This window comes from Bradyrhizobium sp. cir1 (genome assembly GCF_014198245.1).
Lineage (GTDB): Bacteria > Pseudomonadota > Alphaproteobacteria > Rhizobiales > Xanthobacteraceae > Bradyrhizobium.
Genome location: NZ_JACIHE010000042.1, coordinates 1 through 43,329, shown reverse-complemented (window position 1 = coordinate 43,329; position 43,329 = coordinate 1). Strand labels below are relative to the sequence as shown.

General features: G+C 64.9%; 39 protein-coding genes. 28 read left to right on the top strand and 11 right to left on the bottom strand.

The window, feature by feature from the left end:
• The first annotated feature begins 199 nt into the window (after positions 1-199).
• The 3 genes from GGD63_RS38425 (at position 200) to hemC (ending at position 3,533) form a co-directional block, all read left to right on the top strand.
• The gene (locus tag GGD63_RS38425) at positions 200-790 is read left to right on the top strand and encodes a TetR/AcrR family transcriptional regulator (protein WP_183250333.1); all 591 of its coding nucleotides are present in this window, start codon (positions 200-202) and stop codon (positions 788-790) included.
• A 53-nt stretch (positions 791-843) separates the two neighbouring features.
• Positions 844-2,469 (top strand): GMC family oxidoreductase, encoded by a 1,626-nt coding sequence (locus tag GGD63_RS38420; RefSeq protein WP_183250331.1) that lies wholly within the window; start codon positions 844-846, stop codon positions 2,467-2,469.
• Between the two features lie 83 nt (positions 2,470-2,552).
• Positions 2,553-3,533, top strand: a complete 981-nt coding sequence (gene hemC, locus GGD63_RS38415) for a hydroxymethylbilane synthase (protein ID WP_183250329.1) — start codon at positions 2,553-2,555, stop codon at positions 3,531-3,533.
• Between the two features lie 97 nt (positions 3,534-3,630).
• Here the strand turns inward: hemC and GGD63_RS38410 are convergent, their stop codons facing one another.
• Together GGD63_RS38410 and GGD63_RS38405 are read right to left on the bottom strand one after the other, a co-directional pair.
• Positions 3,631-4,785 (bottom strand): alpha-hydroxy acid oxidase, encoded by a 1,155-nt coding sequence (locus GGD63_RS38410; RefSeq protein ID WP_183250327.1) that lies wholly within the window; start codon positions 4,783-4,785, stop codon positions 3,631-3,633.
• A gap of 15 nt (positions 4,786-4,800) precedes the next feature.
• Entirely contained in the window at positions 4,801-6,447 is a 1,647-nt protein-coding gene (locus GGD63_RS38405; RefSeq protein ID WP_183250325.1) for an L-lactate permease, read from the bottom strand.
• Positions 6,448-6,670: 223 nt separating this feature from the next.
• Here GGD63_RS38405 and GGD63_RS38400 point away from each other — a divergent pair, with 223 nt between their 5' ends.
• Positions 6,671-7,432: an FCD domain-containing protein gene (locus GGD63_RS38400; protein ID WP_246785817.1), complete on the top strand. Its 762-nt coding sequence runs from the start codon at positions 6,671-6,673 to the stop codon at positions 7,430-7,432.
• 210 nt (positions 7,433-7,642) lie between these two features.
• On the opposite strand, the gene hemE is transcribed toward GGD63_RS38400, so the two are convergent.
• On the bottom strand, positions 7,643-8,677 hold the full coding sequence (gene hemE, locus GGD63_RS38395; protein ID WP_183250323.1) for a uroporphyrinogen decarboxylase: 1,035 nt from the start codon (positions 8,675-8,677) through the stop codon (positions 7,643-7,645).
• A gap of 106 nt (positions 8,678-8,783) precedes the next feature.
• On the opposite strand from hemE, the gene GGD63_RS38390 reads away from it, so the two are divergent.
• Together GGD63_RS38390 and GGD63_RS38385 are read left to right on the top strand one after the other, a co-directional pair.
• Positions 8,784-8,999: a hypothetical protein gene (locus GGD63_RS38390; RefSeq protein ID WP_183250322.1), complete on the top strand. Its 216-nt coding sequence runs from the start codon at positions 8,784-8,786 to the stop codon at positions 8,997-8,999.
• A 174-nt stretch (positions 9,000-9,173) separates the two neighbouring features.
• Positions 9,174-11,078 (top strand): diguanylate cyclase, encoded by a 1,905-nt coding sequence (locus tag GGD63_RS38385; protein ID WP_183250319.1) that lies wholly within the window; start codon positions 9,174-9,176, stop codon positions 11,076-11,078.
• A 24-nt stretch (positions 11,079-11,102) separates the two neighbouring features.
• Here the strand turns inward: GGD63_RS38385 and GGD63_RS38380 are convergent, their stop codons facing one another.
• Together GGD63_RS38380 and GGD63_RS38375 are read right to left on the bottom strand one after the other, a co-directional pair.
• Positions 11,103-11,321 carry a SlyX family protein gene (locus GGD63_RS38380; RefSeq protein ID WP_183250317.1) on the bottom strand — a complete coding sequence of 73 codons (219 nt, stop codon included), beginning with the start codon at positions 11,319-11,321 and terminating at the stop codon, positions 11,103-11,105.
• A complete protein-coding gene (locus tag GGD63_RS38375; RefSeq protein ID WP_183250336.1) occupies positions 11,318-12,064 on the bottom strand; it encodes a rhodanese-related sulfurtransferase in 747 nt (248 codons plus the stop codon). Before GGD63_RS38375 ends, GGD63_RS38380 begins: the two co-directional genes overlap by 4 nt.
• 234 nt (positions 12,065-12,298) lie before the next feature.
• Here GGD63_RS38375 and ggt point away from each other — a divergent pair, with 234 nt between their 5' ends.
• The 8 genes from ggt (at position 12,299) to GGD63_RS38335 (ending at position 20,396) form a co-directional block, all read left to right on the top strand.
• Complete coding sequence (ggt, locus tag GGD63_RS38370; RefSeq protein ID WP_183250315.1) at positions 12,299-13,885, top strand: gamma-glutamyltransferase; 1,587 nt, start codon at positions 12,299-12,301, stop codon at positions 13,883-13,885.
• A gap of 220 nt (positions 13,886-14,105) precedes the next feature.
• On the top strand, positions 14,106-14,669 hold the full coding sequence (locus GGD63_RS38365) for a (2Fe-2S)-binding protein (RefSeq protein WP_409334115.1): 564 nt from the start codon (positions 14,106-14,108) through the stop codon (positions 14,667-14,669).
• Positions 14,670-14,673: 4 nt separating this feature from the next.
• Entirely contained in the window at positions 14,674-15,690 is a 1,017-nt protein-coding gene (locus GGD63_RS38360) for a xanthine dehydrogenase family protein subunit M (protein ID WP_183250311.1), read from the top strand.
• 2 nt (positions 15,691-15,692) lie between these two features.
• Positions 15,693-17,984: a xanthine dehydrogenase family protein molybdopterin-binding subunit gene (locus GGD63_RS38355; protein WP_183250310.1), complete on the top strand. Its 2,292-nt coding sequence runs from the start codon at positions 15,693-15,695 to the stop codon at positions 17,982-17,984.
• 61 nt (positions 17,985-18,045) lie between these two features.
• Positions 18,046-18,510, top strand: coding sequence for an FKBP-type peptidyl-prolyl cis-trans isomerase (locus tag GGD63_RS38350; RefSeq protein ID WP_183250309.1), 465 nt, complete (start codon positions 18,046-18,048; stop codon positions 18,508-18,510).
• 282 nt (positions 18,511-18,792) lie between these two features.
• Positions 18,793-19,311 (top strand): cupin domain-containing protein, encoded by a 519-nt coding sequence (locus GGD63_RS38345; protein ID WP_183250307.1) that lies wholly within the window; start codon positions 18,793-18,795, stop codon positions 19,309-19,311.
• A 132-nt stretch (positions 19,312-19,443) separates the two neighbouring features.
• Positions 19,444-19,872, top strand: a complete 429-nt coding sequence (locus GGD63_RS38340) for a VOC family protein (protein WP_183250305.1) — start codon at positions 19,444-19,446, stop codon at positions 19,870-19,872.
• Between the two features lie 35 nt (positions 19,873-19,907).
• Positions 19,908-20,396 carry a VOC family protein gene (locus GGD63_RS38335; RefSeq protein WP_183250303.1) on the top strand — a complete coding sequence of 163 codons (489 nt, stop codon included), beginning with the start codon at positions 19,908-19,910 and terminating at the stop codon, positions 20,394-20,396.
• A 129-nt stretch (positions 20,397-20,525) separates the two neighbouring features.
• On the opposite strand, the gene GGD63_RS38330 is transcribed toward GGD63_RS38335, so the two are convergent.
• Entirely contained in the window at positions 20,526-21,659 is a 1,134-nt protein-coding gene (locus GGD63_RS38330) for a hypothetical protein (protein WP_183250301.1), read from the bottom strand.
• A gap of 2 nt (positions 21,660-21,661) precedes the next feature.
• A complete protein-coding gene (locus GGD63_RS38325; protein ID WP_183250299.1) occupies positions 21,662-22,363 on the bottom strand; it encodes a FecR domain-containing protein in 702 nt (233 codons plus the stop codon).
• Between the two features lie 200 nt (positions 22,364-22,563).
• Here GGD63_RS38325 and GGD63_RS38320 point away from each other — a divergent pair, with 200 nt between their 5' ends.
• Positions 22,564-23,844 carry a phospholipid carrier-dependent glycosyltransferase gene (locus tag GGD63_RS38320; RefSeq protein ID WP_183250297.1) on the top strand — a complete coding sequence of 427 codons (1,281 nt, stop codon included), beginning with the start codon at positions 22,564-22,566 and terminating at the stop codon, positions 23,842-23,844.
• A 58-nt stretch (positions 23,845-23,902) separates the two neighbouring features.
• On the opposite strand, the gene GGD63_RS38315 is transcribed toward GGD63_RS38320, so the two are convergent.
• Positions 23,903-24,544 carry an OmpA family protein gene (locus GGD63_RS38315; protein ID WP_183250295.1) on the bottom strand — a complete coding sequence of 214 codons (642 nt, stop codon included), beginning with the start codon at positions 24,542-24,544 and terminating at the stop codon, positions 23,903-23,905.
• Positions 24,545-25,130: 586 nt separating this feature from the next.
• On the opposite strand from GGD63_RS38315, the gene GGD63_RS38310 reads away from it, so the two are divergent.
• Together GGD63_RS38310 and GGD63_RS38305 are read left to right on the top strand one after the other, a co-directional pair.
• Positions 25,131-25,385 (top strand): hypothetical protein, encoded by a 255-nt coding sequence (locus GGD63_RS38310; RefSeq protein WP_183250293.1) that lies wholly within the window; start codon positions 25,131-25,133, stop codon positions 25,383-25,385.
• A 116-nt stretch (positions 25,386-25,501) separates the two neighbouring features.
• Positions 25,502-26,665, top strand: coding sequence for a winged helix-turn-helix domain-containing protein (locus GGD63_RS38305; protein WP_183250291.1), 1,164 nt, complete (start codon positions 25,502-25,504; stop codon positions 26,663-26,665).
• Between the two features lie 15 nt (positions 26,666-26,680).
• On the opposite strand, the gene GGD63_RS38300 is transcribed toward GGD63_RS38305, so the two are convergent.
• On the bottom strand, positions 26,681-27,817 hold the full coding sequence (locus GGD63_RS38300; protein ID WP_246785816.1) for an NAD(P)-dependent oxidoreductase: 1,137 nt from the start codon (positions 27,815-27,817) through the stop codon (positions 26,681-26,683).
• Here GGD63_RS38300 and GGD63_RS40440 point away from each other — a divergent pair.
• Together GGD63_RS40440 and GGD63_RS38290 are read left to right on the top strand one after the other, a co-directional pair.
• The gene (locus GGD63_RS40440; RefSeq protein WP_312013493.1) at positions 27,807-28,082 is read left to right on the top strand and encodes a LacI family DNA-binding transcriptional regulator; all 276 of its coding nucleotides are present in this window, start codon (positions 27,807-27,809) and stop codon (positions 28,080-28,082) included. The genes GGD63_RS38300 and GGD63_RS40440 overlap by 11 nt on opposite strands.
• A 142-nt stretch (positions 28,083-28,224) precedes the next feature.
• The gene (locus GGD63_RS38290; protein ID WP_183250289.1) at positions 28,225-29,556 is read left to right on the top strand and encodes an MFS transporter; all 1,332 of its coding nucleotides are present in this window, start codon (positions 28,225-28,227) and stop codon (positions 29,554-29,556) included.
• A gap of 45 nt (positions 29,557-29,601) precedes the next feature.
• Here GGD63_RS38290 and GGD63_RS38285 read toward each other — a convergent pair whose 3' ends face one another.
• The gene (locus GGD63_RS38285) at positions 29,602-29,955 is read right to left on the bottom strand and encodes a type II toxin-antitoxin system PemK/MazF family toxin (RefSeq protein WP_183250287.1); all 354 of its coding nucleotides are present in this window, start codon (positions 29,953-29,955) and stop codon (positions 29,602-29,604) included.
• Positions 29,952-30,173, bottom strand: a complete 222-nt coding sequence (locus tag GGD63_RS38280; RefSeq protein ID WP_183250285.1) for an antitoxin MazE family protein — start codon at positions 30,171-30,173, stop codon at positions 29,952-29,954. Before GGD63_RS38280 ends, GGD63_RS38285 begins: the two co-directional genes overlap by 4 nt.
• Before the next feature lie 180 nt (positions 30,174-30,353).
• On the opposite strand from GGD63_RS38280, the gene GGD63_RS38275 reads away from it, so the two are divergent.
• From GGD63_RS38275 to GGD63_RS38235, 9 genes are all read left to right on the top strand, one after another.
• The gene (locus GGD63_RS38275) at positions 30,354-31,460 is read left to right on the top strand and encodes an efflux RND transporter periplasmic adaptor subunit (RefSeq protein ID WP_183250283.1); all 1,107 of its coding nucleotides are present in this window, start codon (positions 30,354-30,356) and stop codon (positions 31,458-31,460) included.
• Positions 31,461-31,743: 283 nt separating this feature from the next.
• Positions 31,744-34,881: an efflux RND transporter permease subunit gene (locus GGD63_RS38270; protein WP_183250281.1), complete on the top strand. Its 3,138-nt coding sequence runs from the start codon at positions 31,744-31,746 to the stop codon at positions 34,879-34,881.
• 34 nt (positions 34,882-34,915) lie between these two features.
• On the top strand, positions 34,916-35,515 hold the full coding sequence (locus GGD63_RS38265) for a TetR/AcrR family transcriptional regulator (protein ID WP_183250279.1): 600 nt from the start codon (positions 34,916-34,918) through the stop codon (positions 35,513-35,515).
• A 180-nt stretch (positions 35,516-35,695) separates the two neighbouring features.
• Positions 35,696-36,319 carry a flavin reductase family protein gene (locus GGD63_RS38260; protein WP_183250277.1) on the top strand — a complete coding sequence of 208 codons (624 nt, stop codon included), beginning with the start codon at positions 35,696-35,698 and terminating at the stop codon, positions 36,317-36,319.
• A gap of 289 nt (positions 36,320-36,608) precedes the next feature.
• Positions 36,609-38,876 (top strand): acyl-CoA dehydrogenase, encoded by a 2,268-nt coding sequence (locus GGD63_RS38255; protein WP_183250275.1) that lies wholly within the window; start codon positions 36,609-36,611, stop codon positions 38,874-38,876.
• Positions 38,876-40,159 carry an acetyl-CoA C-acetyltransferase gene (locus GGD63_RS38250; protein ID WP_183250274.1) on the top strand — a complete coding sequence of 428 codons (1,284 nt, stop codon included), beginning with the start codon at positions 38,876-38,878 and terminating at the stop codon, positions 40,157-40,159. Before GGD63_RS38255 ends, GGD63_RS38250 begins: the two co-directional genes overlap by 1 nt.
• A gap of 2 nt (positions 40,160-40,161) precedes the next feature.
• Complete coding sequence (locus GGD63_RS38245; RefSeq protein WP_183250272.1) at positions 40,162-42,258, top strand: 3-hydroxyacyl-CoA dehydrogenase NAD-binding domain-containing protein; 2,097 nt, start codon at positions 40,162-40,164, stop codon at positions 42,256-42,258.
• Positions 42,259-42,279: 21 nt separating this feature from the next.
• Complete coding sequence (locus tag GGD63_RS38240) at positions 42,280-42,690, top strand: acyl-CoA thioesterase (protein ID WP_183250270.1); 411 nt, start codon at positions 42,280-42,282, stop codon at positions 42,688-42,690.
• A gap of 221 nt (positions 42,691-42,911) precedes the next feature.
• On the top strand, positions 42,912-43,103 hold the full coding sequence (locus GGD63_RS38235; RefSeq protein WP_183250268.1) for a hypothetical protein: 192 nt from the start codon (positions 42,912-42,914) through the stop codon (positions 43,101-43,103).
• The last annotated feature ends 226 nt before the right edge of the window (positions 43,104-43,329 follow it).

The following is a 43,329-nucleotide window of genomic DNA, read 5'->3' as shown; positions in this document are numbered from 1 at the left end:
CTCTCGCCAAGGCATCGGCTGGTCCTCCCAGCCGACAGAGAACTGTCACCCATCCATCCGGTCTACTGTGTTACCTCTCTATCCGGTCTGGACAGGCGAGCCACCCTCTCCCACAAGGGGAGAGGGTGTAGCGTCAGCGCGGCGCACCGCGTTCAACCACTGACTGGCCGCCTGTCACGAATTCGATTAGATGGGATTCATGGCGAAACAGGCGGAGCGGCGGGCGGCGACATCGGAGGCGATCCTGACGGCGGCGCGCCGGCTGTTCGGGACGCAAGGCTTTGCCGCCACCACCATGGACGAGATCGCGGAAGGCGCTTCCGTCGCCAAGGGCGCGGTCTATCATCACTTCAAGACCAAGGAGGCGGTGTTCGAAGCCGTGTTCGACCAGGTCTCGCGCGATCTCGTCGTCGAGATCGACCGCACCGCGCGGGCGGAGAAGGACGTGCTCGCCGCGATGGTCGCCGGCACCCAGCACTATTTCGCCGCGACCGCCAAGGGGCCGACCGGCCAGATTATCCTGCGCGACGGTCCCGCCGTGCTCGGCTGGGAGCGCTGGCGCGAGATCGACGCGCAGCATTTTGGCGGCAAGATGCCGCGTGCGCTGTCCGCAGCGATGGAGGCCGGCCTGATCGCACGGCAGCCGGTCGAGCCCTTGGCGCGGCTGCTGCTCGGCGCGGTGACCGAAGCTGCTGTCGCCTGCGCCGGACGCGCCGATATCGCAAGGGCGGGTGCGGAATATGCCCGTGCGTTCAGGTCGCTGGTCGAGGCGCTGCGCGTCAAGCCATGATCGTGCTAAGCCACGAACGGAAACGTCCTCACCAACAAGAAGAACAGTAGCGCATGAACGCAAATTCCTCTCTCGCACCGTCCGATCCGGAATTCGACTACATCATCGTCGGCGCCGGCTCCGCCGGCTGCGTGCTCGCCAACCGTCTGTCGGCGAACGGCAAGCACAGTGTGCTCCTGCTCGAGGCCGGCCCGAAGGATTCCAACATCTGGATCCATGTCCCGCTCGGCTACGGAAAGCTGTTCAAGGAGAAGACGGTCAACTGGATGTACCAGACCGAGCCTGAGCCCGAGCTGAAGGGCCGTCAGGTATTCCAGCCGCGCGGCAAGACGCTGGGCGGTTCCAGCTCGATCAACGGCCTGCTCTATGTCCGCGGCCAGCACGAGGACTACGACCGCTGGCGCCAGCTCGGCAACACCGGCTGGGGCTATGACGACGTGCTGCCTTACTTCAAGAAGGCCGAGAACCAGTCGCGCGGTGCGGATCAGTATCACGGCACGGGTGGGCCGCTGCCGGTCTCCAACATGATCGTGACCGATCCGCTGTCGAAAGCCTTCATCGACGCCGCGGTCGAGACCGGTCTGCCCTACAATCCCGATTTCAACGGCGCGACGCAGGAAGGCGTCGGCCTGTTCCAGACCACGACGCACAATGGCCGGCGCGCCTCGACATCGGTCGCCTATCTCGGCCCCGCGAAGACGCGCAGCAATCTCAAGATCGAGACTGAGGCGCTCGGCCAGCGCGTGCTGTTCGAGGGCCGCCGCGCCGTCGGCATCGAGTACCGGCAAGGCGCGACCGTGCGTCGCGCGCGGGCGCGAAGGGAGATCGTGCTGTCGAGCGGTGCCTACAACTCGCCGCAGCTGCTCCAGCTCTCCGGCGTCGGCCCCGGCGATCTCCTGCGCAAGTACGGCATCGATGTGCTGCTGGACGCGCCGGGCGTCGGCCACGACCTCCAGGACCACATGCAAGTCCGCATCGTGATGCGCTGCTCGCAGAAAATCACCTTGAACGACACCGTCAACAATCCGCTCCGCCGCACCATGGCCGGCGCGCGCTATGCGCTGTTCCGCAAGGGCTGGCTGACGATTGCGGCCGGCACGGCGGGCGCATTCTTCAAGACCAGTCCGCGGCTTGCCTCGCCCGACATCCAGGTTCACTTCCTGCCGTTCTCGACCGACAAGATGGGCGAGAAGCTGCACGATTTTTCCGGCTTCACCGCCTCGGTCTGCCAGCTCCGTCCCGAGAGCCGCGGCTCCCTGCGCATCAGGAGCGCCGACCCGACCGTGCCGCCGGAGATCCGCATCAACTACATGTCGACCGAGACCGACCGCACCACCAACGTCGAGGGCCTGAAGATCCTGCGCAAGATATTGAACGCGCCGGCGCTGAAGCCGTTCGTGGTCGGCGAGTACGATCCCGGGGCGAAGGTATCCACGGACGCCGAGATGCTGGATTATTGCCGCGAGCGCGGCAGCACCATCTACCATCCGACCTCGACCTGTCGTATGGGCAACGACGCGCTCGCGGTGGTGGACCAGCGATTGAAGGTGAGGGGGCTCGACGGCCTTCGCGTCGTTGACGGCTCGGTCATGCCGGACCTCGTCTCGGGGAACACCAACGCGCCGATCATCATGATCGCCGAAAAGGCCTCGGACATGATATTGGAGGATGCGCGGTAGAGCATGATCCGGAAAAGTGGGAACCGGTTTTCCGATAAGATCATGCTCAAAGATAACAACGCGCCTCTCGAAAGGACTTGGACTTGGCTACGCGATTCAAGATCGGCACCCGCAAGAGCGCGATGGCGCTGGCGCAGACGGAAGAGATTGCCCGCCGCCTGACCGCCGCCGTGCCCGGTCTCGATGTCGAGATCGTCAAGTTCGACACCACGGGCGACCTCGACCAGACCAGCAAGCTCTTGCCGCATGGCGGCAAGGGCGGCGCCTTCGTGGCGCAGATCCGTGCCGCCGTGCTGTCGGGCGAGCTCCAGGCGGCAATGCATTCGCTCAAGGACATGCCGGGCAACGAGGACACGCCGGGCCTCGTGATCGGCGCCACGCTGTCGCGCGATCCGCCCAGTGATGCGCTCGTGCTGCGCGACGGCGTGACCCTGGAGGCGCTGCGCCAGTCGCGCGGCAAGGGTTTCAAGATCGGCACCAACGCGGTGCGCCGAGCCGCCTATGCGCGGCGGTTGTTTCCCGATGTCGAAGTGATCCACTTCCGTGGCGCCGCCGACACCCGCGTGCGCAAGCTCGACAATGGCGAGAAGCAGCGCTTGCCGGATGGCGGCGCCGTGGGCCCGGCGGATGCGCTGATCATGGCGCGCTCCGGCCTCGATCGCGTCGGTCTGGCTGATCGTATCGCCTACGAATTCACGCCGGCGGAGATGCTGCCGGCAGCAGGGCAGGGCATCGTCGCCGTCGAATGCGCCGCGCAGGACTGGCAGACGCGGCAGATACTGTCATCGATCGATGATCCCTCGGCGCACGCCTCGGCCGATGCCGAGCGCGAGGTACTGTGGGTGCTCAACGGTCACTGCAATTCGCCGGTGGCGGGCTTCTCGACCGTCGCCGGCGATCAGATGTCGCTCACCGCATCCGTGCTCGACCTCTCCGGCAACACCATCATCGAAGCCTCGCGCACGGGGCCGGCCAACCGCCCGCGCGAGCTCGGTCGTGCGGTCGGTCTCGATCTGCTGGGCAAGGGTGCGGCGGAGATCATCGAGCGCAGCCGGCCGCGCTAGGCTCGGAGTTGTCAGCCACCGAGACGAACCGTCAGGTCCCGCGCGCGCCGCTCAAATTGATGACCGCCTCCTATTGATGCGCCGTCGCGCCGGCGTTTCACGCCGCCGACTTGAAGCGCAGGTTGGCGCGCGAGAGTTGGCCGAGCGAGGTGCATCCCATCAGCTTCATGTCGCGCTCGAGCTCGGCCCGCAACAGGCCGAGGGCCCGCTCGACACCCGGCTGGCCGGCCGCCGCCAGCGGATAGAGATAGGATCGCCCAAGGCCGACAGCCTTGGCACCGAGCGAGAGCGCCTTCAGGATGTGGCTCCCGCGCTGGATGCCGCCATCCATCATCACGTCGATGCGATCGCCGACGGCGTCGACGATTTCGGCGAGTTGGTCGAAGGCGGAACGAGAACCGTCGAGCTGCCGACCACCATGGTTCGACAGGATGATCCCCGCGCAGCCGATTTCGACCGCGCGGCGCGCATCGGCCGGGGACATGATCCCCTTCAGACAGAACGGCCCGTTCCAGCTTCGCACCATCTCGGCGACATCATCCCAATTCATCGATGGATCCAGCATCTCGGTGAAATAGCGGCCGATCGACACCGCGCCACCGCTCATGTCGACATGCTCCTCCAGTTGCGGCAGCCTGAATCTCTCGTGGGTGACATACTGGATGCCCCATTGCGGCTTGATCACGAACTGGAGCATGCCGGCGAGCGTCAGACGGAAGGGAATGCTGAATCCCGTCCGCAGGTCGCGCTCGCGATTTCCACCGGTGATGCTGTCGACCGTCAGCATCATCACCTCGACGCCAGCGTCCTTGGCGCGCTGCATCATCGCACGGTTGAGGCCGCGATCCCTGTGGAAATAGAACTGATAGATCTGCGGCGTATCATGGGCCTTGCGCAGCTCCTCGAGGCTGACCGTGCCGAGCGAGGAGACGCCGAACATGGTGCCGTAGCGCGCCGCGGCCGCAGCGACGGCGCGCTCGCCCCGATGATGAAACAGGCGCTGCAAGGCAGTCGGCGAGCAATAGAACGGCAGCGCAAGCTTCTGACCCATGACGGTGACCGAGAGGTCGACCTCTTGCACGCCGCGCAGCACATTGGGCACGAGGTCACATCGCTCGAAGCTGGCGGTGTTGCGGCGGTGGGTGACCTCATCGTCCGCCCCACCGTCGATGTAATCGAAGATCGGCCCGGGCAGCCGGCAACGCGCCAGCCGCCGGAAGTCGTGAAAATTGTGACACTGTGACAAGCGCATCTCGCCAGCCTCCGATCAGGGCACGAGCAGCCTGAGCGGCCAGATATAGGCCTGGCCCAGCACCAGGATGCCGACGAGAACGACGAGCGCGAAGCTGTGGAAGAAGACGAAGCGCAGGATCGTGCCCTCGTGGCCGTACCATTTGGTGGCCGTGGAGGCGACGACGATGCTCTGCGCATCGATCATCTTGCCCATGACGCCGCCGGAGCTGTTGGCGGCCGCCATCAGCACCGGGCTGACGCCGATCTGTTCGGCGCTGATGCGCTGGAGTCCCCCGAACAGCACATTCGAGGACGTATCTGACCCTGTCAGCGCGACGCCGAGCCAGCCGATCAGCGCGCCGAAGAACGGATAGAGCGCCCCGGTCTTGGCGAAGGCCAGTCCGAGCGTGGCATCCGTGCCGGAGTAGCGGGTGACGAAACCGAGCGCCAGCATGCAGGCGATGGTCGCGAGCGAATAGCGCGTCAAATAGAGCGTGCGCGCATACATCCGGATCAGACCGAACGGACCGTAGCCGACCAGCAGACCCGAAATGATCGCTGACAGGAGAATGCCGGTGCCGGCCGCCGAGAGCAGATTGAGCACGTAAACCGCGCCTTCTGCGACAGGCTTGGCCACGACCGGCGGCGCCTTCTGCACGAGGTTGTGCAGCCCGAGGACGGGAAACTTTGCGACCCAGATGCCGTCGAGCCAACTCTTCACCTGCGGCGTGCCCCAGGCGAAGACGAAGACCGAGAAGATGAGCCAGGGCGTCCATGCCTTGGCGACAGCCGCCTTCGTGGCCTTGCCGACGGGAGCCTGGTCCGATAGCGGGGCGCCATAGCGCGCCGGCATCTCCTTCATCGCGTGCGCGGGCCGCCAGACGCGCAGGAACAGCGCGAGGCTTGCCATGGAGACCACCGCGGCAATCACGTCGACCAGCCACGGGCCATGGAAGTTCGAGACCAAATATTGCGGAACGGCGAACGAGACACCGGCCACCAGAATCGCTGGCCAGATCTCGAGCATTCGGCGGAAGCCGACGAAGGCCCAGATCAGCCAGAACGGCACGAGCAACGAGAAGAACGGCAGCTGCCGCCCGATCATCCCGCTCAGCTCCTGGAGATCGAGCCCCGTCACCGCGCTGAGCGCGATCACGGGCGTGCCGAGCGCGCCATAGGCGACCGGCGCGGTATTGGCGATCAGCGACAGGCCGGACGCGGCGAGCGGCGAAAAGCCGAGCCCGATCAGCATCGCGGCGGTGACCGCAACCGGCGTGCCGAACCCTGCGGCGCCCTCGAAGAACGCACCCAGCGAAAACGCGATGAAGAGCAGCTGCAGGCGGCGATCGTCACTGATCGAGGAGACCGAGCGTTGCAGCACCGCGAACTCGCCCTTCTCATTCAGAAGCTGATAGAGGAAGATGATGTTGATGATGATCCAGCCGATCGGCAGAAGCCCGAAGCCCGCGCCGTAGATCGCGGCCATTCCGGCCATGCCCGCCGGCATGCCGAACGCGAACACGGCAACGCCGAGGGCGGTCACGAGGCCAATGGCCGCCGCCCAATGCGCCTTGATCTCAAAGATCGCAATCGCGCTCAACAGCACGATGACCGGCAGCGCCGCCGCGACGGTCGAAAGCCATGGATTGTTGAAGGGGTCGTAAGCCTGGGTCCACGCCACGAAAATCTCCTCGCGTTGTCCTCATCCGCCGCCGCGGTGGTCCACGGTCTTGGGCATAAATATTATCCTAGAGGCGGTTTGGTAAAATTGTTTTACCATAGCTGTCAATTGGGAAATATTACTCATCTGATATAGATGGTGGGGAGCATGCTTGACCGAGATCGCGAAAGCCCCATACTCGCAATACGAATCTGCGCGTTCCGCCAAAGGGATAGGTGCCATCTTGAGCAACGTCGTCCGGACCCCGAAAGTCGCGGAAGCGATGGCCGATCACATCGAGAAGCTGATCCTCGAGGGCGTGTTGCGGCCCGGAGAAAAGCTCGCGGCTGAGCGGGATCTCGCCGAGAAGCTGGAAATATCGCGACCCTCACTGCGCGAGGCGCTGCAAATCCTCGAAAAGCGCGGACTGCTCGCCACCACCCGCTCGGGGACGTTCGTCGCCCAGTTCCTGTCGCCGCTGCTGCGGCCGCTGGCTACCCTGTTGCAGGACAAGCCGCGTGTCACGGCCGACTATTTCGAATTTCGCAGGATTCAGGAGGCGCACGCCGCTCGCTTTGCCGCACTGCGTGGCACCGATCTCGACCGCCAGGCGATCCGGGATTGCGCCGATCGGATGCGAAAGGCCCACAAGCTCGAAGATCCGAGCCAGGAGGGTGACGCCGATGTGGACCTTCATCTCCTGATCTACGAGGCGAGCCACAACGTGGTGTTACTCCACGTCATGCGCGCGCTTGCCGACCTTTTGCGCAACAACATTTTCTACAGCCGCGCGCAGCTCTATTTGCGCGAGGGCGTCCGCGACCAGCTGCTGGAGCAACATCTGGCGCTCGCGGACGCGGTGATCGCAGGCAAGACCAAGGAGGCTGAAGCAGCGGCGGCCGAGCACATCCGTTTCACCTTCGAGACGGTCGAAGAGATCAGGCGCGACGATCTCCGGCTCGAAACGTCGCTCAGCCGGGTGAATCGCAGCGATTTCCTCGCCTGACGGGACCACACAGGTCCGTTCCCCTCCCACCAGACTCTGTGCGCAACGGCCGCTCGGGTGATGATGGCATTATGCGCCTGTTTTGCCCGACGTGTCAAAGCTTCTTCGGAAAAGGAGAATGATCGCGCCGTACGAAATTCTTCAATGATTTGTACTGTGCATGGGGTTGTTTTCGCACTTTTGTTTCCGCCCCTTGAGAGGCGGAAAAAATCAGCCCCGCACCCGCTTGATCATCTGCTCGACATGGGCGATCGGCGTCTCCGGCTGGATGCCGTGGCCGAGATTGAAGATCAGCCGCCCGGCAGAGAAATTTGCCAGCACGTTGTCCACCGCGCGGTCGAGCGCGGCGCCGCCGGTGATCAGCACCAGTGGATCGAGATTGCCCTGCACGGCGACTTTGCTTTGCACGCGTTCGCGGATGAAGGCCGGCTCGGCGGTCCAGTCGATGCTGACGGCGTTGACGCCGGTCGCCTCGACATAAGCGGGCAGCAGTGCGCCGGCGCCGCGTGGAAAGCCGATGATCTTCGCATCCGGCACCTTCGCGCGCACGCCCTCCACGATCCGCCGCGTCGGCTCGACCGACCATCGCACGAATTCGGTCGGCGGCAGCACGCCGGCCCAGGTGTCGAATATCTGCAAGGCATCGGCGCCGGCGGCGAGCTGCGCAAGCAGATACTGGATGGAGCTGTCGACCAGCACGTCGATCATTTTCGAGAACGCCTCGGGATGCCGGTAGGCCATCATCCGGGCAGGGGCCTGGTCGGGCGTGCCGTGGCCCGCGACCATGTAGGTCGCCACCGTCCACGGCGCGCCGCAGAAGCCGACCAGCGCGGTCCTGGGATCGAGCGCGCTGCGTACGATCTTCAGGGCGTCGAACACCGGTTGAAGCTTGCCGAGATCGGCGCGCGGCGCCAGCGTCGCGACCTTTGCCGGATCGTCGAGCGGCTCGAGCCGCGGACCTTCACCGACCTCGAAGCGCACCGAGCGGCCGAGCGCATAGGGGATCACGAGAATGTCGGAGAAGATGATCGCCGCGTCGAAACCGAACCTGCGGATCGGCTGCAGCGTCACCTCGGCCGCAAGCTCCGGGTTGAAGCAGAGATCGAGGAAGCCACCCGCCTTGGCGCGCACCTCGCGATATTCCGGCAGGTAGCGGCCGGCCTGTCGCATCATCCACATGGGCGGGATGGTCTGCCGCTGGCCGGAGAGCACATCGATGAAGGGCTTTGTCGCAGACTGGGGCACGAATGGTCCTGAACGAGGTTATGGCTCCTGATACACCGCCCCGGCGCTCAGCGGAACAGGGGAACCAGCGCAATCGGGTCGCGTTGACCAGCCAAAGGAGGAGATCATGGCTGAGAGATTCAATCCCGCCCCGCACGACAAGCACGCCGACGATCTGCGTGAGGCGCTTGCCGCCGATCGTCACGGCAAGCTCGATACCGGCCTGGAAGATACCTTCCCCGCGTCCGATCCCGTCAGCGCGGCCCAGCCGACGCCGTCCAAGGCCGATGCGGAGGCAGATAGCCCTTCGCTCTGGGACAAGGTTAAGGCGATCTTCAGCTAGCGGCGAGAGGCGCCGGATTCCGATAGGCTTGCTAATGTCTTGTTAGCGATGCGCTGATCCCGGCGTCCGTAAGACTACTGGAAACCGGGGAGATCGCCGCGTATTCCGGTAGTGATTTCAGAGTTCACTAAGAGAAGCGGCAGAGTTTCCGAAACGATCGGAGAATTCTGCCGCATGAGCGCTGCTACCCAAAGAGCCGGATGGAGCCGCCTGCCGCTGCGTGCGGCGGCGTTCGTCGTGCTGACCTGCGCGACCATCCTCGGCGTCAGCGCCTGGCGTGAATGGGCCGCGCGCGACGCGGTGCTCAGGGGCGCCGAAGCCGAGATGGCGAACGTTGCGCGCTCGCTGACGCAGCATGCCGAGGACAGCCTCGATCTGCTCGATTCCGGCGTCGTCGGCGTCGTCAGCCGGCTGGAGATGGACGGCACCGACCCCGCCACGATCGCCAAGCTCAGAAACCTCATGGAGGTGCGCAAGAAGGCGACGGAGCGCGTGCACAGCTTCGCCATTATCGACGACCAGGGCAACTGGCTGACCTCGCCCGGCACGATCGGCTCGACGCTCAGCGACGACGCGTTCTTCCGCCAGCACCAGCTTTCCCCGAAACGAGAGGCCCATCTCGGCCGTCCCGTGAAGAGCCTGCTCGATGGCGAATGGGTCGTCACCCTGTCGCGCCGCTTCAACAAGCTGGACGGCAGCTTCGGCGGCGCGGTGCTCGCGACCATCAGCTCCGGATATCTGTCGCACTTCTACGAGCAGTTCGAGATCGGCCGCAACAGCTCCGTTGCGCTGACACATGGCGACGGCCTGATCGTCGCACGCTACCCGAGCAACGAGAAATTCGTCGGACGCAGCGTCGCCGACAAGCCGTTGTTTCGCAACCCGAGCCTGCAACGGCCGAGCGGCGCCTATCACTTCAAGTCGCCGCTGGACGGCGCCGAACGCGTCAGCTTCTTCAAGCGCTCTGGCCGCTACCCGTTCTTCCTGCTCGCCACCGTCGACAAGGACGCACTGCTGGCGCCCTGGCGGGCCGCCGCAGTTTCCCGCATGCTCTACGTGCTTGCGCTGGTCTTGCTGATCGCGATCATCGGCGCGGTGCTGGTGCGGCAATTGCATCGCGGACAGCGCATGGCGGCCGCCCTGATCGAGAAGGAAGCGCATTTCCGCCTGCTCGCCGAAGGCTCCAGCGACATGGTGACCCGGATCGGGCTCGACGAGCGGCTGCGCTACGTCTCGCCCTCGTCGGTCCGCGTCGTCGGCTGGCGGGCCAACCAACTGATCGGAACGCCTGCGCTCGCCGGCATTCATGCCGACGACCTGCCGCAGGTCCAGGCCCTGGTCGACGCCATGAAGCGCGGCGAGAAGGAGGAGGCGCGCGTCACCTACCGCAACTCGCACCGGCAGAAGGGCGAGGTCTGGCTTGAATCGACGATGCGGGTGACGCGCAAGGACGACGGCCGTGTCGATGGCGTGGTCGCGATCTCGCGCGACATCACCGAGCACAAGCAGCTCGAAACCCGGCTCGAGACCCTTGCGATCGAGGACAGCCTCACCGGGCTTGCCAACCGCCGCCGCTTCGACGAGCGGCTGAAGGAGGAATGGGCGCGGGCCTATCGCGACCGCTCCAGCCTTTCTTTGCTGATGATCGACGTCGACCACTTCAAGGCCTACAACGACGAATACGGCCATCCCGCGGGCGACGCCTGCCTGCGCGTGATTGCCAGGATTCTCGCGGCCGAGATGCAGCGCGCCGGTGATCTGGCGGCGCGCTATGGCGGCGAGGAGTTCGCCATGCTTCTGCCGAATACCGATGCCGCCGGCTGTGCCCGGATCGGCGAACGGATCCGCGAGGCGATTCACCGGGCGGGCCTCGTCCACGCCTCGAGCCCGATTTCGGGACGCGTGAGTGCTTCACTGGGTGGTGCGGCCTGCCGGCCGACGTTCGAGCGTACCGCAGGAGTCGCCTCGCTGGTGGAGGCCGCCGATCGCGCGCTCTACGCCGCCAAGGATGCCGGCCGCGACCGCCTGATGATGTCGGGGGAGGTCATGAACCTGCTGCCGAAGGCGTCCGGACAGTAACACCCGTCCGGTCGCCAATATCGTTCAATAATGCGGCGGGCGCTCGTTGGCAGGTCCCGGCGCATGGGTCTCGGCCTCCTGCAGTCGCTCGCCGAGCTCTGCGATCTTCCGCGTCAGCATGTCGATCTGCTTCCACTGCGCGGTGATGGTCTGGTTCAGCGTCTCGATCGTGTCGTCCTGATAGGCGATGCGCATCTCCAGCGTGTCGATGCGCTCGGTCAGCGTCTTGATCTCATTCGTCACGTGCCCGCGTCCTTGTCCCGTTCCCGCAAACCGTGGCCCAGCGCAACGCGCTCGTCGAACACAAAGCATTCGCCGCGCCAGCGGCTCTGCGCCTCCGGCACCACTTCCAGATATTTCAGGATGCCGCCCTTGAGGTGATAGACCTCGGCAAAGCCGCGGGCGAGCAGGTGCGCGCTCGCCTTCTCGCAGCGGATGCCACCGGTGCAGAACATCGCGATCCTGCGGTGCTTTGCCGGATCGAGCCTTCGCGCGGCAAACTCCTTGAACTGGCCAAAGCTCCTGATCTCAGGATCGACCGCGCCCTCGAACGTGCCCATCGCGACCTCGAAGGCGTTGCGGGTGTCGAGCACCAGCGTGTCGGGGGCCGAGATCAGCGCGTTCCATTCGCGCGCATCGACATAGGTGCCGACCTGGCGTGTCGGATCGGCGGCCGCATCGCCCAGCGTGACGATCTCCTTCTTCAGCCGCACCTTGAGCCGGCCGAACGGCATCGCCTCCGCAGTCGAGAACTTCAATTCGAGATTGTTCAGCCGGCCGCCGAATAGGTCGCCGTGTGCGAGCTCGCGGGCGAACGTGTCGATCGCCTCGGCCGCGCCCGCGATGGTGCCGTTGATGCCCTCCTCGGCCAGTAGCACGCTACCTTTCAGCGCAAGGCCAGCGCAGAACGCGCGCAGCGGCTCGCGCAGCTCGCGGTAATCGGGCAGGGCGGCGAATTGATAGAAGGCGCAGACCTTGTAAGCCATATTCCTGGACGTCATGGCCGCTCGTTTAGCAGGCGGCCGGCGCCCGGAAAACCCGCATCGCGAGCGCCTGCAAAAGCTCTATACGCTCAGCGGATGGCAGCCATTTCCCTGGTATGCCAGCATTGCCCCGACCGACCGGAATGTGTCATGTAGACCCGGTTTTTCCGAGACGGCGCGGCGCGCGCAGCCACGGCCAAGAAAGCCTCAAGAACGCCTAACGAGAGCAACAATTCGATGAGAAACTTCCATTTCCCCGGCAGGTCCACGGTTCACGCCACCAACGCGATGGTTGCGACCTCGCATCCGCAGGCCTCGCTGGCCGCGATCGAGGTGCTGCGCGAGGGCGGCACCGCGGTAGACGCCGCCGTCGCCGGCTCGGCCCTGCTCGGCGTGATCGAGCCGCAATCGACCGGTATCGGCGGCGACTGTTTCGCGCTGATCCAGCCGCGCGGCGAAGGCAAGATCATCGCCTATAACGGCTCCGGCCGCGCCCCGAAGGCGGCGAACGCCGACTGGTACCTCGAGCGCAAAATCAACTCCGTGCCGCTGACCTCGGCGCATGCGGTCTCGATCCCCGGCGTGATCGACGCCTTCGCGACCGTGCTGCGCGATCACGGCAAGTTCGGCTTCGACCGCCTGCTCCAGCCCGCGATCAAGGCGGCCGAGGAAGGCTATGTCGTCGCCCCGCGTATCGCCTTCGACTGGAAGAACCAGTTCGAGAAGCTGAAGAATGGCACCAACACCGTGCGCTACCTGCTGTCGGGCGGCAAGCCGCCGGTGGCTGGCGATGTCATCCGCCAGGTCGAGCTCGGCAAGACGCTGCGCGCGATCGCCAAGGACGGCCGCGACGCCTTCTACAAGGGCGAGATCGCGGAGGACATGGTCGAGACCCTGCGCGGCATCGGCGGCCTGCACACGCTCGACGATTTCGCCGCGCACACCACCGAAGTGACCACGCCGATCGGCACCACGTACAAGGGCCACGACGTCTGGCAGTGCCCGCCGAACGGCCCGGGCGTCACCATGCTGCTGATGCTCAACATCCTGTCGCGCTTCGACCTGACCAAATACGCGCCCGTGAGCGTCGAGCGCTTCCATCTCGAGGCGGAAGCCGCGCGCATCGCCTACATGAATCGCGAGATGCACGTCGCCTCTCCTGACCACATGAAAATCAACGTCGCCGAGATGCTCGAGAAGGGCTTTGCCGACGAGTACATCAGCAAGATCCGCATGGACGGCATGCTCGACCTGCCAAATGTCGCGCCGCCGATGAATCCCTCGACCATCTACATCACGGTGGTGGACAAGGACCGCAACGTCTGCTCGTTCATCAATTCGGTCGCGCATTCCTTCGGCTCGGCGATTGTCTCGAACAAGACCGGCGTCTTGTTCCAGAACCGCGCCGGCGGCTTCCGCATCCAGCCCGGCCATCCCAACTGCATCGAAGGGGGCAAGCGCCCGCTGCACACGATCATGCCGGGCCTGCTCACCAAGGGCGGCCGTTCCACGATGTCGTTCGCGGTGATGGGCGGCCAGTACCAGCCGACCGGCCAGACTCATCTGCTGACCAACATCCTCGACTACGGCTGCGATGTGCAGGAGGCGATCGACATGCCGCGCGGCCTGCATTACGAGGGCCAGTATCAGCTCGAGGACAGCGTTCCCGCCGCCATCGTCGACGGCCTGAAGAAGATCGGCCACAAGACCACCAGCGTGGTCGGCCCTCTCGGCGGCGCCCAGGCGATCTGGATCGACTGGGACAAGGGCACGCTCACCGGTGGTTCCGATCCGCGCAAGGACGGCTGCGCACTGGGTTATTGATCGAGGCTGCGAGACAGGTTCCTCGCGGACGATCAGGAAAAGTTGACGAAGGGCGGCGCGGCATCTGCTGCGCCGCCCTTTCTCATTCGGAACGGGACTCACGGCTCCAAGTTAAGGGCGGAGCGGCGCAGGTGTGCGCTGCTTGATTCGAAAGCGGCGGAGGCCGTTCATGCCCGACAACTCGAGTTCCAGACCATCTGGCTTCGACCGACGCTCCTTCATGGCCGGTGCTGCCGGCAGCGCGCTTGTTCCGATTACGGCGCGCGCGGCCGCGCAGGACCCACGCGCACCGGCCGCGCAGGATCCATCAATGCCGGTCGACGTCACCCTGCATGTGAACGGCAAGGATCGGCGCCTGCGCATCGATGCGCGCACCACCGTGCTCGATGCGCTGCGCGAGCATATGGGCCTTACCGGCAGCAAGAAAGGCTGCGATCACGGCCAGTGCGGTGCCTGCACGGTGCTGATCGGTGACCGCCGCGTGGTGTCGTGCCTGACGCTCGCGCTCGCAGCCGAAGGGCAGGAGATCACGACGATCGAAGGCCTCGCCACCGACGATCGTCTGCATCCGATGCAGCAGGCTTTCGTCGACAACGATGCGTTCCAATGCGGCTATTGCACGCCGGGCCAGATCATGTCGGCGGTCGCTTGCGTGAGGGAGGGCCATGCGGGCTCCGAGGCCGACATCCGCGAATATATGAGCGGGAACATCTGCCGCTGCGCCGCCTATCCCAACATCGTTGCGGCCGTGAAGCAGGCTGCGCCCGAGATCATGAAAGGCTAGGCGCATGCGACCCTTCCTGTATCAGCGGGCGACAGACCCTGACATGGCGGTGCAGGCGCTCAGCGCTGCTGCCGCGGCCAACAATCCGCTGACCCATGCCAGCGCGCAGCCGCTTGCCGGCGGCACCACGCTGATCGACTTGATGAAGCTCGACGTGATGCGCCCGACTGCGATCGTCGACATCAATCCGCTCGCGCGAGGCTGGTCGGCGATCGAGCCCGGAAGAGACAATTTGCGGCTCGGTGCGCTCGCAAGAATGTCCGACGTCGCCGCGCATGACGAGATCCAGCGCAACTATCCTGTCATCGCCAATTCCCTGAAGCTCGCCGCCAGCGCCCAGCTGCGCAACATGGCAACGCTCGGCGGCAACGTGATGCAGCGGACGCGCTGCAGCTATTTTCGCGATGTCTCCTACGAGAACTGCAACAAGCGCAATCCGGGCTCGGGTTGCGCAGCGATGGATGGCGTCAACCGCATGCATGCGGTGCTCGGCGTCTCCGACCAGTGCATCGCGACCTATCCCGGCGATTTTGCCCAGGCGCTGATCGCGCTGGATGCGACGGTCGAGATCACCGGCAGGTCCGGCAGCCGCAGCCTGCCCTTCGCAGAACTGCACAAGGCGCCGGGCAATTCGCCTGATATCGAGACCACGCTTCAGCCGGGCGAGTTGATCTCGGCCTTTACTGTCTCCGGCCGCTGGCCGCGGTCGGTCTACCTCAAGGCGCGGGACCGGCAGTCCTACGAATTCGCCTTGTCGTCGGCTGCGATCGCGCTCGACGTGCAGGATGGCACGATCCGGGATGCGCGGGTCGCGCTCGGCGGTGTTGCCACGATCCCCTGGCGCGCCCGCGAGGCGGAGGCGCTGCTGAAGGGACAGAAATTCGATGACGGCCTGGCGCAGCGGGCTGCCGATGCCGCTTTTGCGGATGCTCGCGGCCGCCGCCACAACAGCTTCAAGATCGCGCTCGGCAAGTGCGTGGTGGCTCGCGCGCTCCAGCAGGCCGTAACGATGGAGATCTGACCATGACCGCTGCAGCTCCCGAGGCGAAGGCGAATATGGGCCGGCCCGTGCCGCGCTATGACGCGGTCTCGAAGGTCACGGGGCGGGCGACCTACGCGTCCGACATGCCGCTGGCCAATCCGGCCTATGCGTTTCTCGTCACCAGCGCGATTTCCAAGGGCCGCGTCGACAATTTCGATTTCGATGACGCCAGGGCCGTCCGCGGCGTGATCGACATCGTCACGCACCAGAATGCGCCGAAGCTGAAAGAGTCAAAACTGTTCAGCAATGGCGGCTATGCCGGCACCACGATCCAGCCCCTGAAGTCGCCCGACATCGCCCATGACGGCCAGATCATCGCAGTCGTCATCGCCGAAAGCTACGAGGCCGCGCGCGAGGCGGCCAACCGCGTCAAGGTAGGCTATACGGTCGCTGCACCCAGCGCGACCTTCGACTCGCCGGGAACGACGACAGCCGCCGCGAAGGGACAGAATTCGCAGTTCAAGGAAGACCCGAAGGTCGGCGATTTCGCTGGGGCGTTCGAGGCGGCCGAGATACAGCTCACCGTCTCCTACGATACGCCGACGCAGCACCACAATCCGATGGAGCTGTTCTCGACGAGCTGCGCCTGGATCGGCGACGATCTCGTCATCTACGAGCCCAGCCAGTACGTCCACGGCCTGAAGAACGGCGTCGCCGAGCAGCTCGGAATCGATGCTGACAAGGTGCGCGTGGTCAATCCCTATGTCGGCGGCGGCTTCGGCTCGCGCGGCTCGATGACGCCGCGCACCGCGATCATTGCCGCGATCGCAAAACGCTTGAACCGGCCGATCAAGCTGGTGCCGACCCGCGACCAGGGCTTTACCATCACGACTTACCGCGCCGAGACGCGCCACGAGATCAAGCTCGGCGCCAGCCGCGACGGCAAGCTGGTGGCGCTCAGGCACGAGGGCGCCGAAGTCTCCTCGCGGCCGGACGCCTATTGTGTCGGCGGCACTAAGACGACGACGCGGCTCTATGCCTGCCCGAATGTCGACAGCCTGGTGTCGATCGTGCGCGCCGACCGCAATACGCCGGGCTTCATGCGCTCGCCGCCGGAGGTGCCGTATCTGTTCGCGCTGGAAAGTGCGATGGACGAGCTCGCCGTGAAGCTCGACATGGACCCGGTCGAGCTCCGCCGCATCAATGACACCACCACCGAGCCGATCGGCGGCAAGCCCTATACGTCGCGATCGCTGATGGCATGCTTCGACGAAGCAGCCAAAGCCTTTGGATGGGCGCAGCGATCGCCGCAGCCGAAATCGATGGCGGAGGGCGACTGGCTGATCGGCTATGGCTGCGCGGCCACCTGCTACCCGACACAGATGGGGCCGGCAGCCGCACGTGTGCGCCTGCAGCGTGACAGCCGCACCCGCGTCGAGATCGCCGGCCATGAGATCGGCACCGGCGCCTATACGGTCATCGCGCAGACCGCGGCCGAGCGGCTCGGCGTGCCCCTGGAGAAGGTCGCGGTCTTCATCGGCGACAGCGATCTGCCGCCAGCGCCGGTTGCCGGCGGTTCGAACTCGACCGCCAGCACCTGCTCGGCGGTGATGATGGTGTGCGACCAGATTCGTCAGCGCCTGTTCAAGGCCGTGATGCCGAGCGACAGCCTCACGGAGAAGGCCAAGGAGACCGTCGGCATCAGCAAGGCGCCGAGCACGCAGGCAGCGAAGAGCGATCGTCCGCTCGATCTTGAGAAGGCGTTCGATGCGCTCGGCGTCGGCGTGGTCGAGGAATATGGCGAGTGGAAGCCGGAGGGCGCGCCGCTGGATTCGTTCCGGGCCATGCACAGCGGGCACGTCCGGCTCGTCGGCGGCCATCAGATGAAGGACAAGATCGCCTACGCATTCGGTGCCGAATTCGTCGAGGTCAGGGTCAACCGCTTCACGCACGAGATCCGCTGCCCTCGCCTCGTCGGTGCGTTCGCGGCCGGCCGCATCATGAACCCGCGCACGGCGCGCAGCCAGCTGATGGGCGGCCTGATCTGGGGCATGTCGTCGGCACTGCTCGAGGCCACCGAGATCGACGAGCGCAATGCGCGCTACGTCAACGACAATTTTGCCGATTATCTCGTGCCCGTGAATGCGGACGTAGCAGGCGTCGAGGTGATCCTGCTCTCCGAGCAGGACGATCACATCAACCCCGCAGGCGCGAAGGGCCTGGGCGAGCTCGCCAATGTCGGCACCAATGCGGCGATCTGCAATGCGCTCTATCACGCCACCGGTCAGCGCATCCGCAAGCTCCCGGTCCGGCTGGAAAATATCGAGGTCTAAAGGGGTGGAAACGGCGACGGCGTTGGGTTAGACACCTCCCGCCTCAAATGGAAGGTGTCTAATGCAGCGTTTCCAGCGGGTGCTCCTCGCTATCATGTCGGCGCTCGCGATCACGGTGATCGCCAGCGTGTCCGATTTCGTTTCCACCACGGCCTCGGCCCAGACCGCAGGAAAGACCATGACCACAGCTTCAGGCTTGCAGATCATCGACACCACGATCGGCACCGGCGCCTCGCCGCAGGCGGGCCAGATCTGCGTGATGCACTATACCGGCTGGCTCTATGAAAACGGCCAGAAGGGCAAGAAATTCGACTCGTCCGTCGATCGCAAGGAGCCGTTCGAGTTTCCGATCGGCAAGGGCCGCGTCATCGCGGGCTGGGATGAGGGCGTCGCCTCGATGAAGGTCGGCGGCAAGCGCACGCTGATCATTCCGCCGCAGCTCGGCTACGGTGCGCGCGGCGCCGGCGGCGTGATCCCGCCGAACGCAACGCTGATGTTCGACGTGGAATTGCTCGCGGTGAAATGACGCGTAGCGTCATTCCGGGATGGTCCGAAGGACCAGACCTCAGGTGCGCAATTGCGCACCGGGGAATCTCGAGATTCCGGGTTCGATGCTTCCGCATCGCCCCGGGACAAGACAAACAAAAAGACCGGCCTTGCGGCCGGTCTTTTCGTTGCAGTTCCGCGCGCGTCACTCCGCCACGTGGACGGCAACGTTTGGCGGCTACGAGGGCTCCGAATTTGGTATGGCTTGCGGATGCGGCTTTGGGTTAGTTTGCTGCGCACCGAACCAACAGGAAGCAGCCACATGACCGGCCATGACCATACGCATTCGCACCATGACCACGATCACGATCACGATGATCGCTGGAAACATGACGGCGTGCGCGTCATTCCCGGCAACCAGCTCGATACCAACGTGCCGTCGACACCGGGCATGAACCGCGCGGCAGCGATCAATTTCGCGCGCGTCGGCGCGCAGAAATTGTGGGCCGGCACCGTCAACATTAAGCCCGACGCAAAGACCGGCGCGCATCACCACGGTCATCTCGAGAGCGTCATCTATGTGGTGAAGGGCAAGGCGCGGATGCGGTGGGGCGAGAGCCTGCAGTTCACCGCGGAGGCCGGCCCCGGCGACTTCATTTTCGTCCCGCCCTACGTGCCGCACCAGGAGATCAACGCCAGCCCGGACGAGGTGCTGGAATGCGTGCTGGTACGCAGCGACGGCGAGGCGGTCGCGATCAATCTCGACATCGAGCCGGTCGAGAAGCCCGAGACCGTGCTGTGGATCGACCCGGTGCACCGGGACCCCAACGAGAAGAAGTAAGGTTGGCCTGAAAGCCTGCCGGTTCTGTGCGACAGAACCCCGCAGGCGGAGCCACAAAAAATATCCGGAAGCCGTGTCGGATGGCCGTCTGGCCGCCCGTCCTTGGGCAGAACCCCGCCCAAGGAGCTTCCGATGCCCAGGATGATTTTCGTCAATCTGCCGGTGACTGACCTCAGGCGCGCGACTTCCTTCTATGAGGCGGTCGGCGCGGTCAGGAATCCGCAATTCAGCGACGACACGGCGAGCTGCATGGTCTTCTCCGAGACCATTTTCGCCATGCTCCTGACCCACGACAAGTTTCGCCAGTTCACGCCGAAGCCGATCTCGGATGCCAGGATTTCGAACCAGGTGTTGTTCTGCCTGTCCGCCGACAGCCGCGACGAGGTCGACGAGATCGTCGGCAAGGCCGAGGCGGCGGGCGGGGTGGCCGATCCCGGCCCGAAGGACGAATACAGCTTCATGTACGGCCGCAGCTTCGAGGATCCGGATGGCCACATGTGGGGTGTGAATTGGATGGACCTCGCGGCTTTCGCCGCGCAGTCCGGCATGGCGAACGCCTGATCGAAACCCGAGCCAGCTGAAGAGGAGCATTCACGATGTCCAAGCTCGTGCCCTGCATGTGGTTCAACGGCGATGCCGAGGAAGCTGCGAAGTTCTATACCTCGCTCGTGCCGAATTCCGAGATCACGCACGTTCAGCGCAACGTTTCGGACGGCCCGTCCGGCAAGACGGGCTCCGTGCTCGTCGTCGAGTTCACCGTGGCCGGGCAGCCGCTGGTCGCGCTCAATGGCGGCATGAAGATGGAGTACACCCACGCGATCTCGCTGATGATCCATTGCGACGACCAGGCCCAGGTCGACAGCGTCTGGAATGCGTTCCTCGCCCATGGCGGCAAGGAGGAGCAGTGCGGCTGGCTCAGGGATCGCTGGGGCGTGGCCTGGCAGGTGGTGCCGAAAGTCATGTTCGAGTTCCTGTCGAGCCCGGACAAGGCCGCGGCCGCGCGCGCGATGCAGGCCATGATGAAGATGGTGAAGCTGGACGTGGAGGTGTTGCGGCGCGCGTTCGAGGGCAAGTCGGCGGCGTGACTCGCGCCACGCACTCAATGCCGTAGGTGGGCAAAGGCGCGTTTGCGCCGTGCCCACCATCTCGCCTCAACCGAGAGCGTTGGTGGGCACGCTGTCGCTTTGCCCACCCTACGAGACTGTGCCTGCCGGCTAATAATTAATCCTCAACCCAACGCCGCCGTGGATCGTATTGCCGACCGGCTGCGGGCCCAGCGTGCCGTTGGCGAACAGGTCCACGATCCAGCCCTTCTGCACGCGGAAGCCGAGGCGGCCGCCATATTCGAACCAGCCCTGGTTGCCCATGGTCGGCACCACCGTGCCGTTGCCGGCGACCGTGGCGACGATGCCGCTATGGCTGGCGAACGACTGCACCCAGCCGCCGTTGATGTTGGTCTCGATATTGCTACCGGACAGATGCGTCCACTGGCCGCCGATCTTGACGAGGCTGGTGCGGTCGGTGCCGGTCGCGATGCTGGCGTCGAACGGATTGAACGCCACCGCACTGTCGCTGTAGCCGGAGACGCGTTGCCAGAGCTGCCAGACCTCGATCGAGGCCGCGACCTCGTCGCGCGGTGACACGCGGCTCATCCAGCCGGCACGGCCGTAGACCGCGTAGTTCGAAGCGTTGGTCGAACTCGTGACGCTCACCGGGCCGAGGCTGGTGTCGTAGCTGCGGGTATAGCGCGCCTTCTCCCATGGCGTCAGGATGGTGCCGACGTCGAAGAACGGGCGCGAGGAGCCCCAATCGGTGAAATCATAGCGCAGCGCGAAGGCGCCGATCGGCGCGCTGGTGATCTTGTAGCCGCCTTCGTTGTATTGCGTGTAGGCGATGCCGGCGAGCAGCGACAGATTGTTGGTCAGCTCCTTGCGGCCGTGGATGCCGGCCGAGAACGAGCCGGCCGAGCCGAACGCGCTGATGCAGTCGCTGCAATTGACCTGCTCGTTGACGCCGAGCAGCACCGTGCCGAGCACCCGGTTGGTGATCATCTGGTTGAAGCGCTGACCCGCGAGACCGCCGATCGAATTGCCGCTGGAATCCGCACCGGTCGGTGTCGGGCTCGGCGACGGATACGGGCTCGGCGAGGGGGATGGATAGGGGCTCGGCGACGGCGTGGGCGAAGGTGAGGGAGAATAGGTCGGTATGGGAGTCGGTCCGGTGGTGCACTCGGACTCGCACGCAGCCTGGGCTGCAGCCGGGCGGACATCCAGCGCGACGAGGGCAAGTGCAATGACGGTGGTCAGCACGCCGGCAAGGATGAATCGTCCGAAGTGGAGTTTCGCCATCGTCAGCGCCCGCACAGCATGCCGTCGTCATGGACGGCGGGCGTGATGGTCGGCGAGGCGTCGGCATATTGGTTGACCGCGCACAGCCCGGCGCTTGCGGCGCAGTTGGCGGCGAACGTCCAGGGCGGCGTGTTGGTCTTGGCGATGGAGACCTTGCCGCCGGTCGAGGTGATGATCGCGGTGTTGCCGGGCTGGGTGAGCTGCACGCATTGGTAGCTCAGCGTGCAGACACTCGCGGCGCCGTCCTGAAGCACGACGACGGAGCGGCCGCGCTGGGAGAGGATGTCGAGCGTAGTGCCGCGCACGCCGATGGTCGCGAGCGGCGTCGTGATCTTGTAGGCGGTCTTCTCGGAATGTCCGGTGACGAAGCGGAATGCGCCTGTCGTCATCCGGATCGCAACGTCGCGATAGCTGTGCTCGTCGTTGAAGACGGTGCGGTCGAGCTTCAGCGTGGCGCTTGGGCCGAGCGACAGGTTGGTGCTGTCGGCCATGACGAAGCGCGCCGCGCTGTCGGCGCCGGTGCGCACGGTCTCGTCGCGCAGCATGCTGTCGCCGACGCTGATCGGGGTCGTGGTCGCGGCCACCCGCACCACCTCGTTCTGAATCACGACGGCTTCGCCGACGCGTGTCTGCGCCTGCGCGCAAGGCGCCGCGCACAAGGCAGCCGTGAGCAGTGTGAGGAAAAGCCAAAAACGCAAATTCATTTCGCAACCGATCGATGTGTCCCTGATCGTACCGGATCGCGCGCGCTTCTGATGTGGCGGAATTATCACAAGCGGCGCGGGACGTGCGTCATGCTTAGTGACAGTTGCGGCAGAATGCGTTCAATGACGAGAGCCAATATATTTCTCTCCGCGGTGAAGCAGATTTGCCACGCAAAACAGCCCCACAACAGACGCTCGAATTGCCTGCGGTTCCGAAGGTGTCGCGGAGCGCAGTGATTGCTGTCGCGATTTTCCTGATTGCGCATCTGGCGTTGCTGATAGGTCTCACCACGCCGGAAAAGTTCGTCTTCGACGAGGTGCATTACGTGCCGGCCGCACGGCAGATGCTGGCGCCCGTGATGTCGCAGCCGATGCTCAATTCGATGCATCCGCCGCTGGCCAAGGAGCTGATCGCGGCGTCGATCGCGACCTTCGGCGACAACGCGCTGGGCTGGCGCTATCCCGGGACATTGTTCGGCGCACTCGCCATCGTCGCGATCTATCTGTGCGGGCTCGCGCTGTTCGCCGCGCAGGGGCCGGCGATCGCCGCAGCGCTGATCGCGGCCTTCAACCAGATGCTCTACGTGCAGGCGCGCATCGCGATGCTCGACATCTTCGCGCTCGGCTTCGGCCTGCTCGCGACCGCGGCCTTCATGCATGGCTTTCGCAAACAGCGGCCGCATGCACTGTTCGCATTCGCGGGCGCCCTGTTCGGCCTTGCCGCAGCCTGCAAATGGAGCGGCCTGTTTCCGCTCGGCGTCTGCATTGTCATCGTCGCGGTGATCCGCCTGATGCAGAGGTGGCGCACGCTGTTCGCCGACGCAAGGCCGGACGACTGGTATCGGCCCGACCTCTGGCCGGACTTCAGCGCGCTCCACGTCGCGCTTTGCTTCGCCGTGCTGCCGGCGATGACATATCTTGCCGCGTTCGTTCCGCTCTATGGATTGTCGCTGCCGGATCTGATCGAGGCGCAGCGCCGGATCTTTGTCGACAACACCACGACTGCGATCGCCGGGCACACCTATATGAGCGCGTGGCCGTCCTGGCCGTTGCTCGCGCGTCCGGTGTGGTTCCTGTTCGACAAGACGGCGGAGGACAACGTCTCCGCGATCGTCTTCCTCGGCAATCCATTGGTCGCGTGGCTGGCGCTAGTTGCGCTCGCCGTCGTGCTGCGCGATTTCATCGTCGCGCGCCGGTGGGATGCGTTCCTGATCGCGGCGTTTTACTTCGGCCCCTGGCTTGCCTGGGCGTTGCTGCCGCGCACGCTGGGATTCATCTACTACTACCTGCCGGCCGCGACAGCGGCTTCCCTTGCACTGGTCTACGTCTTGCGCCGGGGCGGCATGCCGCGCTGGCTGCTGTGGGCCTATGTCGGCGTCGCCGCGGTCGGCTTTGCGGTCATGCTGCCGGTCTCGGCGGCCTTCATCGGCACGTCGATGCAGACTTTCAATCGGCTGATGCTATTCCAGAGCTGGATATGAACATCGCCGCCTGCCGAGGGACGGCAGGCAGCGTTTTGCAGTTGCGATCAGTTCAGGCTTATTTCGACGCGGTCTTGGTGTCCATGTTCACGACCTGGACGCGGCGGTTGATCGGGTCGGCGCCGTTGGCGGTATCCTTCAGCTTGGTCTTGCCGTAGCCGACGGTGACGAGATCGGTGCCGTTGAGGCCGTAGTTCTGCACCAGGTACTTCTTGATGGTGTCGGCGCGCCGTTCGGAGAGGCCTTGGTTGTATTCCTCGCCGCCGATGGCATCGGTGTGCCCGGCGACCACGAAGGTCGAGCCCTTCAGCGCCGGATCGGACAGCGCCTTGCCGAGCGCCTGCACCGACGGCACCGAGGTCTTGGCGATGTCGGCCGAGTTGTAGTCGAACTGGATCTCCAGATCGATCTTCGGCTTGGTCGCAGCTAACTCGGCGATCTGCTCGCGCTCGCCCATCGAGAGCGACCGGGTCGAGCGGTTGCGCACCGTGTTCAGGAACGTCGCTTCCTTGGCTTGCGCGGTCGGATCGGCCTGCGGTCCGACGGACAGGCCGCGGGTCGCCGGCTTCGGCTTCAGCGCATCCAGGATCTTGTCGGTGGAGACGTTGTTATCGCCGGCCAGAGCAAAGCTCGCCGTCATCGATAGCGCTGCGGTAAGAGTGATCGCCTTCAGTCCAAAAAACCTATCAAAACGGGTCATTGTCATATCCTCGCTGTAACGCCTGATGGCGATTTGATGCTGCGAGCATAGGAGAGGTTCAAAAGCCGAAGTGTGATCTTGGTCACGTTGGAAACGGCGGTCTCCGCGGCGATCCCAGTGCATTTTGCTGCGATCCGGGGTGGGATCAGGCAGCCGGCGCGCGATCTCGAGGGCGGGCGCGAGCGGGTGAACAGCAAGGGTCGCGTCCGCTCGCGCGCGGGTTCGAGGCGACGCAGCCCCGGCGTGCTTCAGATCACATTGGTGAAGCGCGGCCGGGCCGGCTCCGGCCGGGCGGCGAACGTCCAGTCTCATGCTGGCTTGTGTCCAGGGCCATGAGACGCCTGGTTCGCTTGCAGAAACCTGCGCACACCGATCGTCGCAAAGCCGTCGCCGCACGGCCATGTGAGCCCGACGTCGCCACGGGCAGCCTCGGTGGCCGCTCCGGGGCGCCGAAGGAAAGTCGCTGACCGTCTACCCTCGCACTGCAGCAAGAAAATTGTCTTCTCTGTGAAACGTCTGCGCGAGAGAATACGTAGTTGCGAAGGCCGGCATGACGCCGGTTTCGTTTTACGGAGGAGACTTTTCGATGAAGATCTTGCTCACGGGCGCAGCCTTTGTCGCGTTTACTCTTTCGCTGTCCCCGGCATCCGCCGCCATGATGGCGTGCACCAAGGACAACATGATGAAGTCCGCCGCCATGATGGGCGGCACACCCGACACGCCGGCGAAGATGGCGGCGAACAAGGAAATGGCCATGGCCAACATGGACATGAGCAACGGCAAGATGAAGGGCGCCTGCATGCATTACATGAAGTCGCAGAAGGCCATGATGATGAAGTAGGCGCGCCGCGCGCCATCCAGCCGCGCTGTCAGCAGATGGCAGCGCGGCTTTTCTTTGACGGCTGCTTCGCCCCCGTTCTTTCTCTTGGCGCGAATTCCGCTACATTGTGTCCTGAAATGTCCCGCGCGCCCAAACCGCTTCCCCTCACCACCACACAGGCCCGAAAGATCTGGCTGCACGCCCAGCGGCTGGATGAGCGCACCCCGTTCGGCGAGGGTGCGCAGGCCGTCGCCGATGCGGTCTCCCATCTCGGCTATGTGCAGATCGACACCATCAACGTCATCGAGCGCTGTCACCACCACATCCTGTTCAGCCGCATCCCGTCCTATCGCCGCTCCGATCTGCGTCAGGCCCAGAGCGTCGACAGAAGCGTGTTCGAATACTGGACCCATGCGCTCTCTTACGTGCCGGCCGGCGACTTCCGCTTCTTCCTCCCTGCGATGCGCGAGCACCGCCGCGAGGGCCACAAATGGTACGCCTCGGTCAAGCCTGCCGACACGCGCAAGGTGATGCGGCTGCTGCGCGCCGGCCCGCTGACGATCCGCGACATCGAGGACGACGTGCTCACGGAGAAGGAGCACCTTTGGCAGAGCCGCAAGCCCTCGAAGCGGGCCCTGCAGCTCGCCTTCTACACCGGCGTTGCGACCATCAGCGAGCGTCAGGGCATGCTCAAGACCTATGAGCTGATGACGCGCCATTTCGGCTGGGACAGGCTGCCGAAGCCGGCCTCGAACAAGGACATCACGGCCTATCTGCTCGATCGCGCGCTGCGCTCGCAAGGCGTCGTCAGCCTCGATTCGATCTGCCATCTCGACGCGCCGCGCAAGAAAGCGGTCGCCAGCCTGATCGCCGCGGGGGTCCGCCGCGGCGAGCTCGTGCCCGTTGCGATCGATGGCGCGGGCAAGCAGGAGCATTGGGCCACGCCCGCGGCGCTGGAGGCGAACGGCGAGGTGTCGCCCGATCTCGTCCACATCCTCTCGCCGTTCGATCCCCTGATCATCCAGCGCAAGCGCACCAACCTCATCTTCGGCTACAACCATCTGTTCGAGGCCTATGTGCCGAAGGCCAAGCGCAAGCTCGGCTATTTCGCGCTGCCGGTGCTGGTCGGCGACGAGATCGTCGCCGCGCTCGACCTCAAGACCGACCGGCAGGCCAAGAAGCTCCTGATGCAGAAATGGACCTGGGTCGGGCAGGGCAAGAAGACGGCGGGACGCAAGGAGCTCAAGCGCGTGATCGAGGAGGAGCTCGATCGGTTCGAGCGGTTTCAGCTCGCGGAGTGAACCTCGTCGTCCTGTCTATAGTCTCTCTTCGATCTCGCCCGAGCCAGCTACGGCGTGCGCATATCGGTCCAGTACCTCGTCGGCCGAATAGCTGGACCGTTGTGCAAATTCGTCTCGCAGGCCTAGCCGTGCGGAGACCTTCAAGCGCGCCGCCGTGGCGGTGGCCATCAGGGGATCGAAACCCAATTCCCGCAAGCCTGCGGCTACGCCATCCATTTCCACCGCACGGCGCTCGGCGTGCAGCACATCGGAGCGGACGCACATGTCCAGGAATTTGCTGAAGGGGGTGGCATCCATCGACGTGCAAAGCCCGCGCATGGCTTCATCGCGCACGCCGGCGAGCGTCGCGGCGGTCAGCGCCTCGACCAGCAGCGCCTCCATGCCCTTTGTCACCACGCTTCGCAGCATCTTCACGGCCGCTGCCGTTCCGGCTTCGGGGCCCGCGACCTCGATACGGAAGCCCAGCGGCCTGAAGATCTCCGCGAAGCGCTCGGCGCCGCTGCCGGACGTGTAGAGCGTGACCGCGGCGCCATAAAGGTCGACCGACCCCATCAGATTCGCGTCCGCGAACAGTCCGCCGCGCGCCTCCACGGCTTCGGCGACCCTCTTCTTCGTTCGCGGGGTCGCGGCGTTGATGTCCACCACGAGGCAGCCGGGACGGATGACCTTGGAAATTTCCTCACCCGTCTTGGCCGCGACCGCAACGACCACGGCAGAAAAGATCACGTCCGCGTCCGACAGGTCCTCGAGCCGATCGACGAGCGTGACGCCACAACCGGCCGCCATCGCACGAAAGGCCTCGGAGTAGGGCGGCGCGTTGGTCTTGCCCTGACAGAACGCGACCATCGGTGCATCAGTCTGCGCCGCAAGATGCAATGCAAAGCATCGCGCGGCCTCGCCAAATCCGACAAAGGCGATCCTGGGCTGCGGCATGGCTGGGGCCTCCTTGCGCGGCGTTTCACCGCCGACGGCCATTGTGCCGGGTTCTGCTGCGGAGTCAATGAACCGGTTCATCAACGTTTCGATCTTCGAAGGACCGCCTTGATACAGATTGGCTAATTTCAGGGCAGAATCGAGCGCGTCGCCTTGCTCAGATTGGTGAACCGGTTCGCATGCCGTCATACGCCCCCGATCGCAAACCGTGACGGTCAAGGATGTCGCCCGGGAGGCTGGTGTTGCGGTCGGCACAGTATCCCGTGTGCTCAACGATCATCCAGCGGTGACGAGGGAGCTGCGCGAGCGCGTCGAAAAGGCCATGGCGCATCTCGGTTACGAGGTCGATGTCACGGCAAGGACAGCCCACAGGCGATCACGACCAGCGCCAGGGCGGCGCGGACCAGCGATGTCCGTAGCGGCGCAACAGGTTTATCCGACTGCGTCCCGTGCATTGCTTGATCCATTGACTCTTTGGCTGTGATGCTGAAAACCCCCAACAGAAGTGTTTTCGAGCGAAGCGGACACCGGTTCGCGTCGAGAAAACGCCTCAAGACAAGAAGCTAAAGCCGTTCCGATTCGGAACGGCTTTAGCCATAAAAGCAACAACCCCGGGGGGGGAAGCCATGAGCCAGACCACGACCTATGCCGGTTCCGCCGGCGGCGCCAAGTCGGACATCGAGACATCGACGATCCGCGCCATTTCCTGGCGCCTGATTCCGTTCCTGGTGCTGGCCTATTTCTTCTCCTATCTCGACCGCGTCAATCTCGGCTTCGCCGCGCTGACCATGAACGCGGAGCTGAAGTTCACGCCGCTGATCTTCTCCTGGGGCGCCGGCATCTTCTTCATCGGCTATTTCATCTTCGAGGTGCCGAGCAACCTCGCGCTGGAAAAGTTCGGCGCCAGCCGCTGGATTGCCCGCATCATGGTGACCTGGGGCATCATCTCGGCGCTGATGGCGATGGTCAGCGGCGTCACCAGCTTCTACGTCCTGCGCTTCCTGCTTGGCGTCGCCGAAGCCGGCTTCTTTCCCGGCATCATCCTCTATCTCACCTATTGGTATCCGGCCGAATATCGCGCCCGCTTCCTCGCGGCCTTCGCCATCGCAGTGCCGGTCTCGACCGTGATCGGCGCGCCGATCTCAGGCCTCTTGCTTGGGCTCGACGGCATGATGGGGCTGAAGGGCTGGCAGTGGCTGTTCATCATCGAGGGCATCCCCTCTGTGCTGCTCGGCGTCGTCACCTGGTTCTATCTCACCGACAAGCCGGAGAAGGCGGACTGGCTCTCGGCCGAGCAGAAGGCCTGGCTCAAGGCAAAGCTCGATTCCGAAATCGCGGCCAAGCAGGCGGTGAAGCATTTCTCGCTCGGCGAGGCGCTGTCCTCGCCGAAGGTGATCGCGCTCAGCCTGATCTATTTCGGCTTCGTCGGCGCGCTCTACGGCATGCAGTTCTGGCTGCCGCAGATCGTCAAGGCGTTCGGCCTCACCAACGCGCAGACCGGCTTCGTCACCGCGATCCCGTATCTGTTCGGCACCATCGCCATGATCCTGTGGGCGCGGCATTCGGATGCGACGCGCGAGCGCGTGATGCATGTCGGCGCGCCGCTGCTGCTCACGGCGGTCGCACTCGGCATCTCCTCCTATCTCACCGATCCCGCTGCGACGATGGTGGCGCTGACGGTCGCCGCGATCGGCGTGTTCTGCTGCTTCGGCGTGTTCTGGACCCTGCCGACCGCCTGGCTCTCCGGCACGGCCGCCGCCGGCGCCATCGCGCTGATCAACTCGATCGGCAACCTCGCCGGGTTCGGCGGTCCGTATCTGATCGGCTGGGTCAAGGAAGCGACGGGGCAGACCTCGACCGGCCTGCTCGTCCTCGCCGTCCTGCCCCTGCTCGCCGGCCTTCTGGTGTTCGTGGGCGGCCACGACACCAAGCACGAGTTTGTCGAGCAGAAGCGGTAGGGCCGCCCGTCACCACAGCGTAGCCTGGCGAAATCCGGGCTACGGCTAGTCTGGGTCGACGCTTCTCTGCGAACCGGCTAGACCGAGAAACACCAGCATGGCGCGGTTGAGGCGCAGGAGGTCGTCATCGTCTAGGCGTCCCACCAACGTCCCAACCTTGGTTTTCGGCGCGGTGGTAATCTTGTCGACCATTAGCCGGGACAGGGTACGCAGGCCGTTGCGTTCGTTCGGCTCGACCTTTAGCCGAAATAGCGGAGCCTCGGTTTCGTCGGTTGCGAAGGCGCAAACGGTGATGGAGTTTGTGGCGTCAAAGCTATCATCCTGAACGATAACGACAGGGCGCGGCTTGCCCGCATAGTCTTTCCCGCCCGCCACCGTCCAGATCTCGCCTCGTTTCATTCACCGGTCCAATCGGATACGGCATCGATGAAGGCTTGGTCTTCCGATGATTGCGCGCTGGCTGCGACCGCAAGCGATTGACGATGGGCTTCCGATCGGAAGGACGGTGAGCGGATATCCGGCACCCAGATCTGGATCGGTCGCAGGCCTTGTGCGCGCAGCCGATCGCGGTGTGCCTGCACCTTCAAACGAGATGGCTTGGGCTTTGATGGGCTCATGTGTATTCCCGCTGGTTACATGTAACCATATCAGGAAACGTCGCGCGTTACCAGTGGCAGGCGGTTCCACTAATCCTTACCACCCCTTAACGATCACGCTTTCCTGATGACTGACGATTATTGACTTTTATCAGTGATTAGTCGACATTCCTCTCATTGCAGCCGCAGGAGTGTCCTCCGATGTTCGTCCGGTCCGTTTTGTCCAGCTATTCCAAGCTCTTGGCGGGTGTGTCGCTGGCCCTGATGGCCGCAGCCCTGGCCGGGTGCAATGACACCGTCGCCGAGAAAGCCGAGCCGCCGCGGCCGGTTCTGGTGGCGACCGCCCATTATGATGGCGAGACCCCCGAGCGCAGCTTCGTCGGCACCGTCCGCCCCCGGATCGAGAGCGACCTGGGCTTCCGCGTCGCCGGCAAGGTCGCCAAGCGCCTGGTGGAAGTCGGCCAAACCGTCGAGATCGGCCAGCCGCTGGCCACCCTCGACGAGGTCGATCTGAAGCTCCAGGCCGAGCAGGCTCTGGCTGAACAGACCGCCGCGACCGGCGTGCTGGCCCAGGCCGCCGCCGCTGAACAGCGCGCCAAGGATTTGAAGGCCAAGGGCTGGACCACCGACGCCCAGATGGACTCGAGCCGCGCCTCCGCCGACGAAGCCCGCGCCCGCCTGAACCGCGCCGAGCGTGCGCTCGAGCTGAGCAAGAATTCCCTTTCCTACGCGACGCTTGTTGCCGACGCCCGCGGCGTCGTCACCGCAACGCTGATCGAGCCCGGCCAGGTGGTCGCCGCGGGCCAGGCTTCGATCCGTGTCGCCCGCTTTGCCGAGAAGGAAGCGGTCGTCGCGATCCCTGAGACGCTGGTTGGACGCGCTAAGTCGGGCGTCGCCAGCGTCACTCTTTGGTCGGAGCCGGACAAGAAGTACGCAGCCAAGCTGCGCGAGATCGCCCCGGCGGCGGATCCCGCCACCCGTACCTATCTTGCAAAGTTCTCGCTGCCCGAGGCCGACGACAAGGTCGCGCTCGGCATGACCGCGACGCTGACGCTGTCGGACGCCGCCACCGAGCGCGTCGCGCGGCTGCCGCTGTCGGCGCTGTTCAACGAAGGCGGCAAGCCGTCTTTCTACGTCGTCGACGACAACGGCGGCGTCACGCTCAAGCCGGTGGCGGTGAAGTCCTACGAGAGCAACGACGTTGTCATCACCGGCGGTGTCGAAGAGGGCGCCAAGATCGTCGCGCTCGGCGTGCAGAAGCTCGATCCGAGCCAGCGGGTGCGGATCGTGTCGTCCCTGTCGTTTTAGTTTCTGTCATTCCGGGGCACGCGCAGCGTGAACTACGGTGCGCAATTGCGCACCTGAGAATCTCGAGATTCCGGGTCTGGTCCTTTCGGACCATCCCGGAATGACAAGGAAATAGAGTTACGTCGTGTGAGGTGAGTTTCGGCCTTTGTCCCTAAGCAAAGGCTGAAGCGGCGAAGCGATCCAGAATCTGCCCAGCCCCCTGGATTGCTTCGCTGCCTCGCGACGACGGTTTGAACAGAGCGGCTGTCGTTGTTTGCAACTGGATCGTCTTTCGGAGAGTGCGATGAAGCGCTTCAACCTTTCGGCCTGGGCCGTCAGCCATCCGACGCTGGTTCTCTTCCTGATGCTCGTGCTCGGCGTCGCCGGCTTCTTCTCCTATGAGAAGCTCGGCCGCGCCGAGGATCCGTTCTTCACGGTGAAGGTGGTCAACGTCTCCGTGATCTGGCCCGGCGCGACCGCGCAGGAGATGCAGACCCAGGTCGCCGATCCCATCGAGAAGAAGATCCAGGAGCTGCCCTATTTCGAGAAGGTGCAGACCTACTCCAAGCCCGCCTTCACCGCGCTTCAGGTCACCTTCCGCGACAACACGCCGCCGAAGGACGTGCCCTACCTCTTCTATCTCCTGCGCAAGAAGCTGGTCGACGTGCAGGGCCAGCTGCCGTCCGGCATTCTGGGACCCGTCGTCAACGACGAGTTCTCCGACGTCGATTCCATCCTCTACATGATGACCGGCGACGGCGCCGATTACGCCCAGCTCAAGAAGGTCTCCGAAGGCTTTCGCCAGCGCCTGCTCAAGGTGCCCGGCGTCACCAAGGTCGACGTCTACGGCAACCAGGATGAGCGGATCTTCGTCGAGTTCAGCCACGCCAAGCTCGCCACCCTCGGCATCACCCCGCAGGCGCTGTTCGATTCGCTCGCCAAGCAGAACAACGTGACCCCGGCCGGCACGGTCGAGACCTCGTCGCAGCGCGTGCCGTTGCGCGTCACCGGCGCGCTCGACGGCGCCAAGGCTGTCGCGGAGACCCCGGTCGAGAGCAACGGCCGCGTCTTCCGCCTCGGCGATATCGCGACCGTCACCCACGGCTATGTCGATCCGCCGAGCTTCGTCGTCCGACAGGAAGGCAAGGCCGCGATCGGCATCGGCGTCGTCACCGCCAAGGGCGCCAACATCCTCGAGCTCGGCAAGGAGGTCGAGAAGGCGACGGCCGAGTTCATGAAGGCCGTGCCGCAGGGCATCGACGTCAAGCTGATAGCCGACCAGCCCAAGGTGGTCGAGCACGCCGTCGGCGAGTTCGTGCACTCCTTCATGGAAGCGCTCGTCATCGTGCTGTTCGTCTCGTTCCTGGCGCTCGGCTGGCGCACCGGCATCGTGGTCGCGCTCTCGGTGCCTCTGGTGCTCGGCATCGTCTTCATCGTCATGAACACGATGTCGCTCGACCTGCACCGCATCACGCTCGGCGCGCTGATCATCGCGCTCGGCCTGCTCGTTGACGACGCCATCATCGCGGTCGAGATGATGGTCGTGAAGATGGAGCAGGGCTGGGACCGCATGCGGGCGGCGTCCTTTGCCTGGGAATCTACTGCGTTTCCGATGCTCACGGGAACGCTGGTCACGGCCGCTGGCTTCCTCCCCATCGGCTTTGCCAATTCCGCGGTCGGCGAATATGCCGGCAGCATCTTCTGGATCGTGGCGATCGCGCTGGTCGCCTCCTGGTTCGTGGCGGTGATCTTCACGCCCTATATCGGCGTCAAGCTGCTGCCGGAGATGAAGGCGCACCACAACCACGATCCGCACGCGGTCTATGAGACCCGCATGTACCGGGGCCTGCGCGCCATCGTGCAATGGTGCGTCAACCACCGCATCACCGTGGTGGCCGCGACCGTCGGCGTCTTCGTCGCCTCGATCGTCGGCTTCGGCCATGTCCAGCAGCAGTTCTTCCCGCTGTCGGAGCGGCCCGAGCTGTTCCTGCAGCTGCGCCTGCCCGAGGGCACCGCCTTCAACGTCACCGAGAAGGCGGTGAAGAAGGCCGAGACGCTGCTCAAGGACGACAAGGACATCGAGACCTATACCTCCTATGTCGGCCAGGGCTCGCCCCGCTTCTGGCTCGGCCTCAACCCGCAGCTGCCGAACGAGGCCTTCGCCGAGGTCGTCATCGTCGCCAAGGGCGTCGAGGCGCGCGAGCGCATCAAGGCCAAGATCGAGAACGCGGCTGCCGAAGGCTTCCTGTCCGAGGCGCGTGTCCGTGTCGACCGCTTCAACTTTGGTCCGCCGGTGGGCTTCCCGGTCCAGTTCCGCGTGATCGGCCCCGACGCCAACAAGGTGCGCGAGATCGCCTACCAGGTCCGCGACGTCATGCGGCAGAACAAGAGCGTCAAGGACGTCCAGCTCGACTGGAACGAGCAGTCGCCCTACCTGAAGCTCGTCGTCGACCAGGATCGCGCCCGCGCCATGGGCCTGACCCCGCAGGAGGTCTCGCAGGCGCTCGCGATGCTGATCTCTGGCTCGCAGGTCACCACCGTGCGCGACGGCATCGAGAAGGTCGGCGTGGTCGCCCGTGCGATCCCGTCCGAGCGCCTCGACCTCGGCGGCGTCGGCGATCTCACCATCACCTCGCGCAACGGCGTCGCCGTGCCGCTGCAGCAGATCGCCAAGATCGAGTATGCCCACGAGGAGCCGATCATGTGGCGGCGCAACCGCGACATGGCGATCACCGTGCGCTCGGACGTCGTCGACGGCGTGCAGGCGCCCGACGTCACGGGCCAGATCACGCCGAAGCTGAAGGCGATCAAGGATCACCTCGAGCCCGCCTACCGCATCGAGCCGGGCGGCGCCTTCGAGGAATCCGCCAAGGGCAATGCCTCGATCTTCATCCTCTTCCCGGTGATGGTCATGGTGATGCTGACGCTGCTGATGATCCAGCTGCAGAGCTTCTCGCGCCTGATCCTGGTGTTCCTGACCGCGCCGCTCGGCATCGTCGGTGCCTCCTTAGGCCTCAACGTCGCCAACGCCCCGTTCGGCTTCGTGGCACTGCTCGGCCTGATCGCGCTCGCCGGCATGATCATGCGCAACACGGTCATCCTGGTTGACCAGATCGAGACCGACGTTTCGCATGGCCTGACCCGGCGCGAGGCGATCGTGGAGGCGACCGTCCGCCGTGCCCGTCCGGTGGTGCTGACGGCGCTGGCCGCGATCCTCGCCATGATCCCGCTGTCGCGTTCGGCCTTCTGGGGCCCGATGGCGATCACCATCATGGGCGGCCTGTTTGTCGCGACGTTCCTGACGCTGCTCTACCTGCCGGGCCTCTATGCCCTGTGGTTCAGGAAGAGCCTGGACGAGGCGGGCACTCCCGAGCAGCCTGCCGCACCGCAGCATGAGAGCGATGACCAGCATGCAATTCCGCTTGCTGAAGCGGCTGAATAAGTGAGAAGAAGTGTTGATTGACGAGTCCTGACTGATGGCCCTTGTTTCGGAACATATCGAAGGCGACACCCGGGATCGTATCCTCGAGGTGGCCGAGCGGCTGTTCCGGCAGATCGGCTACCAGAAGACCACGGTCGGGGACATCGCCAAGGAGCTCAGGATGAGCCCCGCCAACGTCTATCGCTTCTTCGAATCGAAGAAGGCGATTCACCAGGCGGTGGCCCGTTCGCTGATGGGCGAGGTCGAGCTGGAGGCGCAACGGATCGTGGCCCGGCCCGGTCCGGTGCTCCCGCGCTTCCGCGAGCTGCTCACCACCATCCATCGCATGAACACCGAGCGCTATGTCGGCGACAACAAGCTGCACGAGATGGTCGCGATCGCGATGGAGGAGGACTGGGACGTCTGCGTCGCCCATATGGAGTGCATCGCCGGCGTCATCGGCCAGATGATCGCGCAAGGTGTCGCCTCCGGCGAGTTCGAGGCGCCGGACCTGCAACTGGCCTCGCTCTGCGCCTGCACCGCGATGATCCGCTTCTTCCACCCCCAGATGATCGCCCAGTGCGCCACCAAGCCGGGCCCGACCATCGACCAGATGATCGATTTCGTCATCGCGGGTCTGTCGCCGCGCCACTGACGGGCGGGGCATTTTCTCCTATAAGCAGGCCGACCGCCCCCGGGCTGACCGACTGGTGGCGGCCAGGACGGATCAACATACTCCGTCATTGCGAGCGTAGCGAAGCAATCCAGACTGTCTCCGCGGAGGGATTCTGGATTGCTTCGCTACGCTCGCAATGACGAGCAGGGGAGAGCCAGTGTGACCGACAAAGACCTCTACTTCTACGAGCCCTCCAAGGGCCACGGCCTCAAGCATGATCCCTTCAACGCCATCATCGCACCGCGCCCGATCGGCTGGATCTCCTCCCGCGATACCAGGGGCCACGTCAACCTCGCCCCCTACAGCTTCTTCAACGCATTCTGCTATGTGCCGCCGATCATCGGCTTCTCCTCCACCAACTGGAAGGACACGGTCGAGAACATCCAGCAGACCGGCGAGTTCGTCTGGAATCTCGCCACGATGGATCTGGCGAAGCAGATGAATGCAACCGCCGCGCATGTCGCGCCCGAGGTCGACGAGTTCGAGGTCGCGGGCCTCACCGCCGTCCCCGGCAAGCTCGTCAACGTGCCGCGCGTCGGCGAGAGCCCTGTCGCCTTCGAATGCAAGGTGTCCGACATCGTTCGCCTCAAGGGCGCCAATGGCAAGGAGGCCGACGCCTGGCTGACGCTCGGCGAGGTGGTCGCCGTCCACATCGACAAGGCCATGATCAAGGACGGCGTCTATCAGACCGCCGCCGCCCGCCCCATCGTTCGCGCCGGCCGCCGCGGCGACTATTTCGAGATCAAGCCGGAAAACATGTTCGAGATGATCCGGCCGGATTAGGCCGCCACAGTCATTCCGGGGCGCGCCGTCAGGCGCGAGCCCGGAATCCATTCATCAACCGACTCAGCCGCACGATGGATTCCGGGCTCACGCTTCGCGTGCCCCGGAATGACGGCGGGGTAATCAGCCCATTTCCCCTCCCCGGAACTGCCCCCACGCCCCGGCCGTTAGTCCCCTGGGCGGCCGCCCGGCCGCGTCAATTCGCTTCTTTTTGCTCGCGAAGTGTTCACGCACCCCGGCCACTTTCCGCTAAAATGCCCTGTCACCGCGCCGATGCATGAGGTCCGCCATGAGCTTCCGCCGCGACACCATCACAAAGCCGATCTTCTCCTGGGCGCGCGGCGTGCTGCCGGCGATGTCCGACACCGAGCGCGAGGCGCTGGAGGCCGGCGACGTCTGGTGGGATGCCGATCTCTTCACCGGTGATCCCGACTGGTCGAAACTGCTGAAAATCGCGCCGGCCAGATTGACCGACGAGGAGCAGGCCTTCCTCAGCGGCCCCGTCGACGAGCTCTGCGCCATGCTCGACGAGTGGAAAATCTTCTGGGAATGGCGCGACCTGCCGCAGGACGTCTGGCACTTCGTCAAGCGCGAAAAGTTCTTCGGCATGATCATTCCGAAGGAATTCGGCGGCCTCGGCTTCTCGCCCTACGCGCATTCGGAAGTGGTGCGCAAGATTTCGACCCGCTCGATCGCGGCGGCCGTCACGGTGATGGTGCCGAACTCGCTCGGGCCCGGCGAGCTCCTGATGCGCTTCGGCACCAGGGAGCAGCAGGAGCGCTGGCTGCCGCGGCTCGCCGATGGGCACGACATTCCCTGCTTCGGCCTCACCAGCCCCGAGGCCGGCTCGGATGCCGCCTCGATGGTCGACACCGGCATCATCTGCAAGGGCAACTTCGAAGGCCGCGAGGTCGTCGGCCTCAGGCTCAACTGGCACAAGCGCTACATCACGCTTGGCCCGGTCGCGACGCTGCTGGGCCTCGCCTTCAAGGCCTATGATCCCGATCGTCTGGTTGGCGATCAGGAAGAGCTCGGCATCACCGTAGCGCTGATCCCGACGAACTTGCCCGGCGTCGAGATCGGCCAGCGCCACCTGCCCTCGATGCAGGTGTTCCAGAACGGCCCGAACCGGGGCCGCGACGTCTTCATCCCGCTCGACTACGTCATCGGTGGCAAGGAGCGCCTCGGGCAGGGTTGGAAGATGCTGATGACCGCGCTCGCCGCCGGCCGCGGCATCTCGCTGCCGTCGCTGTCGGCGGCAGGTGCTGCGTATGCCGCGCGCACCACCGGTGCCTATGCCCGGATCCGCGAGCAGTTTGGCATCTCGATCTCCAAGTTCGAGGGTGTCGAGGAGCCGCTGGCCCGCATCGTCGCCACCGCCTATCAGCTCGACGCGGCGCGCCGACTCACCTGCGCGGCGCTCAATGCCGGCATTCATCCCGCCGTCATCTCCGGCATCATGAAGCTGCACGCGACGGAGCGGATGCGCACTGCGGTCGACGACGCCATGGACATTCATGGCGGCAAGGCCGTGATCGACGGTCCGCAAAACTATCTCGGCAATCTGCACCGCGCCGTGCCGGTCGGCATCACTGTCGAGGGCGCCAACATCCTGACCCGCAACCTCATCGTGTTCGGGCAGGGCGCGATCCGCGCCCATCCCTATCTGCTCGACGAGATGAACGCGCTGGCGGACACCGATCGCGAGCGCGGGCTCACCGCCTTCGACAAGGCGTTCTGGAAGCATGTCGGCCACAGTTTCGGAACACTCTTGCGTGCCTTCGGACGTAGCTGGACCTTTGGCGCTTTCGCAATGGCGCCCGATGCCGGCGATGCCACGCCATTCTACCGCCAGCTCTCGCGCTACTCCGCAGCGTTTGCGCTCTGCGCCGACATGGCGCTGCTGACGCTCGGCGGCGCGCTCAAGCGCAAGGAAATGCTGTCGGCACGCTTCGGCGACATTCTTTCCGAACTGTATCTGCTTTCGGCGGCGCTGAAGCGCTGGCAGGACGAGGGCCGGCAGAAGGAAGACTTCGCCGCGTTGGAATGGTGCATGGCGACCGGCTTCAAGACCATCGAGAACCGGCTTGCCGAAATTCTCGCCAATCTGCCGAACCGCTTTGTCGCCGGCTTCCTCAAGCTCGTGGTCCAGCCCTTCGGGGCGCGCGTGCTCGGCCCGTCCGATCGCGTCGTGCACCAATGCGCCGGCATCGTGCTGGAGCCGTCGGCCGCGCGCGAGCGCCTGACGCCGGATCTCGCTCATGTCGACGATGACGGCGGATTCGCCCGGCTGGAGCGCGCGTTCAAGCTGGTAGCAGGTACGGAAGCCATCGCCAAGCGGATGCGTGCTGCACATTTAAGCGACTGGAAGGAGGCCGTTGCCAAAGGCGTGATCACGCAGGCCGAAGGCGAGCAGCTTGCCGTGGCCCGCGACGCCGTCACTGAAGTGATAGAGGTCGACGATTTTGCGCCGGAGGCACTGTCGCCGATTTACAAGAAAACCGGCGACGTGCATCAGTTCTTCCAGGAACTCGGTGAGCAGAGGGCGGCAAGCTGATGGCACGACCGGTTTTCATCGTCGACGGCAGCCGGACGCCGTTTTTGAAGGCGCGCTCCGGGCCGGGGCCATTCACGCCGGTCGATCTTGCCGTGCAATGCGGACGGCCGCTCTTGGCGCGCCAGCCGTTTTCACCCGTCGATTTCGACCAGGTCATTCTCGGCTGCGTCAACGTCATCGCCGACGAGATGAATCCGGCCCGTGTCGCGGCGCTCCGGCTCGGCATGGGCGAGGATATGGTCGCCTTCACCGTGCAGATCAATTGCGGCTCGGGCATGCAGTCGATCGACACCGCCTACCGCTACATCCGCGAGGGCCATGCCGACATGATTTTGGCCGGCGGCACCGAGGCGCTGAGCCACGCGCCGCTGGTCTGGCCGAACTCCGGCGTGCGCTGGTTCGCCGGGCTCGCCACCGCCAAAAGCGTGGCGGCGAAGCTCGCCGCGGCGTTCAAGCTGCGGCCGCGTTATCTCAAGCCGATCATTGGCCTCGAGCGCGGGCTGACCGATCCCGTCACAGACCTGAACATGGGCCAGACCGCCGAGGTCGTCGGCCATCTCTTCGGTATCACCCGCGCGGAGTCGGACGCCTATGCCGCCGAGAGCCATCGCCGGCTTGCGCATGCGCAAGGCGCGGGTTTTCTCAAAGGCGAGGTCGAGACCGCGTTCTCCCGCAACGGAAAATTCTTCGACCATGACGACGGCGTGCGGCCGGACTCGACGGCCGAGTCTCTCGCGAAACTGAGGCCGGTGTTCGAGCGCCCCTGGGGCCAGGTCACCGCCGGCAATTCCTCGCAGATCACCGACGGCGCGTCCTGGGTGATCCTCGCCTCCGACGAAGCGGTGGCAAAGCATAGACTGACGCCGAAGGCCGTCATCGTCGACAGCCATTGGGCCGCGCTCGATCCCAGCATCATGGGGCTCGGCCCGGTGATGTCGGTCACGCCGCTGCTGAAGCGCAACGACCTCACCATCAAGGACGTCGAGACCTGGGAGCTGAACGAGGCGTTCGCGACGCAAGTGCTCGGCTGTCTCGCCGCCTGGAACGACGACAAGTTTTGCCGCGAGATTCTGGGGCTCGACGGCGCCGCCGGCGAGATTGATCGTGAAAGGCTCAACGTCGATGGCGGCGCGATTTCGCTCGGCCATCCCGTCGGCACCTCCGGCAACCGCATCGTGCTGCATCTCGTCAATGCGATGAAGCGGCTCGGCACGCGGCGCGGCGTTGCCACCGAATGCATCGGCGGCGGGCTCGGCGGCGCCATGCTGATCGAGGCGGTGTGACCATGGATTCCAGGATCATGACCGCGCTCGGCGACCGCGTCCTCACGCTCGGGCCGCAGCCGGCGCCAGACGGCCCCTACAAGCACTTCAGGCTGACGCGCGATGCCGACGGCGTCGCCTGGCTGCTGTTCGACCGAGACGGCGCCAGCGCCAACACGCTGTCCTCGGACGTGATGGAGGAATTCGACGCCGTGCTCGCGGCGATCGAGACCGAGCGTCCCGCCGGCCTCGTGATCCGCTCCGCAAAGCCGTCCGGCTTCATTGCCGGTGCCGACGTCAACGAATTCCGCGGCGCCAGCGATCCCGAGATGGTGGAAACGCGTATCCGCGCTGCGCATGCGGTGGTCGATCATCTGGAAGCGCTAAAGCTGCCGACGGTCGCGGTCATCCACGGCTTTTGTCTCGGCGGCGGCCTCGAGGTCGCGCTGGCCTGCCAGTCGCGCATCGCCATCGACGGCGCGCGCTTCGGCTTCCCGGAGGTGATGCTGGGCCTGCATCCCGGCCTCGGCGGCACGGCGCGCTTCACTGCGCTGGTCAATCCGACGCAGTCGATGGCGCTGATGCTGACCGGCCGCACCATCGACGCGCGTCGCGCCAAATCGCTCGGCCTTGTCGATACCGTGACGCAGGAGCGCCACGTCCGTGGTGCCGTGAAGGACGTGCTGTTTGGCCGGCTGAAGCGGGCCAAGCCCGGCCTGCTGACGCGCGCCGCCAATCTCGGACCGGTGCGCGGACTGCTGGCCAAGCGCATGCGCTCGGAGGCGGCGAAGGCCGCGTCCCGCGACCATTATCCCGCGCCCTACGCGCTGATCGATCTCTGGGAGACCCATGGCGGCAGCAAGGCCGCGATGCTGAATGCCGAGCAGGCGTCATTCGCCAAGCTGATGGTGACGCCGACGGCCCAGAACCTGATTCGCGTGTTCTTCCTGCGCGAGCAGATGAAGAAGGCGGCGGGCTCCGGCAACACGGTGAAGCATGTCCACGTCATCGGCGCCGGCGCCATGGGCGGTGACATCGCGGCTTGGGTAGCCGGGCAAGGGCTGCGCGTCTCGCTCGCCGACATGAAGGCGGAGCCGATCGCAGGCGCCGTGAAACGCGCGGCCGAGCTCTACGGCAAGATCATCCGCAAGTCCACCGAGGTGCGCGACGCGCTCGATCGCCTGCTCCCCGATATGGACGGCGAGGGCGTCCGCAATGCCGATCTCATCATCGAGGCGGTGCCGGAAAAGCTCGAGCTGAAACAGAAGGTCTATGCCGGCCTCGAGCCGCGGATGAAGCCGGGCGCGATCCTTGCGACCAATACGTCGAGCATTCCGCTTCAGGATCTGCGCACCACGCTGGCGCGGCCGGAGCGGCTGGTCGGGCTGCATTTCTTCAACCCGGTGTCGCGGCTGCAACTGGTCGAGGTCGTCAGCCATGACGGCAACGATGCACAGGTGTTGAAAGAGGCGCTCGCCTTCGTGGGTGCGATCGACCGCCTGCCGCTCGCCGTGAAGAGCTCGCCCGGCTTCCTCGTCAACCGCGCGCTGACGCCGTACATGCTCGAAGCCATGGTGATGCTGGACGAGAAGACCGACCAGCGGCTGATCGATGCCGCGGCGGAGCAATTCGGCATGCCGATGGGGCCGATCGAACTGGCCGACCAGGTCGGCCTCGACATCTGCATGGACGTCGGCGACATGCTGCGCACCAAGTTCGGTGATCTCTTGCCGCCGACGCCGGCCTGGCTGCGCGAGAAGGTTGCCAAGGGCGAGCTCGGCCGCAAGACCGGCAAGGGCTTCTACACCTGGAAGGACGGCAAGGCGGAGAAGGCACAGCTCGCCGAAACCGGTCCACGCGTCGCCGACCAGATGATCGACCGCCTGGTGCTGCCGATGTCCAATGTCTGCGTTGCGGCGCTCCGTGAGGGCATCGTCGACGACGCTGATGCAGTCGACGGCGCCATGATCTTCGGCACGGGTTATGCACCGTTCCGCGGTGGTCCACTGAATTACGCGCGCACCCGCGGCGTGGAAAACATTGTATCCACCCTGCATGCGCTGGCGGAGCGATTCGGCGAGCGCTTCGCGCCCGATCCGGGCTGGGACAATTTCAAGTGAGCAATCTCAAGTGAGAGAGGCATGAACGAGCAAGCCAATACCGGACCGAGCGGGGATCTCTGCATCCGCACGCTGGCGATGCCGGCCGATACGAACGCGAACGGCGACATCTTCGGCGGCTGGCTGCTCAGCCAGATGGACGTCGGCGGCGGCGTGTTCGCATCGAAGGTCGCGAAGTCGCGCACGGTCACGGTCGCGATCGAGGCGATGAATTTTCGCAAAGCGGTCTATGTCGGCGATCTCGTCTCCGTCTACGCCAACCTTGTGCGTGTGGGGCGCACGTCGATCACCGTGCATCTGGAAGCGTGGGCGCTGCGTCGCGGCGAGCGGGATCCCTTCCTCGTCACCGACGGCAACTTCACCTACGTCTCGATCGACGAGCACGGACGCCCGCAGGCGGTTCGTTCGAGCGACACTGTCATCGCGACGTAACGACGCGCGTCACCGCAAGGGTAACTGTCATCGTCCGCGAAGGCTGGCAATGGCAGGTGACTCGTTCCCGCGTCGCGGCTTCGCCAAGAACCAGTCATAAAACGGATGAGGTCCCGGCGTACTCAATTGCGTGTCGATTCGGGGCGGAAAACGGCCGAAAATGCCTAGGAACCTTTGGGTCGGAGTGCCGTTATTTGCCCGCACTGAGGAAACCACGGACCATGCCGGACAGCTACATCATCGAAGTCGAATCGCAGACCGCAGGTATCGTCGTTCGTTCCCAGGGAGGTTACTGCTTCTTCGCTTCATCCCACCGCTTTAACCGCCTCGAAGGCCAGCTCTTCCGCAACGCGCGCGAAGCCGAGCGCGCCGCGCGCAGGCTGCTGAATGGCGATGTGAAGGAGGCGGCGTAAGCGCCTGCCGCCGGTGATTTCGACGTCCGCAGCGTGGTCGGAAAATTTTGCCGAGCGCACCGCTGCCCTCTCCCCACGAGGGTAGGGCTATCGCAGAGGGGGTCTTGGTGGCGGCCTGAGCAAGCGCCTCGTCCTTCGAGACGCCCGCTTCAGGGCGGGCTCCTCAGAGCGTGAGATTCTTTTGGTAGGGATCAGTATTTGCCACGGCGGCGATGCTGTGATTCGC

What these genes read in the sequence shown, in the direction of transcription:
- GGD63_RS38425 (WP_183250333.1), top strand. Translation starts at nt 200, where the DNA reads ATGGCGAAACAGGCGGAGCGGCGGGCGGCGACATCGGAGGCGATCCTG.
- GGD63_RS38420 (WP_183250331.1), top strand. Translation starts at nt 844, where the DNA reads ATGAACGCAAATTCCTCTCTCGCACCGTCCGATCCGGAATTCGACTAC.
- GGD63_RS38410 (WP_183250327.1), bottom strand. Translation starts at nt 4,785, where the DNA reads ATGCGCTTGTCACAGTGTCACAATTTTCACGACTTCCGGCGGCTGGCG.
- GGD63_RS38390 (WP_183250322.1), top strand. Translation starts at nt 8,784, where the DNA reads ATGGCTGAGAGATTCAATCCCGCCCCGCACGACAAGCACGCCGACGAT.
- GGD63_RS38385 (WP_183250319.1), top strand. Translation starts at nt 9,174, where the DNA reads ATGAGCGCTGCTACCCAAAGAGCCGGATGGAGCCGCCTGCCGCTGCGT.
- GGD63_RS38375 (WP_183250336.1), bottom strand. Translation starts at nt 12,064, where the DNA reads ATGGCTTACAAGGTCTGCGCCTTCTATCAATTCGCCGCCCTGCCCGAT.
- ggt (WP_183250315.1), top strand. Translation starts at nt 12,299, where the DNA reads ATGAGAAACTTCCATTTCCCCGGCAGGTCCACGGTTCACGCCACCAAC.
- GGD63_RS38365 (WP_409334115.1), top strand. Translation starts at nt 14,106, where the DNA reads ATGGCCGGTGCTGCCGGCAGCGCGCTTGTTCCGATTACGGCGCGCGCG.
- GGD63_RS38360 (WP_183250311.1), top strand. Translation starts at nt 14,674, where the DNA reads ATGCGACCCTTCCTGTATCAGCGGGCGACAGACCCTGACATGGCGGTG.
- GGD63_RS38355 (WP_183250310.1), top strand. Translation starts at nt 15,693, where the DNA reads ATGACCGCTGCAGCTCCCGAGGCGAAGGCGAATATGGGCCGGCCCGTG.
- GGD63_RS38350 (WP_183250309.1), top strand. Translation starts at nt 18,046, where the DNA reads ATGCAGCGTTTCCAGCGGGTGCTCCTCGCTATCATGTCGGCGCTCGCG.
- GGD63_RS38345 (WP_183250307.1), top strand. Translation starts at nt 18,793, where the DNA reads ATGACCGGCCATGACCATACGCATTCGCACCATGACCACGATCACGAT.
- GGD63_RS38340 (WP_183250305.1), top strand. Translation starts at nt 19,444, where the DNA reads ATGCCCAGGATGATTTTCGTCAATCTGCCGGTGACTGACCTCAGGCGC.
- GGD63_RS38335 (WP_183250303.1), top strand. Translation starts at nt 19,908, where the DNA reads ATGTCCAAGCTCGTGCCCTGCATGTGGTTCAACGGCGATGCCGAGGAA.
- GGD63_RS38330 (WP_183250301.1), bottom strand. Translation starts at nt 21,659, where the DNA reads ATGGCGAAACTCCACTTCGGACGATTCATCCTTGCCGGCGTGCTGACC.
- GGD63_RS38325 (WP_183250299.1), bottom strand. Translation starts at nt 22,363, where the DNA reads ATGAATTTGCGTTTTTGGCTTTTCCTCACACTGCTCACGGCTGCCTTG.
- GGD63_RS38315 (WP_183250295.1), bottom strand. Translation starts at nt 24,544, where the DNA reads ATGACCCGTTTTGATAGGTTTTTTGGACTGAAGGCGATCACTCTTACC.
- GGD63_RS38310 (WP_183250293.1), top strand. Translation starts at nt 25,131, where the DNA reads ATGAAGATCTTGCTCACGGGCGCAGCCTTTGTCGCGTTTACTCTTTCG.
- GGD63_RS38305 (WP_183250291.1), top strand. Translation starts at nt 25,502, where the DNA reads ATGTCCCGCGCGCCCAAACCGCTTCCCCTCACCACCACACAGGCCCGA.
- GGD63_RS38290 (WP_183250289.1), top strand. Translation starts at nt 28,225, where the DNA reads ATGAGCCAGACCACGACCTATGCCGGTTCCGCCGGCGGCGCCAAGTCG.
- GGD63_RS38285 (WP_183250287.1), bottom strand. Translation starts at nt 29,955, where the DNA reads ATGAAACGAGGCGAGATCTGGACGGTGGCGGGCGGGAAAGACTATGCG.
- GGD63_RS38280 (WP_183250285.1), bottom strand. Translation starts at nt 30,173, where the DNA reads ATGAGCCCATCAAAGCCCAAGCCATCTCGTTTGAAGGTGCAGGCACAC.
- GGD63_RS38275 (WP_183250283.1), top strand. Translation starts at nt 30,354, where the DNA reads ATGTTCGTCCGGTCCGTTTTGTCCAGCTATTCCAAGCTCTTGGCGGGT.
- GGD63_RS38270 (WP_183250281.1), top strand. Translation starts at nt 31,744, where the DNA reads ATGAAGCGCTTCAACCTTTCGGCCTGGGCCGTCAGCCATCCGACGCTG.
- GGD63_RS38265 (WP_183250279.1), top strand. Translation starts at nt 34,916, where the DNA reads ATGGCCCTTGTTTCGGAACATATCGAAGGCGACACCCGGGATCGTATC.
- GGD63_RS38255 (WP_183250275.1), top strand. Translation starts at nt 36,609, where the DNA reads ATGAGCTTCCGCCGCGACACCATCACAAAGCCGATCTTCTCCTGGGCG.
- GGD63_RS38250 (WP_183250274.1), top strand. Translation starts at nt 38,876, where the DNA reads ATGGCACGACCGGTTTTCATCGTCGACGGCAGCCGGACGCCGTTTTTG.
- GGD63_RS38245 (WP_183250272.1), top strand. Translation starts at nt 40,162, where the DNA reads ATGGATTCCAGGATCATGACCGCGCTCGGCGACCGCGTCCTCACGCTC.
- GGD63_RS38240 (WP_183250270.1), top strand. Translation starts at nt 42,280, where the DNA reads ATGAACGAGCAAGCCAATACCGGACCGAGCGGGGATCTCTGCATCCGC.
- GGD63_RS38235 (WP_183250268.1), top strand. Translation starts at nt 42,912, where the DNA reads ATGCCGGACAGCTACATCATCGAAGTCGAATCGCAGACCGCAGGTATC.